53 protein-coding genes, 1 tRNA gene and 1 riboswitch (1 of these 55 only partly in view) are annotated in these 57671 nt (G+C 48.2%); of the genes, 22 read left to right on the top strand and 32 right to left on the bottom strand.

Going from position 1 to position 57671, the window contains the following annotated elements; translation table 11 throughout:
• Positions 1-45: 45 nt before the first annotated feature.
• The 6 genes from DW817_RS03455 to DW817_RS03430 all read right to left on the bottom strand — a co-directional run bounded on the left by DW817_RS03455 (position 46) and on the right by DW817_RS03430 (position 4850).
• Positions 46-735, bottom strand: a complete 690-nt coding sequence (locus DW817_RS03455) for an ABC transporter ATP-binding protein (RefSeq protein ID WP_009015266.1) — start codon at positions 733-735, stop codon at positions 46-48.
• Positions 735-1490: an ABC transporter permease gene (locus tag DW817_RS03450; protein ID WP_009015265.1), complete on the bottom strand. Its 756-nt coding sequence runs from the start codon at positions 1488-1490 to the stop codon at positions 735-737. Before DW817_RS03450 ends, DW817_RS03455 begins: the two co-directional genes overlap by 1 nt.
• Positions 1480-1740 carry a TM1266 family iron-only hydrogenase system putative regulator gene (locus DW817_RS03445; RefSeq protein ID WP_009015264.1) on the bottom strand — a complete coding sequence of 87 codons (261 nt, stop codon included), beginning with the start codon at positions 1738-1740 and terminating at the stop codon, positions 1480-1482. The genes DW817_RS03450 and DW817_RS03445 overlap by 11 nt, the downstream gene beginning before the upstream one ends.
• A 119-nt stretch (positions 1741-1859) precedes the next feature.
• Positions 1860-3359 carry a tripartite tricarboxylate transporter permease gene (locus DW817_RS03440; protein ID WP_014128452.1) on the bottom strand — a complete coding sequence of 500 codons (1500 nt, stop codon included), beginning with the start codon at positions 3357-3359 and terminating at the stop codon, positions 1860-1862.
• A 15-nt stretch (positions 3360-3374) separates the two neighbouring features.
• Positions 3375-3833: a tripartite tricarboxylate transporter TctB family protein gene (locus DW817_RS03435; protein WP_009015262.1), complete on the bottom strand. Its 459-nt coding sequence runs from the start codon at positions 3831-3833 to the stop codon at positions 3375-3377.
• Between the two features lie 21 nt (positions 3834-3854).
• Entirely contained in the window at positions 3855-4850 is a 996-nt protein-coding gene (locus DW817_RS03430; RefSeq protein ID WP_016459527.1) for a tripartite tricarboxylate transporter substrate binding protein, read from the bottom strand.
• A gap of 226 nt (positions 4851-5076) precedes the next feature.
• Between DW817_RS03430 and DW817_RS03425 the strand changes: the two genes are divergently transcribed.
• A complete protein-coding gene (locus tag DW817_RS03425; protein ID WP_009015260.1) occupies positions 5077-6447 on the top strand; it encodes an MATE family efflux transporter in 1371 nt (456 codons plus the stop codon).
• Positions 6448-6488: 41 nt separating this feature from the next.
• Here DW817_RS03425 and fba read toward each other — a convergent pair whose 3' ends face one another.
• Positions 6489-7418, bottom strand: a complete 930-nt coding sequence (fba, locus tag DW817_RS03420; RefSeq protein WP_009015259.1) for a class II fructose-1,6-bisphosphate aldolase — start codon at positions 7416-7418, stop codon at positions 6489-6491.
• Positions 7419-7467: 49 nt separating this feature from the next.
• On the bottom strand, positions 7468-8358 hold the full coding sequence (locus DW817_RS03415) for an RluA family pseudouridine synthase (RefSeq protein WP_009015258.1): 891 nt from the start codon (positions 8356-8358) through the stop codon (positions 7468-7470).
• A 183-nt stretch (positions 8359-8541) separates the two neighbouring features.
• Between DW817_RS03415 and DW817_RS03410 the strand changes: the two genes are divergently transcribed.
• The 21 genes from DW817_RS03410 (at position 8542) to DW817_RS03310 (ending at position 33048) form a co-directional block, all read left to right on the top strand.
• The gene (locus DW817_RS03410) at positions 8542-9057 is read left to right on the top strand and encodes a hypothetical protein (RefSeq protein WP_243634060.1); all 516 of its coding nucleotides are present in this window, start codon (positions 8542-8544) and stop codon (positions 9055-9057) included.
• On the top strand, positions 9054-9521 hold the full coding sequence (locus DW817_RS03405; protein ID WP_120111076.1) for a dUTP diphosphatase: 468 nt from the start codon (positions 9054-9056) through the stop codon (positions 9519-9521). Before DW817_RS03410 ends, DW817_RS03405 begins: the two co-directional genes overlap by 4 nt.
• On the top strand, positions 9518-9955 hold the full coding sequence (locus DW817_RS03400) for a hypothetical protein (RefSeq protein ID WP_009015255.1): 438 nt from the start codon (positions 9518-9520) through the stop codon (positions 9953-9955). The genes DW817_RS03405 and DW817_RS03400 overlap by 4 nt, the downstream gene beginning before the upstream one ends.
• Positions 9956-10046: 91 nt before the next feature.
• A riboswitch (Lysine riboswitch) is annotated at positions 10047-10211 on the top strand.
• A 96-nt stretch (positions 10212-10307) separates the two neighbouring features.
• Positions 10308-11078, top strand: coding sequence for a 4-hydroxy-tetrahydrodipicolinate reductase (gene dapB / locus DW817_RS03395; protein WP_120111072.1), 771 nt, complete (start codon positions 10308-10310; stop codon positions 11076-11078).
• 35 nt (positions 11079-11113) lie between these two features.
• Positions 11114-12145: an aspartate-semialdehyde dehydrogenase gene (locus DW817_RS03390; RefSeq protein WP_120111068.1), complete on the top strand. Its 1032-nt coding sequence runs from the start codon at positions 11114-11116 to the stop codon at positions 12143-12145.
• A 17-nt stretch (positions 12146-12162) separates the two neighbouring features.
• The gene (gene dapG, locus DW817_RS03385) at positions 12163-13395 is read left to right on the top strand and encodes an aspartate kinase (RefSeq protein ID WP_009015252.1); all 1233 of its coding nucleotides are present in this window, start codon (positions 12163-12165) and stop codon (positions 13393-13395) included.
• Between the two features lie 4 nt (positions 13396-13399).
• Positions 13400-14293, top strand: coding sequence for a 4-hydroxy-tetrahydrodipicolinate synthase (dapA, locus tag DW817_RS03380; protein WP_120111064.1), 894 nt, complete (start codon positions 13400-13402; stop codon positions 14291-14293).
• 124 nt (positions 14294-14417) lie between these two features.
• A complete protein-coding gene (locus DW817_RS03375) occupies positions 14418-15266 on the top strand; it encodes a PHP domain-containing protein (RefSeq protein WP_120111060.1) in 849 nt (282 codons plus the stop codon).
• Positions 15263-16129: an Asp23/Gls24 family envelope stress response protein gene (locus DW817_RS03370; protein ID WP_021736786.1), complete on the top strand. Its 867-nt coding sequence runs from the start codon at positions 15263-15265 to the stop codon at positions 16127-16129. The genes DW817_RS03375 and DW817_RS03370 overlap by 4 nt, the downstream gene beginning before the upstream one ends.
• 54 nt (positions 16130-16183) lie before the next feature.
• Positions 16184-17146 carry a ribonuclease HIII gene (gene rnhC / locus DW817_RS03365; protein ID WP_009015248.1) on the top strand — a complete coding sequence of 321 codons (963 nt, stop codon included), beginning with the start codon at positions 16184-16186 and terminating at the stop codon, positions 17144-17146.
• 96 nt (positions 17147-17242) lie between these two features.
• Positions 17243-18244 carry a lysylphosphatidylglycerol synthase transmembrane domain-containing protein gene (locus DW817_RS03360; RefSeq protein WP_014128458.1) on the top strand — a complete coding sequence of 334 codons (1002 nt, stop codon included), beginning with the start codon at positions 17243-17245 and terminating at the stop codon, positions 18242-18244.
• The gene (locus DW817_RS03355) at positions 18244-19167 is read left to right on the top strand and encodes an NAD-dependent epimerase/dehydratase family protein (protein WP_009016285.1); all 924 of its coding nucleotides are present in this window, start codon (positions 18244-18246) and stop codon (positions 19165-19167) included. Before DW817_RS03360 ends, DW817_RS03355 begins: the two co-directional genes overlap by 1 nt.
• Positions 19168-19179: 12 nt before the next feature.
• Positions 19180-20163 carry a TAXI family TRAP transporter solute-binding subunit gene (locus tag DW817_RS03350; protein ID WP_014128459.1) on the top strand — a complete coding sequence of 328 codons (984 nt, stop codon included), beginning with the start codon at positions 19180-19182 and terminating at the stop codon, positions 20161-20163.
• Between the two features lie 292 nt (positions 20164-20455).
• Positions 20456-22132 (top strand): ribonuclease J, encoded by a 1677-nt coding sequence (locus tag DW817_RS03345; RefSeq protein ID WP_009016287.1) that lies wholly within the window; start codon positions 20456-20458, stop codon positions 22130-22132.
• Positions 22133-22160: 28 nt separating this feature from the next.
• Positions 22161-24566, top strand: coding sequence for a DNA translocase FtsK (locus DW817_RS03340; protein WP_120111056.1), 2406 nt, complete (start codon positions 22161-22163; stop codon positions 24564-24566).
• Positions 24563-25759 (top strand): helix-turn-helix domain-containing protein, encoded by a 1197-nt coding sequence (locus DW817_RS03335; protein WP_009016289.1) that lies wholly within the window; start codon positions 24563-24565, stop codon positions 25757-25759. Before DW817_RS03340 ends, DW817_RS03335 begins: the two co-directional genes overlap by 4 nt.
• 19 nt (positions 25760-25778) lie before the next feature.
• The gene (gene rimO, locus DW817_RS03330) at positions 25779-27107 is read left to right on the top strand and encodes a 30S ribosomal protein S12 methylthiotransferase RimO (RefSeq protein ID WP_120111053.1); all 1329 of its coding nucleotides are present in this window, start codon (positions 25779-25781) and stop codon (positions 27105-27107) included.
• Between the two features lie 7 nt (positions 27108-27114).
• The gene (locus DW817_RS03325) at positions 27115-28356 is read left to right on the top strand and encodes a competence/damage-inducible protein A (RefSeq protein WP_009016291.1); all 1242 of its coding nucleotides are present in this window, start codon (positions 27115-27117) and stop codon (positions 28354-28356) included.
• Between the two features lie 31 nt (positions 28357-28387).
• Entirely contained in the window at positions 28388-29986 is a 1599-nt protein-coding gene (locus DW817_RS03320; protein WP_009016292.1) for a DEAD/DEAH box helicase, read from the top strand.
• Between the two features lie 5 nt (positions 29987-29991).
• Positions 29992-31809, top strand: a complete 1818-nt coding sequence (hflX, locus tag DW817_RS03315; RefSeq protein WP_120111050.1) for a GTPase HflX — start codon at positions 29992-29994, stop codon at positions 31807-31809.
• 3 nt (positions 31810-31812) lie between these two features.
• Positions 31813-33048, top strand: a complete 1236-nt coding sequence (locus DW817_RS03310) for a methionine gamma-lyase family protein (RefSeq protein WP_021736793.1) — start codon at positions 31813-31815, stop codon at positions 33046-33048.
• An 854-nt stretch (positions 33049-33902) separates the two neighbouring features.
• Here the strand turns inward: DW817_RS03310 and lexA are convergent.
• The 24 genes from lexA to DW817_RS03185 form a co-directional block, all read right to left on the bottom strand.
• Complete coding sequence (lexA, locus tag DW817_RS03305) at positions 33903-34547, bottom strand: transcriptional repressor LexA (protein WP_009014752.1); 645 nt, start codon at positions 34545-34547, stop codon at positions 33903-33905.
• Positions 34548-34999: 452 nt separating this feature from the next.
• Positions 35000-36130 carry a hypothetical protein gene (locus DW817_RS03300; protein ID WP_120111046.1) on the bottom strand — a complete coding sequence of 377 codons (1131 nt, stop codon included), beginning with the start codon at positions 36128-36130 and terminating at the stop codon, positions 35000-35002.
• Positions 36131-36146: 16 nt separating this feature from the next.
• Positions 36147-37424: an amidohydrolase gene (locus tag DW817_RS03295; RefSeq protein ID WP_120111042.1), complete on the bottom strand. Its 1278-nt coding sequence runs from the start codon at positions 37422-37424 to the stop codon at positions 36147-36149.
• Positions 37425-37447: 23 nt separating this feature from the next.
• Positions 37448-38254, bottom strand: a complete 807-nt coding sequence (locus tag DW817_RS03290; protein ID WP_120111038.1) for an S-methyl-5'-thioinosine phosphorylase — start codon at positions 38252-38254, stop codon at positions 37448-37450.
• 5 nt (positions 38255-38259) lie between these two features.
• On the bottom strand, positions 38260-38928 hold the full coding sequence (locus tag DW817_RS03285) for an HAD hydrolase-like protein (RefSeq protein ID WP_120111034.1): 669 nt from the start codon (positions 38926-38928) through the stop codon (positions 38260-38262).
• A 168-nt stretch (positions 38929-39096) separates the two neighbouring features.
• Entirely contained in the window at positions 39097-40254 is a 1158-nt protein-coding gene (locus DW817_RS03280) for a M20/M25/M40 family metallo-hydrolase (RefSeq protein WP_120111030.1), read from the bottom strand.
• A gap of 16 nt (positions 40255-40270) precedes the next feature.
• A complete protein-coding gene (locus DW817_RS03275) occupies positions 40271-41431 on the bottom strand; it encodes a hypothetical protein (RefSeq protein WP_120111027.1) in 1161 nt (386 codons plus the stop codon).
• 647 nt (positions 41432-42078) lie between these two features.
• The gene (locus tag DW817_RS03265; RefSeq protein ID WP_009014745.1) at positions 42079-43377 is read right to left on the bottom strand and encodes a glycosyltransferase family 2 protein; all 1299 of its coding nucleotides are present in this window, start codon (positions 43375-43377) and stop codon (positions 42079-42081) included.
• A gap of 13 nt (positions 43378-43390) precedes the next feature.
• On the bottom strand, positions 43391-44077 hold the full coding sequence (gene pssA, locus DW817_RS03260) for a CDP-diacylglycerol--serine O-phosphatidyltransferase (RefSeq protein WP_009014744.1): 687 nt from the start codon (positions 44075-44077) through the stop codon (positions 43391-43393).
• Positions 44074-44715 (bottom strand): phosphatidylserine decarboxylase, encoded by a 642-nt coding sequence (locus tag DW817_RS03255; protein ID WP_009014743.1) that lies wholly within the window; start codon positions 44713-44715, stop codon positions 44074-44076. The genes pssA and DW817_RS03255 overlap by 4 nt, the downstream gene beginning before the upstream one ends.
• A 50-nt stretch (positions 44716-44765) precedes the next feature.
• Positions 44766-45506: a WecB/TagA/CpsF family glycosyltransferase gene (locus DW817_RS03250; RefSeq protein WP_009014742.1), complete on the bottom strand. Its 741-nt coding sequence runs from the start codon at positions 45504-45506 to the stop codon at positions 44766-44768.
• Positions 45507-45526: 20 nt separating this feature from the next.
• Positions 45527-47137, bottom strand: a complete 1611-nt coding sequence (locus DW817_RS03245) for a peptide chain release factor 3 (RefSeq protein ID WP_009014741.1) — start codon at positions 47135-47137, stop codon at positions 45527-45529.
• Positions 47138-47254: 117 nt separating this feature from the next.
• Positions 47255-47331, bottom strand: a tRNA-Pro gene (locus DW817_RS03240).
• Between the two features lie 79 nt (positions 47332-47410).
• Positions 47411-48346 (bottom strand): homoserine kinase, encoded by a 936-nt coding sequence (thrB, locus tag DW817_RS03235; protein ID WP_009014740.1) that lies wholly within the window; start codon positions 48344-48346, stop codon positions 47411-47413.
• Positions 48347-48367: 21 nt separating this feature from the next.
• On the bottom strand, positions 48368-49669 hold the full coding sequence (locus tag DW817_RS03230) for a homoserine dehydrogenase (protein WP_009014739.1): 1302 nt from the start codon (positions 49667-49669) through the stop codon (positions 48368-48370).
• 13 nt (positions 49670-49682) lie between these two features.
• Complete coding sequence (locus tag DW817_RS03225; protein WP_009014738.1) at positions 49683-50135, bottom strand: ACT domain-containing protein; 453 nt, start codon at positions 50133-50135, stop codon at positions 49683-49685.
• A 67-nt stretch (positions 50136-50202) separates the two neighbouring features.
• Positions 50203-51198, bottom strand: a complete 996-nt coding sequence (locus tag DW817_RS03220; protein WP_009014737.1) for an NAD(P)H-dependent glycerol-3-phosphate dehydrogenase — start codon at positions 51196-51198, stop codon at positions 50203-50205.
• Positions 51199-51208: 10 nt separating this feature from the next.
• Positions 51209-51823 carry a glycerol-3-phosphate 1-O-acyltransferase PlsY gene (gene plsY, locus DW817_RS03215; RefSeq protein ID WP_009014736.1) on the bottom strand — a complete coding sequence of 205 codons (615 nt, stop codon included), beginning with the start codon at positions 51821-51823 and terminating at the stop codon, positions 51209-51211.
• 22 nt (positions 51824-51845) lie between these two features.
• Positions 51846-53174, bottom strand: coding sequence for a ribosome biogenesis GTPase Der (der, locus tag DW817_RS03210; protein WP_016459518.1), 1329 nt, complete (start codon positions 53172-53174; stop codon positions 51846-51848).
• Positions 53175-53188: 14 nt separating this feature from the next.
• On the bottom strand, positions 53189-54238 hold the full coding sequence (fni, locus tag DW817_RS03205) for a type 2 isopentenyl-diphosphate Delta-isomerase (protein WP_009014734.1): 1050 nt from the start codon (positions 54236-54238) through the stop codon (positions 53189-53191).
• Positions 54239-54253: 15 nt separating this feature from the next.
• Entirely contained in the window at positions 54254-56296 is a 2043-nt protein-coding gene (locus DW817_RS03200; RefSeq protein WP_021736662.1) for a bifunctional 4-hydroxy-3-methylbut-2-enyl diphosphate reductase/30S ribosomal protein S1, read from the bottom strand.
• 3 nt (positions 56297-56299) lie between these two features.
• A complete protein-coding gene (locus tag DW817_RS03195) occupies positions 56300-56896 on the bottom strand; it encodes a 1-acyl-sn-glycerol-3-phosphate acyltransferase (protein ID WP_243634059.1) in 597 nt (198 codons plus the stop codon).
• 5 nt (positions 56897-56901) lie between these two features.
• Positions 56902-57573, bottom strand: coding sequence for a (d)CMP kinase (gene cmk, locus DW817_RS03190; protein WP_035224241.1), 672 nt, complete (start codon positions 57571-57573; stop codon positions 56902-56904).
• A gap of 8 nt (positions 57574-57581) precedes the next feature.
• Positions 57582-57671: the end of an NAD(P)/FAD-dependent oxidoreductase gene (locus DW817_RS03185; protein ID WP_120111016.1), read on the bottom strand. 1155 nt of this gene lie beyond the right edge of the window; the window shows 90 of its 1245 coding nt (coding positions 1156-1245); its start codon lies off the right edge, out of view — the gene reads right to left on this strand; its stop codon occupies positions 57582-57584.

Here is a 57671-nt window from a genome sequence, read left to right as displayed (position 1 = left end):
ACCTTCCTTTCTTGGAGCAGGAGCAGAAAAGTGCTCCCCAAATAATTATATTTCAAGGGCTTCAAGAATCTGCCTCTTGATTGCGATATAAGGTGCTGAAAGAAGGTCCCGCGAAGCGGCCTCTTGAAAAAGCACTTTTTCATAGATGAACCTGCCGCCTTGGAGAATAAGGATCCTGTCACCTAAGCGCAGGGCCTCATCCACATTATGGGTAACAAGGAGAACACCAAAGGGACGTTTTTTTCGCATGGCAAGAAGTTCTTTTTGAATGTGTCCCCGTGTGAAATAGTCCAAGGCGGCAAAGGGCTCATCCATGAGGATAAAATCATTGTCCTGGGCTAGTGTCCTTGCTAGGCTTGCTCGCTGCTGCATGCCGCCTGAAAGTTCATGAGGATAGCGGGAGGCCGCTTCCTGTAGGTGAACCAGTTTGATCAGCTGAGACAGTTTCTCTTCTGGTAGGTTCTTCTTTCCTAAGGCGATATTATCCCGGAGGGTCAAAAAGGGCATGAGCCTTGCTTCCTGAAACATCATGCCAAGACGAAGGGTGGGGGACTTCAAGATCTTTCCTTCGGCTTTTTCAAGGCCCATGATGAGACGCAGCAGGGTGGTTTTCCCGCAACCGCTCTTTCCTAGGATCACTGAGACTTCCTTAAGCGGAAAGGAGTAGGTTAGATTGTCAAGAATGGTGTTTGGACCATAGCATTTTCTGATATGGTCCAAGGTAAGGGAGTCCATCAAGAGTTTCTCCTTTCATAAGGGAAAAGAACGTAGGAAAAGAGACTGAAAAGGCCGTCCAAGAAAAAACCTATAAGTCCAATCGCCAGAATCCCTACAATCACTTTATCGCTTCGACTCATGGTTTGGGCATCCAGGATGAAATAGCCGAGGCCGCGATCGGCCGCAATCATTTCTGCTCCGATGATGGATCTCAGGCTGTAGCCCATACCAATCCGCATCCCTGTGACAATGGTCGGAAGGGCAAGGGGCAGACGAATCTTCCATAAGGTCTCTCTTTGTGAAAATCCAAGGGTCTTTCCTACTTCCAAAAGCTTAGGGTCCGCTCTTAGCAGGCCATCTTCCATATTCAGATAAATCGGGAAAAAGGTTGCTAAGATGATGATCAGAAATTTGGGTGTTTCGCCGATGCCAAACCAGAGAACCAAGAGAGGAATGAGGCTAAGCGGCGGAATATGCTGAATGAAGACGAGGAGACCATGGTTCATTTTACGGAAAAATGGAAGGAGAAGGCTGAGGGTCACAAGGAAGGCAGCAAGGAGGAAGGCACAGGAAAATCCTATGAACACGCGCATCAGGCTGAGTGCAGCGTGTTCCACGAGCTGTCCGTTCTGAATCATGATGAGGAAGGTCTCCCATACCCGTTCAGGCGGGGGCAGGATATAGGCCGTCCAAAGTTTGGCCGAAGTGACGAATTTCCATAAAAGCCCTAAGACAATAAAGGGAATCAGGGGCGGCACATAATTATGCTTCATGGTTAGGGAGCTTTGCGTAGGCAATCTTTGCGGTCACACCGGACAGTTTCCCGATGAGTCCGCTCATCCTGCTGATTTCGTCTTGGGGAGCATCGACGACGACACTGATGATGTTGATATTACGGGCGTGATAGGGAATGCCCATACGTCCGACAATCCAGCGGCTTGATTGATGAAGGATCTGATTGACTTTTTCCACGGCATCGGGATCATCGATGAGGATGCCAATGAGGGCTACACGGGTTTCCATATAAGATTGTTCCTTTCTGAACTTTGTCTAAAAGAGAAAAAGCCGCATCCATCCGATGCGGCTTAGAAAGTGACAGGCCTCTTTCATCGCAATTAAATTTTGATGTCAGATGGGTAAATTCATTTTGTTTTTTTACTGCCCTTGTAGAGCTTGACAAATAGTGGGGATAAAAGGGACAGCAGGCTTAGTGCAATGAGCACTTGGCAGATGGTCGTTGAGAAAAGGACACTGATGTCGCCGCCAGAAAGGGAGAGGCTCCGGCGCAGCCCGCGCTCCCCCAAGGGGCCTAAGATGAGAGCCAGGACAACAGCGGCCGTATTCATATTGACCTTACGCATAATATAGCCCACAATGCCAAACAAAAACATGACAACGACATCAAAGAAGTTGTTGTTGATGGCAAAGGAACCGACAACGCAAAGGACAAAGATGCTTGGGATCAAGATGGCATCGGAGATACGGGCAATCTTGGCAAAGAGTCGAGAGCCTACAAGGCCGATGGCCAGCATAAAGAACTGAATAAAGACAAATCCACCAAAGAAAGTATACGTCATGTCTGCATACTTTGTAAAGAGCTCAGGTCCGGGCTGAAGCCCTTGAATGATGAGCCCGCCCATGAGGACAGCTGTAACGCTCTCGCCAGGGATGCCCAAAGTGAGGGTAGGGATGAGGGAACCGCCCGTAACAGCATTATTGGCCGCCTCAGAACCGGCAATCCCTTCAATGGAGCCATGACCAAACTCTTCTGGATGCTTTGAAAAACGTTTGGCTTCATTATAGCCCATGAAGCAGGCAATGGAAGCCCCGGCGCCGGGAAGGATCCCGATGATGTTGCCGATGATCCAGCTGCGCAGAACCGTTGGTGTAATCTGTTTGAGTTCACTTTTTGTCAGGATGATGGAATCATCAAAGTGAGCGGCCCTAGCCCGTTTGACAATGGCTTTTTCCGCAAGGATGAAAGCCTGGGATAGGGAGAAAAGGCCAATCAAGGCACCTGTAATATTGACGCCATTATAAAGGGCATCCTGGCCGAACATGAACCGTTCCACTCCTTCCATAGGGTCCATGCCGATGGTGGAAAGAACAAGGCCAAAGGCTCCGCTCATAAGCCCCAAGATCATGGAGTCGGAGTTGATGCCTGCAATGATGGTAAGGCCGAATAAGCTTAACCAAAAATATTCAGGACTGCCAAATTTCATGGCAAGTTCTGCTAAGATGGGAGCAAAGAAATAGAGGGAAAGACAGGACAACAGGCCGCCAAAAAAGGAAGCCGTGCAGGCTGTTCCCAAGGCCTTGCCCGCTTTTCCCTTGAGGGTCATGGCGTAACCGTCAATGGCCGTTGCAGCAGAAGCTGGGGTTCCGGGGGTGTGAATCAAAATAGCAGAAATTGAGCCGCCAAAAATGGCGCCGCAGTAAATCCCGCCCAGCATGATAAGTCCCGATGATGGCTCCATACCGAAGGTCAGGGGCAGCAGAAGGGCTACGCCCATAGCAGCTGACAGTCCCGGCATGCAGCCAATGATGATGCCCATTGTAACCGATAGGAGCATGACAATAAGGTTGGTTGGTGTCAAGGCATTGAGGAAGCCCGCCATCATTAATGCATATTGATTTTCCATTCTGTCGCGGCCTCCTTAAAGAATATCATAGAACAGTTCGCCTACTGGCAGCGGTACATTCAAGGATTCACTGAAGACTCCGTAGATAAGGGCCAAAAGGACTGCTGTGGTCAAGACGATATACTTTTTTTCAATCTTGAAATAGTGCATCATAAAGCCCATATAAAGAATAGCCGTCAGATAGAATCCAATGAAATACATTCCCACGAAAAAGAGGATGGACGCAAGGAAGAAGGTCACAAATTGACGAGGCAAGAAATCCTTCCAAACGACATCAGCATCGCTGACGAGGGAAAAGTGCCCGTGGCAGCCAATCAGCATTTTGACCAGCTGCAGCACGGACAGAACCGCCAGGAGCGAGATGACAAAGAGCGGATAATGCTGTGCTTTTTCTGGAAGCAGCAACGTTTCATGATAGAAAAATCCGCAAAATGCCAGCATAAAAAACACTATGGCAAGTTCTGATTTTTTCATAGATGAATTGACTCCTTAGGATTATTTGGTGTAGAGCTTGGAAACAACATCCCGGCAGAATTCGAGCTGCTGGCTGATCAGTTCCCCAAGCTGTTTGTTGTCAAGATAGTCCATGGTAAGACCGGCATTTTTATGGTCACGGATGGTTTGTTCATCAGTCATGACAATCTTGAAGATATTGACATAATAGTTGATGATATTATCCGGCGTCCCTTTTGGAGCCACAAGCGCGCGGGCCGTACCATACCACTTGTTGTAATAGCCCAATTCACCCAAGGTCGGGACATCCTTCAGATTGTCCAGCCGTTTTTCCGAGTAAACGCCGAGCACGCGAAGCACTGGGGAAGCCCCGCCAATCAGAGGTTCAACGTCGCCAACCTTGGCACAGGAAAAGTCCACTTCGCCTTGGCGCAGGGCAAGGAGCTGATCGGCCGTGCCGCCGTAAGGAACGGCATTGTATTCGAATTTAGCCGATTTTGCAAGGAGCTGGGCAGCCGTGTGATTGGATGCCTGTACCCCGTTGGTGGAAGCTTTGAGTTTTCCGGGGTTTTGTTGGGCGTCTGCCACAAGATCCTTCAGCGTCTTCCACTTGCTGTCCGCACGGACGACAACAACACTCGTTTCCTTCAGATGATTGGCAATGGGCACGATACTCTTCTCATTGAAGGCGGATCCTTTTTGCAGGGCCAGGGTCGTATAGGTCGGTAGGTTGATATAGCCAATGGTGTATCCATCCGGCTTGGCTTTGGAGAGTTCTGTCCAGCCAATTTTTCCGTCTGCTCCTGGTTTATTATCAACAATTAGGGTCTTTCCAATATGTTTTTCTGCATCCTTGCAAAGAATACGGGCACCAGTATCCGTACCGGACCCTGCTTTGTAAGCAACAATGACATGGATGTCCTTTTCTGGCTTCCAAGCTCCGCCTGATTTAGCCGCTTCCTTTTTACCGCCGCAAGCCGCAAGAGCAAGGGTCATGGCACAAAGAGCGGAAGCTGCGAGCAATCTTTTCATTTTCATCGTAAAACTCCTCCTTTATGGAAAATGTAAAATCTATGTAAACTAATTGTAACATATTGTGCAGGGAAAAAAGAGAATTGCCTGATTTTTTCAGTCAACTTAGAAAAGAGACGCTTTTTTCAGTATAGCTTTTGAAGATTCTGCAAAATGACGGGAACTATGGTAAAATAGGGGGAACCTTGGATGATTTCCAGATTCCATTATAAGAAAGCACCGGTAGAATCCCATGCAGAATAAACAAGATAAACGCACTGAAAAATTCCACGAGATGCTGGAAGCACCCGTGGATCGACTCATTTTAAAACTTGCCATTCCTTCCATTTTAAGTATGCTGACCACTAGCTTTTACAACATGGCCGATACGTTTTTTGTGAGCAAGCTGGACACTAGTTCCACCGCCGCGGTGGGTGTGACCTTTGCCAGCATGTCCATCATCCAGGCTCTTGGTTTTTTCTTTGGCCAGGGATCGGGAACCTACATGGCCCGAGAACTGGGAGCTCAGCGAATCCAAAATGCACGCACCATGGCAAGTACGAGCTTCTTTTATGCTTTTATTTGCGGTCTCTTTCTTTTGCTCATTGGGCATTTCAATGCGCGGGACATTGCCCAGTTGACAGGGTCCACGCCAACCATCCTGCCTCATGCTGCTTCTTATCTAGCCATCATCATGTGCGGAGCGCCTGTCATGATGTGTTCCCTTCTTATGAATAACCATCTGCGGTTTCAAGGAAACAGTGCCTTTGGGATGGTGGGCATCATGGCCGGAGGGGTCCTTAATATGCTCCTTGATCCTCTATTTATCTTTTTCTTTGGCCTTGGGGTATCAGGGGCTGCATACGCGACGGTCATCAGCCAATGCTTTAGTTTCTTTATCCTTCTTGTCATGACCCACAAAGGCGGCAATATTCCTATAAGGTTCCGCGATTTCCATCCGTCGGCCGCCCTTTTCAAGGAAATTACGGCCGGCGGTCTGCCCTCTTTATTTAGGCAGGGGACGGCAAGTCTTGCAACGATCAGTCTTAATGTGGCAGCTGGGGCCTTTGGGGACGCCGCTATCGCGGCCATGAGCATTGTCACGCGGCTTGCTTTTATTGGTGCGTCTGCCATCATTGGTATTGGGCAAGGGTTCCAGCCTGTCTGCGGTTTTAGTTATGGCGCAAGGTCCTACCAACGGCTGCGGGACGGATTTGCCTTTTCTCTTCGCTTGAATACAGCGGTTGGACTTACGGCAAGCCTTGCAGGCTTTTTCTTTGCCGATCCCATCCTCCGTTTGTTCCGAGACGATCCCCTCGTCATTTCCATAGGGACTCAGGCGCTCCGGGCCCAATGCGTTACATTTACCACACTGGCTCTCGTAATCATTGCCAATATGCTTTTGCAGGTCACAAGACGCACAACTGGGGCTGTCCTTATTTCCATCGGACGGACAGGGCTTTTCCTGATTCCTTTTGTTCTCATTGTGCCTCGCATCTTTGGCCTTACGGGGTTGATCTGGTGCCAATCCCTATCCGATTTATGTGCTTTTTGTCTATCCTTGTACCTGACACGGAAATTTTTCCGATTCCTTCCCCATAAGGATGGACAGGCGCCCCAATAAGCCCAAAAAAACAGCTGCTCGAAAGGGCAGCTGTTTTTTGATTAAAGACGATGGGAGGAATTAAGGACGTCCCGCATTTTGTGGGAGACCATATCCTTGATGGCCTGTCGTCCAGCCCCTAAGTAGGAGCGGGGATCGAAGTCTTCTGGATGTTCTGCCAGGTACTTGCGAATGGATGCGGTCATGGCAAGACGCAGGTCCGTATCGATATTAATCTTACAGACACCGTATTTGCCTGCTTTAAGGAGCATGTCTTCCGGTACCCCTTGAGCTCCGTCAAGCTTGCCGCCATAACGGTTGCATTCTTCTACGAAGGCGGGAATGACCGTGGAGGCTCCGTGAAGGACCAAGGGGAAGTTTGGCAGCAGGTTGGAGATTTTTTCAAGACGGGCGAAGTCAAGTTCCGGCTTTCCTTTGAATTTGTAGGCACCATGGCTTGTCCCGATGGCAATGGCCAGGGAATCGACACCCGTTCTTTCCACAAATTCAACAGCTTGATCAGGATCGGTGTAGGTTGCATCCTTCGTATTGACCTTAACGGCGTCCTCCACACCGGCTAGTTTTCCCAATTCGGCTTCCACGACAACCCCTTTGCTGTGGGCATAGTCGACAACACGTTTTGTCAATTCGATATTTTCCTCGAAGGGATATTTGGAACCATCAATCATGACGGACGTAAAACCGCCATCAACACAGGCTTTGCAGATTTCGAAATCAGCACCATGGTCAAGATGGAGGGCAATGGGCAGATCCGTATCTTCAAGGGCCGCCTGGACGAGGTGAAGCAAATAAGCGTGCTTGGCATATTTACGGGCACCAGCGGAAACCTGAAGAATCAGCGGGGATTCTTCTTCTTTGGCGGCATCGACAATCCCTTGGACAATTTCCATATTATTGACGTTGAAAGCCCCAACCGCATAGTGACCTTCATAAGCTTTCTTGAACATGTCTTTCGTAGTTACAAGTGGCATAATACATCCTCCTATCAATAAAAGTCGTCCTCATTATATCATATTCCCTTCATCTTTCGTCCTTTTTTTTGGAAATACAGGGGGCAAAAGCCTTATTGGCAGGTAAGAAAAAAGGAAGGGACGGGTCCGTAATCTTCACGTCCTTTCCTGATAAGGGATGGCGGAACTGGAGCCGCATCGCGTGCAGGGCATGGGCTTTTTGGGACCCCTTTGCGCCATAGAGAGTATCGCCCAGGAGAGGATGCCCCATGAATGCCGCATGTACGCGAATCTGATGGGTGCGTCCGGTATAAAGATGGAAGGCAACCACGCTTTTCGCTGCATCCTGCCACAGCACGCGGTAGCGTGTACGAGCCGGCTTGCCCTGGGGCGCGACACAGCGCTCGATAAGGGAGCCATCCTTGCGGGCTATGGGCTGAGCGATGACCCCGGAGAATTTTTCCCAAGGGCCATGCGAGAGGGCAAGGTAGAGCTTTTTCATGGGGGCCTTAGTGAGCATATGATGGAGTGCGGCGTTTTTGGCAAATAGGACAATGCCGCTTGTTTCACGGTCGAGCCGCGAAACCGGATGAAGGGCGGCTTTAATGCCATGTTCCCTGTAATAGAAGAGAACACGGCGGGATAGGGAAGACTCTTGGGTAAGGCCGCTGTTGTGGACAAGCAGTCCTTGCTCCTTATGAACGGCAAGGAGAACCTCATCTTCATATAAAATCGTGAGGGGGCCTTCTTCCGGGACAAGGTCCGTTTCTTCTGGTAAAAAAGGAAAACTGACTCGATCATTGGCTGAAAGCGGTATATCCCATACTGTGACGAGGCCATTGACAAAAAGAGCCCGTGCTTTTTTTAGGGCTTTCCAGTAGGAAGCCGACAGCCCCCACTGCATGAGAAATGTCTTTAAATGAATCCCTGATTGGTTCTTCGGGACAAGCAGCTGGTTCATGGGAACCCTCCTTGGTATTGACTGGCACGCCTTCCGCCCTGAAGCATCCCCTTCAAGCAGTTGACTATCTTACCCACATTGAGTAAGATGAAGGGTAGGAAAATTAAAAGAAAATAAGATCCATAAGTTGTTGCTTAGAAGATGAGAAATGAGGAAAAGGTCATGAAAAAGGAGCTCTTGGTTTTGCTCGCATCAGTTTTGACATTCTATACAGGAAAAACCGTCTCCGCAAAGGAAACCTACCAGCTCCTTGGAGTCAATCCTGCTGGTGAGTACTATGTGGAGCAAGAGTCTCTTGAAAAGGCGCTTCAAAAGGAAAAAGGGGGCCTTCTTGAACAGGTTAAAACAAAAGCCGTTTTGAAGGATCAGAACTTTATCCGTCTTTTAGGGGAAACCTACGAGAAAAAACTCGAAGATAACGATCGACCTGGTTCGTGCGAACTTATTGTATCATTAAACTTAGAAAATCACACCTATAAAGTCGATCAGGTCGCCCTCCTGTCTAAGAAGGGAAAAGTCATAGAAAAGAAACATTTGAAGGAAGCCTTCATTCCCATTCCCAAGATGACATTCATTGAAGCCCTATCACGCTCTGCCCAGGCAGGTGTGGAACTAAGACATGAGAATCCGGTACTTCCCTCTGGAATCAGTGTGAAGACCCTAGAAAGCACAAAAAAGAGAGGTTATAACGAAAAATGAGAAAACGTGGTTTTGAAAAGATTGCCGCTTATGCAGATCGGTCATTTCCCATGCCGACAAGACAGACAAAATATTCCGCTGGCTATGACATTTATTTACCGGAATCTGTGACAATTCCTGCCCATTCCCAGAAAATGATTTCTACGGGGATCAAGGCCTATATGCAGGATGATGAATTCTTAGGTATCCATATCCGCTCCAGTATGGCCATTAAACGTCATTTACGTCTTGTCAACAATGAAGGAATTGTTGATGCTGATTATTACAACAATCCTGATAATGAGGGCCATCTAATGATTGCACTCGCCAATGATACCGATAAAGACATTGTCCTTCAAGCTCATGAGCGGATTGCCCAGGGAATCTTTTATCGTTATCTTACGACGGATGATGATGCAAGCAAGGAAAAGTCGGCTCGCAGTGGAGGGTTTGGCAGCACCACCAGCAAGGAGGCAGACAAATGAAATCAATGAATGATCTTGTAAATGCTTGTGCCACGATAGGTGATTGGGGCGGCTATAAGATCTATGAGTGGTATAAACTCTTTCCAGAAGAACGGGAAAGGGCCCTGCGGGAGTATATGTATCTTAAGACCCATATGATCCAGGACTGTGCGCACCAGGTTGGCCTTCATCCGTCCCTAGAGGTATGGAATGATTTTTTTGATCAGGTTGGCACTGCCTTTGAATTGGATCCTGCCAATCTTTGCCATGCCACCTACGATGGACTTGTGGAGGCCCTGCATGCCTATGAAGGCGAAAAGTTCAACGCCATTTTAAAAACTTTTGAGACCCGTAGCGGGATAGGGAGCACGGCTTATTCGCAGCAATTTGTGCCGGAACTGACTGATCTTGTAACGCGGACAGCTTCCAGCCTGCGCAAGCTTCTCCAAGAGTAGGCTTTGGGGAATCAAAAAAACAAAATACCTTTTTTTCTAAAAAACGATTGACATAATATACTGAAATGCCTATACTATACCCATAAACTTAACAGTTGATAGAGGCGCGGGAACGATAAGTACTTTTCAGAGGGACACCGTTGAAGGAAAGGAAAGGCCAACCGCCGAAGTGGTCCGCTGGGTACAGGGGGCTGCTGGGATGCCGGCTAACAGCGGGTATACTGTCGCCATTATTTGGTGGAGCGCTATCGGTAATAAATAAACAAGGCCTGCTGATGTGGGCTTTATTGTTACGGTTATTGGGAGCGTTCTCAATGACCGTATTTTTGTAAATAGAGAAAGGATGGAGCCAATGATTAAAGTATTGGTCAATGGAGCTCTTGGCAAGATGGGTTCCACTGTCGTTCGAACGGTTCTTCAGCAAGAGGACATGGAACTGATTTCCGCTGTCGATGTCCATGGTGCTGGTAAGACCGTAGAAGGCGTTCCCGTGGACGCGAGTTTGGAGGAAGCCCTCATAAGAAGTAAACCGGATGTTGTGGTTGACTTTACGCGTCCCGATGTTGTCATGGACAGCCTGCGGATCATTACTAGCCATGGTGTCAATGCGGTTGTCGGCACGACGGGATTTTCTCCGGAAGATCTTGAGGAAGTCAAGGGGCTTGCTGAAAAAAATGGTGTCGGCGTCCTCATTTGTCCAAACTTTGCCATTGGTGCCGTTTTGATGATGAAAGCGGCGGAAGAAATTGCCAAATACTTGCCCCAAGTGGAGATCATCGAACTTCATCATGATCAAAAACTTGATGCACCATCAGGAACCGCCATGCTTACGGCCCAGAAGCTCGCCAAGGCCCGCGGCGGTTATGTGGCGCAGGGCAGGGAAGACAAAACAGAGAAGCTGGCGCATGTACGGGGTGGCAATTATGAAGGCATGCACATCCATAGCGTACGGCTGCCTGGTTTTGTCGCCAGTCAGGAAATCATTTTCGGAAGCATGGGTGAACGCCTCGTCATCCGCAATGATTCCATCAACCGTGACTGCTACATGCCTGGTGTTATGCTGGGATGCCGGACCATGGTTAAACGCAGGGGCCTTGTGTATGGGCTGGATGCAATTTTGTAAGGAAGCGTTTCTAATTTGAAAGAGGGGGAACAATTATGAAGGAGTATAATCTAGCAATCTTAGGTGCAACGGGTGCAGTGGGGCAGGAATTCATCAATCTGCTCAATGAACGAGATTTCCCTTTTAAGAACCTGAAACTCCTGGCTTCTGCACGCAGTGCAGGAAAAGAACTGACGGTTCGGGGCAAGACCTATAAGGTCGAAGAAGCAAAGGCTGATTCCTTTAACGGAGTTGATGTTGCCCTATTTGCCGGCGGCTCGATCAGCAAGACGTTTGCACCAATTGCTGTCAAGGCAGGAGCCGTCGTCATTGATAATTCAAGTACCTATCGCATGGATCCTGAGGTTCCTCTGATTGTTCCGGAAGTCAATCCTCAGGATATTAAAAAGCATAAGGGCATCATTGCCAACCCGAATTGCTCAACCATCATCATGGTCATGGCCCTGAAGCCGATTTATGATCTTGCACGCATCAAAAGAATCATCGTATCCACTTATCAGGCGGCCTCTGGTGCCGGTAAGGACGGTCTTGATGAACTGGAACGCCAGATTAAGGAAGCTGCTGCCGGCAAGAAAATGACTGCTCATATCTTCCCCAGCGCAAGCGCTGCCAAACATTTCCCGTTGGCCCTGAATCTTGTGCCGCAGATTGATGTCTTCCTTGATAACCTTTATACAAAGGAAGAAATGAAGATGGTCAATGAAACCAAGAAGATTTTCTCTGATCCGGAAATGCGTATCACGGCGACAACGGTTCGTGTTCCTGTGTACCGCAGTCACAGTGAATCTGTCAATGTGGAACTTGAACATGATGTGGAACTTGCTGACATCCGCAAGGCACTCAGCCAGTTCCCCGGTGTTGTTCTTCAAGATGATCCTTCCCAGCAAATCTATCCGATGCCGCTTTACACATCGGGCCTCAATGATGTTTATGTCGGCCGCCTGAGACGGGATGAATCGGCCGACAGAAGCTTCAATTTTTGGTGTGTTGGGGATCAAATCCGCAAAGGGGCTGCACTCAACACGCTCCAGATTGCGGAAACCATGGTCAAGAATAACTGGCTCTAAGAGGAGGCCCTACGCAGATGAAAATCATCGTACAAAAATTCGGCGGAACGAGTGTGGCTACACCCCAGACCCGTCAACTCGTTGTCAAGAAAGTAAAGGAAGCCGTCGATGGAGGCTATGCGCCCATTGTCGTTGTTTCTGCCATGGGCCGCAGGGGAGACCCTTATGCAACAGACACGCTGATTGAAATGCTCCGTTCCGTCAATCCTGACCCGGATGTGCATGAATTGGACCTTATGATGGCCTGTGGGGAAATCATTTCTTCAACGGTTATGGCTTCCACCCTGCAGAAGGAAGGCTTCAAGGCCAAAGCCTTGACAGGTGGACAGGCTGGTATGGTGACAGATGGAAATTTTGGCAATGCCAAGATCAAGACAGTCCGTCCCAAGACACTGAAAACCCTTGTCGAACAAGGGATCATTCCTGTCATCTGTGGATTCCAAGGTGTCACTGATATGGATGGCAGCATTACGACCTTGGGACGCGGCGGCAGTGACACGTCAGCCGCGGCTTTTGGGGTTGCCGTAGATGCTGAAAAAGTAGAAATTTATACCGATGTCGATGGCGTCATGACGGCCGACCCCCGCATTGTTTCCGATGCCAAGATCATCAAGCAGATTTCCTATGACGAAATCCGTGAAATGGCGCATCAAGGTGCCAAGGTCATCCATCCCCGCGCCGTTGAGATTGTCATGCGATATGGGGTACCCATGGTCGTTAAAAGCACCTTTTCTGATGCACCGGGTACCCTTATCACGACGGATGACAAGATTGATACCCTGGAAAGTCAGGATGATGTTGAAAGCAATCATGCCAGTGGAGTTGCCAGCCTCAAGGATCTTTCCTTCTTCCAAGTGGACCTGTCGCAGGATACGTCCAATAATGGCAGCAGGGTCTTTAAAGATTTGGCTTCTCACGGTGTCAGCATTGGGAGTTTGAGTTTCCAGCCTCAGTCCCTTATGTTTGCGGTCTATACGGTCAATGCCCCGAAAGCGGAGGAAGTCCTCAAAGCCGAGGGATACCATTATACCCTCACTAAGGAATGTGCCAAGGTGACGGTCGTGGGTTCCCATATGGGCGGTACGCCCGGGGTCATGGCTCGCTTTGTTGGGGCCCTCACGGCAGCTGGGGTAAAAATCCTGCAGACAACCGATTCTGACAACCTCGTTTCCGCCATTATCGAAGAACGCGACGTGAAGACCGCGGTTTGCGCCCTTCACAGCGCATTTGCAACCCAGGAAGGAGAATAGTCTCATGAAGCCCTATTTTGGACGCCTTATTACTGCAATGATTACGTTTTTCCACGAAGATGGATCCCTCAATGCTGAAGGAACTGCCGAATTTGCTTCCTGGCTTGTCGATCATGGTTCTGACGCCATTCTCGTCGCTGGTACAAGCGGTGAAGCGCCAACCCTGACCTATGATGAGAAAAGGGAACTGTTTACGGCTGTTATCAAGAAGCTTGACGGAAGAGCTCCTGTCATCGTTGGGACTGGATCCAATGATACGGCCCAGACCCTCAACATGAACAAACTTGCTGAAGAAGTCGGCGCCGACGGCGTTCTTGTTGTTGGTCCTTTTTATAACAAGCCTTCCCAGGAAGGATTCTATCAGCATTTCAAGACGGTTGCTGAACATACCAAATTACCTATCTTGGTCTACAATGTTCCTGGCCGCACAGGAACCAATATCAAACCGCTTACCATGGCCCGGCTTGTCAAAAATTGTCCCAATATCGTGGGTATCAAGGAAGCTTCCGGAAACGTATCCCAAGTAGCGGAGCTTTATCGCATCATGCCGGAAGATTTCTCCATCTATAGTGGAGATGACGGTCTGACCCTGCCCTTTTTTGCGGTCGGCGCCTGCGGCCTCATTTCTGTCCGCAGCAATGTAGGCGGTGAACTTCTTCAGGATTTGATGCAAAGCTTTGAAAAAGGGGATGTAGTCCGGGCACGTGAACTCAATAAGGTCATGGTTCCTCAAGCTGATTCTATGTTCCTTGTCAGCAATCCAATTCCCATCAAGGAAGCTGTCGGATTGATGACACCTTTTACTCCGGGACCTTACCGCCTGCCGCTTTGCCCTATGACGGCAGAAGAACGCCAAAAGGTCCATCAGGCTTGGAAAGAAACAGGATTACTAAAGTGAGGAACTGGCGCTGTCGTGATTGACAGCGTCATTTTTTGTTTTATAGGGAGTTTATGAGTCCGTTCTCCGTTTTAGCGTCAATTATGGTATAATGACCATATATAAGAATGGAGGAACGGCACTTATGTTAGCGGACCTGCATATGCATACGACCTTTTCAGATGGGGTCAATACACCAGAGGAACTTGTACGGGAAGCAGAAAAAGCTCACCTATGCGCCATGGCCATTACCGACCATGATAATACCCTTGCCTATGATGAAGCAAAAAAGGTCATCGATGCGCGCCAGGATGGCATCCATCTGATCCGGGGTGTTGAGATGGATACGGATTATAAAGGAAAGGATGTCCATGTTCTAGGGTTCCACTTTGATCCTGCCGTCCCAATTTTCCAGCAGGCCCTTGCCTGGAACCGCAGCGGAAGGGTGGAACGGGTCATGAAGATCATTGAAAAAATCCAATCCCTGGGATATGAGCTTTCCTTTCAGGAAGTAAAGAGGGAAGCAGCAGGCGCCCATAGCCTTGGGCGTCCCCATATTGCCCGCGTTCTCGTCAAAAAGGGGTATTTTCCAACCGTAAAGGACGTTTTTGATACGCTCATCGCGGCAGGAAAACCAGCTTATCTCCGTCAGGTCAAGATGAGTCCCTTCGAGGCTGCCCGGATCATCCACAAAGCCGGTGGAATTGCCGTCCTTGCTCATCCGGCAGAGATTGAAAATCTTTCCTATGTAGAGGAAATCCTTCATAGCAGGGTCATGGATGGGATGGAAGTCTTCCACCCGTCCGTTCTGCAGGAAAAAAACAAACATGATTGGCTTGCCATCGCGAAAAAGTATCATCTCATGGTCAGCGGCGGAAGCGACCTACATGGCAATCCGGGGCGGTTTCCCATGCACTTAGGGGAATTTTCGATTCCGTATGATGCAGTATCGGAGATTGTCACATACCCTCAAAACAGGGGGAATGCAAAATGAAAGTGATTGCTTTTACAGGCCCAAGTGGAACCGGCAAAAGTTTTCGTGCCATCAGTGTGGCGCACCAGCATGGCTGTGATGGCATCATCGATGATGGATTGCTTATTGAAGGCACAAAGATTTTAGCAGGAAAATCGGCCAAGACCGAACAGAATAAAGTGCAGGCGGTCAAACGGGCTATTTTTATGGAAAAGGACCACTGCGATGAGGTCAAGGAAGCTATTCAGCATAGCCGGATTAGCTGTCTGCTTGTCATTGGAACCAGTGACAAAATGGCGGTAACCATTTGCAAACGGCTTGCATTGCCGGTGCCTTCGGAATTTGTCCATATCCAGGATATTGCCACGACTCGGGAAATGAAAAAAGCTCGTGATACGCGCATAAAGGAAGGAAAACATATCGTTCCTGTTCCGACTATCGAACTGAAGCCGCATCTATCGGGTGTTCTTGTGGATTTACCCCATCGTCTTTTTGGCCGCAATAAGAAACACAAGGATCTGCCTGAAAAATCCATTGTCAGACCTGCCTTTAGTTACTATGGAAAGATTTCTGTGACCGATTATGTCGTCAGTGATATCGTTCGTATTGTGGTTCAGAAAAACAAGGATGTGGACCGGATTTCCGCCATCAAGGTCCGGCGTCCGGCAGATACCAATAAAGGGATGACCATTTACCTGGATTTGGTCCTGTTCTTTGGTGCCCAGATCTTTGAGGTCGTAAGGCAGCTGCAGGCCAAAATCAAGGTTAAGGTCGAAGGCATGACCAGTATGCCCGTTCGGGATATCAATGTTTCAATCAAAAGCTTGACTGTGCGCAGTGAAAAGAAAGAAGAAACCATTGCCGCCATACCTCACGAATCATAAGAGGGGGAGGGGAAGCCCTCCTTTTCTCTTTTCTCTAAGGAGTCTCACGTAACCATGAAGTCCAAAAAACTTCCAGAATCCGTCTTTTTGGAGCGAATCCACGCTCTTCAAAGGGACCTTTGCACTTTGGCGTCCCAGCCTGTTGAACAAAAAAATGTGAACTTTGGCGTCCAGCTCATCGTGGTCAATGGTAGGGAGCGCGCTGTTGTCACGATTTATAATGGAAAAGATGGATGGCGTCCTGTGCTTTCACAGAAAGAGGGGCCCTTCTTTGACCGAGTGAGGAATGTTGTCTTTGGCATGGACGCAGCTTCTTCAACCCCATCTGGGGAAAAAGGTGTAGGGCCTCTTTTGACCCTTTTAGGAGCGGTCAAGAAGCCTGGTGAGTTATGGGCGGGCAGCGACGAATCGGGAAAAGGTGACTATCTTGGCCCTTTGTGCGTAGCCGCCGTCATTCTTGATGAAATTGGTGCCAAAAAACTTCTTGCCCTTGGGGTTAGAGATAGTAAGACTCTCTCAGACGCGAAGATTAGGAGGCTTGCGCCGCAAGTCTATGCCATAGCCAAAGCAAGTGCCGCGGCCGCCCTTATGCCCCAGCAGTACAACGAGGAATATGAGAAGGCGCAGAACCTGAATCCGCTTTTGAGTACTTATCACATTGGGGCCATTATGACTGTCCTTAAAAAAGTTCCGGAATGTCATTTTGCCCTGGTTGACCAATTTACCCGGTCTCCTTACATCAAAAATGAGCTGGAAAGAGCGGTTCCTGGTCTTTCTGTTTATTCTCATACGAAGGGAGAAGCGGATATGGCCGTGGCGGCAGCCTCAATTCTAGCTCGTTCCCTGTTTCTCAAGAAGATGGAGGAGTTATCCCAGGAGGCTGGTTTTGAACTTCCTTTTGGAGGCGGCGCCCAGGCAACACGAGCTGCAGAAAAAATCATCCAGCAGGAAGGGCGAGAACGCCTTGGCCATTACGCCAAACTGCATTTTGCCAATACAAAGAATCTCAAGGGATAGCTCCTTGTCTGTTTTCTTGTTCTCTAACCTATGATATAATAAGAGGGTTATGTAGCACTCATCACTTTCGTGAAATTTTGATGGGAAGGTCTTTCCATGAATAAACAAATTTTTCGCATGCTTCTCGTCCTCTTTTTTGTCGTTGTCTGTGTCTCCGCCGGCGTCATCTATTTTACCTTTGATCGCAGGGCCTTGGATTATCTGACGACATTTCGTCCGCAGTACGCCCTGCTGGCCCTTTTCCTTCTCGGTGTAGGTCTTTTCTTTGACGGGACACGACTTATTACGCTGACTCATCTTTCTGATGAAAAGATGGACTATAAGCACGTGTTCAATGTTGTCTTCAGCAACTATTTTCTGGCCCTTTTGACCCCGGGCCAAGGAGGCGGCGGGATTGCCCAGCTGATGTTCATGAAAAAAGCGGGCGTTTCAGTTGCTAAATCAACCTTGATCATCATTGTCAGGACCGTTATGTCCATTTTGTTTCTTTTCCTCACTGTGCCAGTTGTCTTTTATTTTGATCCGAGTCTTGTGAGCTGGATGCCGCCCAGCGTCATTGCCCTCGTTTGTGCCTTCTTTATTTTTGCACCTGGCATGCTGATTTACTGTATCGTTACAGGACGCTTTGAAAAATGGCTGGTTCGGTTCTGCCGCCGCTTTTCCCCAAAGGTTCAGGAAGCGGTCTTTCTTTGGTACCGTGATTTCCAGCAGGCCCTGCTCCTGCTTTTCAAGAATCCCAAGCAAGTTCTTCGAGCATTTATTGAATCCGGTCTCAGCCTGCTTTTTATTTATTCGGTTGTGCCCGTTTTTATTTACGCCTTTGGCATTACCAATATTCCACTTCATATCATTATGGGACGGATGTGTCTCATCAACCTTGTTTTATACTTTACGCCGACTCCCGGCGGTACTGGGGTTGCGGAAGGGGGATTTCTGGTCCTTTTCAACTCCTTGCTTCCAGCGGGTGTGGCCGGTGTAGTGGCCGTTATGTGGCGCTTTTTCTGTGAATATATTCCCTTTACGATTGGGGCCATCGTCACAATCAAAAGTTTTGGCCTTGATGTGTTGACGCAGATTCGGAGGAGGAACATCGACTGATGAAAAAAATCCTAGTGACCGGTGGGGCAGGTTTCATTGGATCCCACATCTTGGAAAAATGCAGTGAAGTTCCTGGACTTTCCGTAACTGTCCTGGATAATCTCTCTTCAGGATTCAAGGAATATGTCCCTCTTTCGATGAATTTGGTGCAAATGGACGTGCGGGATAAAGCATTGATTGATTTCCTGCTACAGGAAAAGTTTGATACAGTCATCCACCTAGCTGCCCAAACCTTGGTGCCTTTTTCCATGGAATATCCTTTGGTTGATGCGGACATCAACATCAAAGGGCTAATTAATCTATTGGAAGGCTGCCGCAAGAGCGGTGTCAAGCGAATCATCTTTTCATCGAGTGCGGCCGTCTATGGGGATAATCAGCATCTTCCCCTTACGGAAAAGGAAATCCCAGCGCCGACTTCTTTCTACGGTCTATCCAAGGTGACGGCAGAATCCTACATTCGTCTCTACTGCTTACTTTACGGGATGCATGGAATCATCCTGCGATTTGCCAATGTCTATGGCGAGCGGCAGGGAGAAACGGGTGAGGGCGGTGTCATCAGTATTTTTGCCCGTCTTCTTCACGAACATAAGCCCCTTACCGTTTTTGGCGACGGTCAGCAGACCCGGGACTTTATTTATGTAGGTGATATTGCGGAAACAATGGTTCGTTCCCTTAGTTATGAAGGACTTGCCACGCTGAACGTTTCGACAGGATGCAAGGTTTCCCTCAATGCGCTTTTATCCGTTATGGAAAAGCTCACGGGACAGATTCCTTCAGTACAATATGGACCGAGGAGGAAAGGGGATATCCGTGATTCGGTTTTATCCCATGAAGCCCTTCAAAAAGAACTCGGACCTATGACATTTACTTCACTTCAGGATGGCCTTTCCCGTACGCTTGCGTATTTTTCTACCCATCCGTAAGGAGGGATTTTCTTGAAAAAGATTATCATGGTCCTATTGGCGGTCAGTCTCTTTTTGGTCAGCGCCTGTCATAAAAAAGAGACGGCGCCTCAACCGGCTGCAGCACCGATGCCTCAGCTGCGCCTGGCAGCTGATGAAGGACCAAATACCAATGCCCGTGCAGCGGTTGCCATCAGCCGCTTGTTGAGTCTTCATTTTGATGGCCTTGATACAAGTACCCTTTCTACGGCGGGCTCGCTGGCTTCTTTGGATCTTATGAAGCAAGGAAAAGCTGATTTGGCCATTGTTCAGCAGGACGTTGCCGAAGCAGTTTTTTCAGGAAAGGCACTCTACGAAGGAAAACCTTACCAGGATTTTCGTGAACTGTGTTATCTGGGGTCCCGCACACTGTATTTTCTGGTGCCTCGACTTTCCACCCTCTCTGATATAAGGGAGCTCAAGGATTGTAAAGTCGCAGTAGGCGCTCCTGGATCGGGCATGGAAGTTACAGTTCGTGCCTTGTTGCGTGCTGCCCATATGAAACGTCAGGATATGGTCTTTCAGTATCTTTCCGATCAAGAAGCTTTATCTGCTGTAGCTTCCGGTCGAGTCGACGCAGCTTTGGTTATGGGGGGCTTACCGGATAAGGAAATCAATGAAGCTCTCGCGGGCGGAGCCCTTCGCTTGATTCCTCTTGAGGGAGCCGCTTTTGAGGAGCTAGCTGAACGGACGGGACTGTATTTGCCAACAACAATCAAATTAGGGACATATCCTTATATGGAGGGCCCTGTTTCCACCCTTTCTGTTCCAGTCCTACTTGTAGGAACAAGCTCGCTCCCGAAGGAGAGGACCCTGGCGCTGCGAAGCTTACTCCAAAATGGGGTGGGGGAGATCAAAAAAAGCGATGTTTCCCTCCTTTCTTTTCCAAATCAGACACTTTTTACGCCCTCAGGAATTCCGTTTCCTGAAAGTTGGGAGAGCTCGGAGAAGAAGAATCCGGGCGAATCTTCTCAATAAAGAGGAGAATGGCTGATTTTCTGCGCCAATCCGTTGCAAATCTAGACGCTACAAGTTATAATGAAATACTAGGGATTAGGGGAAGGATGGTCCATATCCTTCCCTTATTCTTAACGTGATTCTGTGTTAGCAGAGTAAAACAGGAATTTTCCACGGACTGTCATCGTCCCGTGGTTGATGGGTTTTAGGATCTAAAACCCCATAATTCATAGATTATCGTACTTTTGGAAGCCTTTCAGTCTCTTTTTTGTGTTAAAGGTGAGCTGCGAGCTTTCGCTAAAAAATTGAGGAGGTGTCCCTTTTGGCAAAAGGACAACAGAAAAAAATAAGCATCATCCCTTTGGGTGGTCTTGGTGAAATTGGTAAAAATATGACCGCGTTCCGTTACGGAGAGGAAATCATCCTGGTTGATGCCGGTCTTGCTTTCCCGGATGATGAAATGCTCGGGATCGATCTTGTCATTCCAAATTTTTCCTACCTTGTTGAAAACAAGGATAAGGTCAAGGCAATCTTCCTGACCCACGGTCATGAAGATCATATCGGTGCCATGCCCTATGTGATGAAGGAACTGAACTGCCCCGTTTATGGCTGCCCACTGACGCTAGGAATCCTGTCGGGCCGTCTTCGTGAAAATGGCGTTTCAGATCAAAAGTGCAAAGCGGTCAAGGCTGGGGCCACTGTTCGTGCTGGATCTTTTCGGGTCGAATTCATCCATGTGAACCATAGCATCCCCGATGCGGTATCTCTTGCAATCCATACGCCTGTGGGTACAATTGTCCATACGGGTGACTATAAATTCGATCAGACCCCTGTTGACGGCCAGCCTACGGACTTTGCACGGCTTGCCGAAATTGGAGATAAAGGCGTCCTGCTTCTGCTGGCTGATTCAACAAATATTGAACGGCCTGGATTTACGCCCAGTGAAAAGAATGTAGGAAAAACGCTCGATGAACAGTTCAGGGCTGCCAAGAACCGGATCATCGTGGCCACCTTTTCCTCCAACGTCCATCGCCTGCAGCAGGTCATTGACGCAGCTGTCATGACGCGCCGCAAGGTTGCCGTCATTGGACGCAGCATGGTCAATGTCGTCAATATTGCCAGCGAGATGGGATATCTCAAGATTCCTAAAGGTGTACTCATTGATATTGATGAAACACGCAACTATTCACCGCGTCAAATTGCCATCATTACGACGGGCAGTCAGGGGGAACCCATGAGCGCCCTTACCCGTATGAGCAATAGTGAGCATAAAAAAGTGTCCATCATGCCCGGCGATACGGTCATCATTTCCGCTACTCCGATTCCAGGAAATGAGCGCGGCGTGGGGCACACCATAGACAACCTCTATAAGCTCGGAGCGGAGGTCGTCTATGGACGGGAGCGGGGCATTCACGTTTCCGGTCACGCCAGTCAGGAAGAAATCAAGATGATGCATCGACTGATCCGTCCAAAATTTTTTATGCCGGTCCACGGTGAATACCGTCACCTCGTGCTTCATAAGAAGCTCGCTATGCAGCTTGGCATGAATAAGGATAATGTCGTCATTGCTGAAAATGGATCTGTTGTGGATGTAACTCCGAACTCCATTGGAATCAGCGGCCACGTAACAGCCGGCAAGACCCTCATCGACGGACTTGGCGTAGGCGATGTCGGCAATGTCGTTCTTCGCGACCGCCGCCAGCTCTCACAAGATGGGATTCTCATCGTTGTGGTAACTATTGATCACAGTAATTATTCCATTGCTGCTGGTCCTGATATTGTCTCCCGCGGATTTGTCTATGTCCGTGAATCGGAAGAACTCATGGAAGGCGCACGTGACCGGGTTCTCTCCACTCTTGATAAATGCCGGGAAAGCCATGTGACGGAATGGTCCAGCTTGAAGTCCGCCGTACGGGATTCCTTGGGGCGTTATCTCTTTGAAAAAACGAGACGCCGTCCCATGATTTTACCGTTGATCATGGAAGTTTAACTGTCTGATAAAATAAGGAAGGATTGCCGTGAAGAAAAAAACGCAGCCAAAGAATACAAAGAAGAGGACAAAGGCCGGGGAAAATGGTTTTTCCTACAAGCTTGAGGCCCTTGGGATCGTATATGCTGCTCTTGGCCTCTTCATGGCTGTAAGCCTTTGGTATCCCGAAGTCGGTTTTTTGGGAGATTCTGCCCATTATTTCCTGACCATGGGTCTGGGAAGGGGCGCTTTGCTTCTTCCTATCTATTTGGTGATTTTGGGGTTAGGCTATGTTGTGAATCATAAGCGTCTCCAGTTCTCCAAAAGATTCTTTTCCATCCTGCTTTTTTTGGTGTCCCTTCTTTCCCTCTGGCATGCCAGTGTGATCCCGGAAGGGGCTGAAATCCTGCCAGAATCATTACCTATCGGTGGCGGCCTCCTTGGAGGCGCCATCGTGTTTGTTTTCACAAAGATTGCAGGCCGTATTGGGACCTTTATTCTGCTCATTGCCCTGACCTTGATTTCCTTGGTCCTGACAAATCGCTTCTCCCTCAGCAAACCCTTGAAGGCAGCTGGGGAAGAGATGAAGAACGGAGCCATGACAGCCGCTCAGAAATGGAATGATTACCAAGATGCTCGCAGAAAGCGGAAACGGGAAATTTATGATCAGGAGCGGCAGGAAGAAGCACAAATAGATCAAGAGGCCCAAACCGAGGGCCCTAAGCATCAGAGCATCAGTGAGATCATCAAGGGAGCCCTATCGAGTACAAAACCACTTGTTAAATTTGATAAGGATGAAATTGAGGGCACTTTGGCAGCCCAGTCACCGGCTGTGGAAAAGGAACCAGAATATGTGCCCTATGAACCTGTCATCCCACCGAATATTCCCGATGAGCCGGCAGGAACGGAGAAAGAAAAAACACAGACAGCCGTATCCAAAGCTCAGGCAGAGGGTACTGCCCTTAGCACAGTTGAACAAGCCGATGCGTCCAGCTATGAATTTCCTCCCTTGACGCTTCTTAACCCACCGCGACCTGTCAATCGAAACCATTCTCGCCAGGAAATGGAAACCCAGGGGCACATCATTGAAAAGACGCTGACCGATTTTGGTGTTAAGGCGGCCCTTGTCAATGTCACCAAAGGGCCTTCTGTTACGCGGTATGAACTGGAACCGGCTCCCGGTGTCAAGGTGAACAAGATCCAGAATCTAGCTGAAGATATTGCCTTGAAGCTTGCCGTGACGAGCGTCCGTATTGAGCCAATCCCAGGCAAGGCTGCCATTGGGATTGAGGTACCGAGCCGCTACAGTGAGGCTGTGACATTCCGTTCCATCGTGGACTGTGATGAAATCCGTAACGCCAAAGGAAAACTTTGCGTCGGTCTCGGCAAGGATATCTCCGGCCGTGTTATTGTGGCCGATCTCAGCAAGATGCCTCATTTGCTGATTGCCGGTTCTACCGGGTCTGGTAAATCCGTTTGCATCAATACCATCATTGCCAGTCTTCTTTATCGGGCAAAACCGAACGAGGTCAAACTTATCCTTGTTGACCCAAAGGTCGTAGAACTGACAAATTACAATGGCATTCCCCATCTTTTGACCCCCGTTGTTACAGGGCCTAAACAGGCCGCCTCGGCCCTTCATTGGGCTGTTGTTGAGATGGAACGGCGCTACAGCCTTTTTGCAAAAACGCAAGTGAGAAAGATTGACGACTATAACGCCGTTGTTCCTGCTGATGAAGCCCTGCCCTTTATTGTTGTCATCATCGACGAATTAAGTGACCTCATGATGGTTGCCGCCGTCGATGTAGAAGACGCAATCCTGCGTCTTGCCCAAAAGGCCCGTGCTGCTGGAATCCATTTGATCCTTGCGACACAGCGTCCGAGTGTCGACGTCCTTACGGGGACCATCAAGGCCAATATCCCTTCGCGGATTGCCTTTGCTGTATCCTCCAATACGGATAGCCGGACCATCCTTGATATGAGCGGGGCTGAAAACCTTTTGGGCCGTGGGGATATGCTTTATTTCCCGACAGGTGCCAATAAGCCAACCCGTGTCCAAGGCGCCTTCATCACCGACGAGGAATTGGGACGGATTGTTGACTTCATCAAATCTGAATCCATTCCGACCGCGTATGAGGAAGAAGTAACGACCCAAGCCCTATCAGAAGATAAGAAAAAGCATGCTGCTGGGGAAGGGGAGGACGAGGCTGAGGACGACTTATTTGAAGATGCCTTGCGTCTTGTTGTTTCTACCCACCAGGCATCCAGTTCCATGCTCCAGCGAAAGTTCCGTATCGGCTATACCCGTGCCGCCCGGCTTGTAGATATGATGGAAGAAAAGGGAATTGTAGGTCCCAGTGAAGGGAGCAAGCCCCGCAGTCTCATAATGAGTGAGACTGCCATTGCGGAACGTTTCTTTACCAAGAACCCAAAGAAAGAGGCTGACTTTTCATGAAGCATATTGGAGAATACCTAAAGCAGCGGAGATGCGAAAAAAATATAACTCTGGAGGAAGTGGCATCCCAGACTGGCATCCGGGAGCAATATCTTACCGCTCTCGAATCCGGTGATTTTGAGAAGATTCCTGGAGATGTGTTTATCAAAGGGTTTATCCGGAATTACGGCAACTTCCTTGAAGAAAATGGCAATGATCTTGTCGAAGCTTACACAAAGGGCCTTGCCACACCAGAAGCCCTGCATGAACCCTTGAAGGCAGCTCCTTCGGATGTAAAAGAACAGCCCGAAGTCCTGCAGGAGCCCGCTTCTTCCCCTGCTTCCACAGCAGATGCCACGCCCGAAAACGACGAAGAGCGCACCATGGTTGTGACCCCTTCCATGATGGAAGAGGCGAGACGCTCGTGGGAAGAAGAGGAAGCATTCGAAGAAGAACAAGAAAAGACTACCCCGAAAGTGCAGGCCGTCATCAAGGAAATCGATGATGAACCGGAACCCGATGAAAATCAAAAAGAGGAATCTGGTATCGTTAAGAAACTGCGCCATTTCATTGAAAGCATCCTGTATGAAGAAGTCGACGAGGATGATGACGAAGATGACGACGCTGACGATGAGGCGTTAGAAAACGGCGAGGATAGACAGGAAAGCCCGCTTTATGCCTATCAAAAAAAGGAACGTCAAGACAATCGGAAGGGTGTCAGTGCCTATCTAAATATTCGGATCTTCGGCATTGTATTTGCCATTTTCTTTGGGATCTTCTGTGTGGTCATGGCTTATTTCCTGTTTGGCGGCAAGACCATGCCGGAAATCCCTGCTACGACGAGTCTATCTGACAGTGTAAAGAGTGAAAATTCTTCAACCAGGAAGGCGGAAGAAGCAAAAAAAGAAGAGAAACAGCCGGAGACAAAGGAAGAAAAAAAGGGGGACACCAAAGCCTTTGGAAAAGAACAGAAAAATGGGGTCACGGTAACAGTTACGTATAATAAACCCGTCTGGACGGAAGCCGATATTGACGGTAAACGTGTGGAAACGGCTACGGTCAGTGCTGGGTCGACAAGAACGTACAATGGAAAATCCACTGTTAAACTGAGTTTCGGCAGTATTCGAGACGTATCCATCAAGGTCAACGGAAAAGACTATAAATTGAAGGATACAGAGTGGGGGACCATGAGCAAGACTTTCCGTGCCCAGTAAATAAAGAGAGGAGTCCAAGTTGAAAATAGGAGTTGTAAGCCTAGGATGCCCTAAGAACCTCGTTGATTCTGAGGTCATGATGGGACTTATCCGTGACCGTAAATGGGAACTGACTAATGATCCATCCCATGCCGACATCATTATCGTCAATACCTGCGGTTTCATCGAAAGTGCCAAAACCGAATCCATCAATACCATCCTGCAGATGGCAGAATATAAGAAAATAGATTCCCATCGTAAACTCATTATGACGGGCTGCTTGGGTCAGCGTTATGCCCACGAACTTTTTAAACAGATGCCCGAAGTGGATGCAATTATCGGAACAGAATGTTATGATGCCATTGGGTCGGTCATTGATCGCGTGGAAAAGGGAGAGCGTTTTGTGCTGCTTGAAGCGCCTAAGCAATACTCCCAGCCTAAGAGCCGCGTCCTTTCCACTCCGCAATATACAGCTTATGTGAAGATTGCCGAAGGCTGCAGCAATCGCTGCTCCTATTGTGCTATTCCAAAAATACGGGGACCATATCGCAGCCGACCCTATGAGGAAATTGTAGAAGAAGTAAAATCCTTGGTTCAGCAGGGTACGCGGGAAGTTATCCTTGTTGCGCAAGATACGACGCAGTACGGGATTGATTTATACCACAAACTGCGTCTTTCCGAGCTTTTGCGTGATCTGAATGAGATCCCTGCCTTAACATGGATCCGCATCCTATACTGTTATCCCGAATCCTTTTCTGATGAACTCATAGAGACCATGGCCCAATGCAAGAAGGTTTGCCACTATGTTGACCTTCCGCTGCAGCACGCCAGCAATTCTCTTTTAAAGACCATGCGCCGTAGGGATACGCGGGAACAGGTTGAAATGCTCCTTGCTAAACTTCGCAACAGGATGCCTGACATCTGCCTGCGGACGACTTTTATTGTCGGCTTTCCAGGAGAAACTGAAGCGCAATTCGAGGAACTCCTTGATTTTGCTCAAAAAGAACACTTCCAATGCGCAGGTGTCTTTACCTATTCACAGGAAGAGGAAACCGAGGCAGGTGCCATGAAAAACCAGATCGATGAAGCAACCAAGCAGGAACGCTATCATCGCTTGATGGCACTGCAAGCCAAGATTTCTGAGGAAATCCAACAGGAACGGGAAGGAAAGGTCCTGACAGTTCTTGTGGAGGGACATGATGAAAAAAATCCGGACCTTGCTGTGGCGCGGTCCTATGCGGAAGCTCCTGATATTGACGGTAAGATCTTTATTGAAGGTGCCAAGGGACTTCGGGTAGGGGACTTTGTCAACGTCCAGATCGATCAAGGCTTTACGTATGAGGCTGTTTCTCACCTCGTAAAGGAGTGAATGTTCTGTGGATGTAGAAATCATCAGTACGGGAACGGAACTTTTATTGGGGGATATCCTTAATACGAGTTTCCAGCTCCTGTCAAGAACCCTGAATGACGCCGGTTTCAGTGTCCTTTATCAATCAACGGTGGGAGATAATCAAAAGCGCCTTTTAGCTGCCCTTTCCATTGCGCAAACGCGTGCCCAGATCATCATCCTTACGGGCGGCTTAGGCCCCACAAGAGGCGATATTACAGCTCAGACCGTTGCCGATTTTCTTGGCCGTCCCCTTGTGCTGAGTGAGGAATGGCTGAAAAAGATGGAGGCTTATTTTGCCTCTCGCGGACTTGTCATGAGCCCCAATAACCGGAAACAGGCCTATGTACCGGAAGGGGCGGTCATTTTCAATAATGATGTGGGAACCGCACCGGGTATGGCGATTGAAACAAATGGCGGCAAGGTTTTAATCCTGCTGCCAGGACCGCCTGAAGAAACTAAGTTCGTCCTTGAAAACGAGATGATGCCTTACCTTCGCCAGAAATTCCAAAGTCAAGGGATCATCCATTCCCGCATTCTTCATCTAAAAGGGTTGACCGAATCCATGACAGCCGAAAAACTTGATGACATTATCATGGCACAGACCAATCCGACAGTGGCACTATACGCGCGCCGCGGTGAAATCCTTGTACGGATCACAGCAAAAGCTGCAAGCCTGGAAGATTGTATGGCACTCATTCACAACGAGGAGACCAAGATCCGTGCCAAAGTTGGAGAATATATTTACGGAACTGACTATGAGACTTTGGGGGAAGCACTGGGAAAGTTGCTGCGTGCTAAGGGCATGACCATCGCTTTTGCAGAATCCTGCACGGGAGGGCTTGCCTCAAGTCTGGTGACCGATGTACCGGGAAGTTCGGAATACCTCATTGGTTCCGTTGTTTCCTATACCAATCAGGTCAAACATGAGATCCTGGGCGTTCCCCAGGAAACGCTCGATACGTATACGGCGGTATCCAAGGAAACGGCGATTGCTATGGCTGAAGGGGTGCGCCGTTTAATGCGCAGCGATATTGGGGTCAGTATTACAGGGATTGCAGGTCCTACAGGCGGTTCACCGGACAAACCGGTAGGACTGGTTTATGAAGCCTGTGCAACAAAGCATGGCACGGTTGTACAGGAACTTCGCTATCGGGCTTCGCGCACGACCGTCAAACTCCGTGCAGCAATGAACGCCATGGCCCTTGCCATGGATGAAGCTAAGAAATGAATCGTGCCAAACAAGTATGTTAGGAGAACCTATGACAGAACCAACAATTACGACCTTTGAAGACCTGAACCTTGACAAAAAGATTCTCTCTGCCCTGAAAGACATGGGCTTTGAGGAACCGTCACCCATCCAGAAAGGGGCCATTCCCCTTGCACTTGAAGGGGATGATATCATCGGACAGGCTCAAACCGGTACGGGCAAGACAGCGGCTTTCGGCATTCCCATCATCCAATCCATTGATGAAAAGAATCGCCATGTCCAGGCCTTGGTCATGTCCCCAACACGGGAACTATGCATCCAGGTGGCAGAAGAAATCAGCAAAATTGGCCGGCTGAAGCGTGTCCATGTCCTGCCTGTATATGGCGGACAGCCGATTGAACGCCAGATTCGGAGCCTGAAACATGGCGTCCAGGTCGTTATTGGGACCCCGGGCCGCCTTTTGGATCATTTGCGCCGCGGCACCATCAGTTTGGACCATATCCACTTCCTCGTCCTTGATGAAGCGGATGAAATGCTTGATATGGGGTTCATTGAAGATATTGAGACCATCATCAAGGAAGTTCCGCCAGAACGGCAGACCATGCTTTTTTCAGCGACGATGCCCCGTCCAATCTTGAGCATCAGTAAAAAGTACATGCGGACACCAAAGGTGGTAGCCATCCACAAGGAAATTGTGACGGCTCCGACCATTGATCAATATTATTATGAAACGCGCGATAAAGTGGATGGTCTGTGCCGAATCCTTGATACGACAGATGACTGCAAGATGATCATTTTCTGCCGCACCAAGAAAGGCGTGGATGAACTGGTCATTGCTCTTGCCACCCGTGGCTATGAGGCGGAAGGCCTCCATGGGGACCTGAGCCAGACGCAGCGTGATCGGGTAATGAAGAAATTCCGTCAAGATCAGGTTGATATCCTCGTTGCAACAGATGTAGCGGCCCGCGGTATTGACATTGACAATATCACCCACGTGGTGAATTTCGATGTTCCCCAGGATCCGGAAAGCTACGTCCACCGCATTGGCCGTACTGGTCGCGCCGGCAATACCGGCGTCGCCTTGACCTTTATCACTCCTCGTGAATTCCGTCAGTTAAAGCTCATTGAACGAAGCGTAAAGACGAAAATCATCCGCGGCCAGCTTCCGACCGATGCCAATGTCCTTGAAAAACAGCGGGAACAAATCATTTCCAAAATGCAGAGCATTCTTGAACAAAATCAATATCATGATTATCTGCCTATTGCAGAAGCCCTGGAAAATGATTATGACATTCATGATATTGCGGCGGCCGCTATCAAATTCATGCAGGAAGGAAATAAAGCTTTGGAAGAGCCCCAGACTGCGGATGCGCTGCCTGAAGCTCTTGCCAACACGGGGGCTCGCCCCGGCATGGTTAGACTATTTATCAACATCGGCCGCAGTGCCAAAGTCACGGTACGGGATATCATCCAAAGCATTGCCATCGAAGCCGAGATTCCAGCAAAATCGATTGGCCGCATCAGCATCTATGACAAATTCAGTTTTGTTGAAGTTCCTGCCGACTCAGCAGAAAAAGTCATGGCCGTGATGCATAAAAATACCATTCGCGGATTCCGCGTCAACATGGAGCCCGCTAAAGCACGGAGATAAGCACCATGGATAACATCGTCTACGGGAAGACGGAGGGAATTAAAAAACGGGTCTTGGAGCAGCTTCAATCGCTCTACAACCTGCATCTTGATCAGGGCCAGCTCATTTCGGAGGAACTGGCCCTCCTTCTGCGTGATATTTCGGAATCCATTGGACGCGAAGTCTCTGTCTATGTGGACCGCAAAGGAATAATTTCCAGTGTTTCAGTTGGCAGTGATCATGCAGTTTCCCTTCAGGATACGGGAAGCCGGCGTTCTCTGTGGCGTTTGTCAGGAATCACTGCAATCCATACTCATCCGTCCGGCACATCGCGCTTAAGTGGGGTAGATATTTCCACACTTAAAAATTTGCGTCTTGACGGCATGGCGGCTCTTGCTTGGAAAGATGCGGAAGCGATGCCCCTTCTTTCTTTAGGCCTGATTACAGACCTTACTGATGATGGAGTGCCAGTTGCCGAGGAATTTGGACCTTATTCTGCCAAAGAAGCTGCCCGTATTCCTTATGGAACGCTCTTGCAGACGATTGAACGAATTTTAGGAAAAAAGACACGCAGCGAAAAAACGGGAAAAGAAGTAGAACGAGCCATGCTGGTTTCCCTTCATTGGGGAGAGGATCGTTCTCGCTATTGTGTTGAAGATTCCGTTGAAGAATTGGCACAGCTAGCAGAAACGGCAGGGGCCATTGTCGCAGCTAAATTTGTCCAGTCCCGTCCCAAACCAGATCCAGTATTTTTTATTGGAAAGGGGAAAGTTGAGGAAATGGCCCTTTTTGCTCAACAGGAAGATATTGATTTATGCCTTGTTGACGATGACCTCTCTCCGGCCCAGCAGCGCAACCTGGAACAAGCGTTAGGTGTCCGGATCATTGATCGAACAGGCCTTATCCTTGACATCTTTGCCAAACGGGCCAGAACCAGTGAAGGTAAGCTTCAAGTGGAACTGGCTCAACTGCAGTATCTTCTGCCCCGCATCATGGGGCAGGGCGCCAGTTTGTCTCGCTTGGGCGGCGGCATCGGAACAAGGGGCCCTGGCGAAACTAAACTTGAAGTGGACCGCCGGCGGATCCGTGACCGTATCGGATTTTTAGAAGCCCAGATTGAAAAGATGAAGGGGGCACGCCGGACGCAGCAGAAAGCCCGGGAAAAAAGCAGGATCAAACAAGTCTGCCTTGTGGGCTATACAAACGCAGGTAAATCTTCCCTGCTGAATGCCCTTACCCATTCAGAAATCTATGCAGAAAATCAACTTTTTGCAACGCTTGATCCAACAACGCGGCAACTCAGCCTGCCCAATAAGGAAGTTTGTACCTTGACAGATACGGTCGGCTTCATTCAACGCCTGCCGCATCAATTAGTGGCCGCTTTTCGTTCGACGCTCGAAGTCGTAAAAGGGGCAGATCTCCTGCTCCATGTGATCGATGTGAGCCATGAACTTCACGAGAAACAGGAGGAAGCGGTGCTAAGCGTCTTAAAGGAACTTGGTGTAACAGATACACCAATCCTGACCGTCTACAATAAGATCGATAAGCTGCCGGATCATGAGGGGCTAAAAATGCGGCTTGATCGAGAGGAATCCCTCGCCATTTCTGCCCGCTCTGGAGAAGGAATCCCCGCCCTTATTAAAAAGATTGCAAGCTTTCTCAATGAAGGAAAGACGGAAGTGACCCTGCTGATTCCTTATACAGAAACAAAGCTCTCGGCTCAGCTTCACGAAAAAGCGACGGTCCTATCCGAAAGTTACGGGGAAAAGGGAGCCCTTATGAAAGTCCGTTTGGATAAACATGATGTAAAGCACTATGCCCCTTATCTAAAGGAGGAAACATAAAACATGATCAATTGGGATGAAATCGAAGAGAAAGCCTTGCTTGAGGTGCAAAAGACGAGCTTTATCCATGAAAAGGCTGCCCTTCTCAACACTCGTAAGGTCCTTAAAGCATTCCGTAATCATCAAGTAGCCGATTATTACCTGAAACCAAGCACGGGCTACGCCTATTCTGATACGGGAAGGGATGAACTGGATGGAATCTATGCGGAACTCTTCGGCACGGAAGCAGCCCTTGTAAGAAGTCAATTCGTTTCTGGTACCCATGCTCTTGCCGTTGCTTTATTAGGTGTTTTAAAGCCGGGAGATGAGCTGATTGGAGCCACGGGAGAGCCCTATGATACGATGCAGACCATCATTGGTTCCCCCATCAAGACCCCGGGCTCCCTAGTCAATCAGGGTATTAGCTATCACGAAATCCCCATGATTGCCAATCATCCCAACATCGACGCCATTGTGGCCGCAATTACCGACAAGACCCGGATGGTCCACGTACAGCGTTCCTGCGGCTACAGCAGCGTCCGCAAAACACTGACTGTCGATGAAATCGGAGAAATCTTCAGTGCAGTCAAACGGGTTAAGCCTGATATCATCTGCTTTGTCGATAACTGCTATGGTGAATTTATCGAAGATAAAGAACCAACCCAAGTCGGTGCTGACCTCATGGCCGGTTCCCTCATCAAGAACCTAGGCGGCGGTATTGCTCCGACCGGCGGTTATATCGTGGGACGCAAGGATCTTGTCGAACTTGCTTCCTATCGTCTCACGGCGCCAGGATTAGGCGGAGAAATGGGAGCAACGCTTGGGGATACGGCCCGTGAATTTTATGAAGGCCTGTTTTTTGCGCCTCATGTAGTCCTTCAGGCCATCAAGACTTCGATTTTTGCGGCTTCCGTATTCCAGAATCTCGGATTCGAAGTGTCTCCGCTACCAGAAGAACGCCGCAGCGATATCATCCAAACGATTACCCTAAAAACCAAGGAAAATCTCTGCCGCTTTTGTGAGGCCATTCAGGCAAGTTCTCCCGTTGATGCCCATGTAACACCTGTACCCAGCCATTTGCCGGGCTATCAGGATGAAGTCATCATGGCTGCCGGCACCTTCGTCCAAGGGGCTTCCATAGAACTGAGTGCTGATGCCCCTGTGCGCGAACCCTTTACGGTATACCTTCAAGGGGGCCTGACTTTTGAACACGGTCACATTGCCATTATGGAAGCAGCAAGAAAAATCATGGATAAATAATCGTGCAGCGGCAATTGATTCATAGATTGTGGATAAAAGTAAAATAGGAGAGGGGAGGGATAGAAAAATCCCTCCCCTCTCCTATTTTACTTAAGTTTCCAAGACAAGGCCGTCACTTGATGATTTCTCGCTCACAGCATCCCAGACAGGATTCTTTTAAAGGACCAAAGGGAATTGTTCCTGTATAGCAAAAGAGCTGCTGTCTCTAAGCTGCGGATCCCCTCTGATCGGATTTTACTCACCTTGCTGTTTATTTGGCAATCTACGTATTTTCTTTATGCCCATTTTGCCTCCTGTCCAATCTTCTTGTCCCAATAAATCAAGATTGACTGCTCCATTAGACCTTTGCTGGGTGCTGGATCGTTATGGATAAATAAGCACATATGTCACCATATTTCTCTTCTAAGACGATTTTAGAAAATGATAGACACCTCTTATGAGAAAACATGCTCTAAATGCAGATTTGAGCTTATAAGCCAGATTTCCATATCTGTAGGGCCATTATAAGAAAGACAGTCAGTTCGTCTTATGAAGAAATGAACAGTAGTCTTTTAGAAAAATGAAAATAATAAACAGATGATCATGAGAAAAGTAGGAGCAAGTGGGAGCCATAGGAAAAAGCATCCTATATAACATCAAAATAGTAGTAAAAGGTAAAATGTGAAAAAGTGCTTCTTTCGAAAAATAAAACCGCCTCTATATTTTATGTTAGATGCGGTTTTATTGAAATATGCATATATTTAATCATAAAATAGATAAAAGCCCTTAAAACGCAAATTTAAGCGTTTTAAGGGCATGAAACCTTTGTTGGGAATTTCATGGCTTATTATCTATCGTAAACGAGCAGGAAACAATCAAAGAACACGGAAAACACCTACAACAACTCCGGTAATCTTAATATTATCCGTACCAACGATGGGTGAATAAGCGCTATTTTCCGGAACTAGACGAATCTGTTTGAGTTCACGGAAATATCGTTTTATCGTCGTTTCTTCTCCATTTAAAAGAGCAACCACGATATCCCCATTTTGGGCGTAATCTTGACGGCGAACAAAAACATAGTCCCGGTCAAGAATTCCGGCATCTTTCATACTATCGCCTTCGACGACCATCATGAAGACATCGTCCTTGGTCCCGAGAAGTTCTGTTGGAATGGGGTACATATCCTCGATATGTTCATCAGCAAGAATGGGATCGCCGGCGTGAACAGCCCCAACAAGAGGCACGCCAACTACTTCCTTCTTGCGCCAGGCTTCATCAGAAACAAGTCCATACGTACGGGGTTTATCCGTATCCCAGTTCAAGAAACCTAAACTCGCAAGCTTCTTCATATTGTTATGAACACTGGCACTGGAGGCCAGGCCAACACCCTTACCAATTTCACGGACGGATGGGGGATAGTTATTTTCAGAGATATAACTTCGAATAAATTCAAGGATCATTTCCTGACGGTCCGTAAGTCCATTAGCGTGTATCGAATTTGCTTTAGGTCTGCCCATAAGAAAGCCTCCCATACAAGGTATTTTAAAGAAATATACTATATGTAGTAGTATATCAAGAGTTCAAATAATAGTCAAACGTACGTTTAGTAAAAGAGAAGAAAATATGAATAAAATAAAGATAATAAAAGAAAAACGAACAACGGAATGCAAAAGTAAAAATCATGATAGATTAAGGAAAAAGAAAATAAAGTTTACGCTAAGAGAATTCCGAGATTAAGATACGTAAAAGAAGATTGTCATTTTAGATAGGAGTGTAGCTTGCAGGAATGGTTGGCTGCAGCCACTTAAAACTGTACGCAGCTAAGGACGTGGGGAACAGAAAAAGCATTTTTTAAGCAGAAATTTTTACGTCCTATAATATATATTATGTAAAATAGTATAAAAATAAAGGCCGTAAAAAAAATCCCGGAACCCTCTTTTCCTAAGCCGTTCCGGGATTGTATCCGTTCTTAAGTTGATTTCTTTTTTTGACCAAGAAGTGTAAATGACTGTACGGCTCGTTTAAATGCACTGAGCTTCAGGTCATAGTTGATGGTATCATCTGTTTGAAAGTGGATAACATAACCTTCACCTTGTGGATTAAGGAGATATGCATTGAGTAGGAAGACTTTCTTTAAGTCTTCATTATCGGTCGACTGCGAAAGACTTCCGCGAAGGTCACCGACAATGATGGGTTCATGATGAAGGATTGTAATATTGGGTGTATAGCTTGTGATTTTTTCGATGAAGTTCTTTTCTGCTTCATTGATAGTCGCCTTTGTGGCAGACCCTAATTCCTTGAAACTGTCATCGCTGAGCCTTCGGATCATCATGGAATCCGTATGGACACTGCTCAAGCTGCGTCCAAAAAGGACATTATCGGCACGCAGTGTATAAATACGCCACCCACTGGGAATTTCCATCTGGAATCCGAGGTTGGGGACGGTTAGGATATTTTCATCCGTATAATGGATCTTTTTCAGATCTAGATCCTTTGTGATTGCTTTTAAGGCTTCCTTGCCAGCTTCTTCATTGGCCTGTGTTGTACGGACCGTTACAACGCATAGATTATTTTTCTGCGTTTGGTATGCCCGTCCAATGATAAAGGGACGTCTTGTCTTTTCTGGATCTTTGGGAACACTGCGAAAATCATAGCAGCCTGCTTGCATTTCTTTTTCTAACTGAGCCGATGGGTTGTTCTTTTTTCCGTGAAGTTTATCACGCAAAAGAGCTGCCTTATCAGTTGTTTGGCCAGTGGCCTTATCATCCATGCCTACAATCGTATTATCCTGATCATCTTGGATTTTCTTAAGGAATTTCGAAAGTTCCCGTTTCTGTTCTCCTGAGTATTGTTTCATGGGAACAGAAATAAAACTGGGCAGTGTATAAAGATCCGCACTGATGAGAAAGTCTTCCCCAACCTTAAAGCGAACACCTGTTGTTGTATGATACAATTCTGTACTGCCTGGCGGAATGGTCATGGTAAAGCCACCGCTTTTCGGTGTATAGCGCTGCGGAGCGGCCGCCATGGCAGGATGCTGGATGCTGAGGCCTAGGACTGTAAAGGCTGCCGTAAAGAGTGCAGCTATCCGTTTTTTCACTTCTCTCCCCTCCCCTTTAGGCCCTGGAAAGTCGCTCAGCACAGCGCTGAGCTTCGGCGCAAACTTTTTCGTAATCAAGGGTCAGATATTCGCCGTTTTCATAAAGCAATTTTCCATCTACAAAAACATGGCTGACACTGTGGGAACTGGCGGCATTGCAAAGAAGGGAATAGCGGTCATTGCGGGGGAACCATTCCGGTTCTTTCAGATCATAAAGAACAAGATCTGCTTTGTATCCTGTTGTGACGGCACCCACTTCATCAAAGCCGATGGCTTTGGCGCCTTCTAGGGTTCCGCATTTGATTGCAGTTTTAGCGGGCACGCTCCTAGGATTATCCTCTTTGACTTTGGACAGCATGGAGGCTAGACGTACCTCTTCAAGCATATCCAGATTATTGTTGCTTGATGCCCCATCCGTTCCAAGACCGAGGACAATGCCTTTTTGGAGCATTTGGCCGATGGGGGCAATTCCGCTTGCCAGTTTAAGGTTGCTCTGCGGGTTGGAGGCAATGCGTACATGATGCTTCCTTAGGATTTCCATATCCTTGTCATCAACATGGACGCAATGGGCAGCAAGGGTTCCCAGCTCAAATAAGCCCAGTTCTTCCATCAAGGCAATGGGCGATTTGTCATATTTCTTGAGACAGTCCGCCACCTCCCCTTTTGTTTCCGCAAGATGCATGTGGATTTCGGCTCCTTTTCGGGCCGCTTCCTTTACGATGCTGCAAATATATTCCGGAGCGCAGGTATATGGCGCATGGGGGCCATACATCACATGAATCCGGTCATTTTCGACGCCGTTCCACGTATCAAATAGAGCTGAATTCTCATCAAGACGGGCTTTGCCATCGGCTGCGGAAGACCCGGTAAGGCCCCTTGATAACGCAGCACGGATTCCCGATGAAGCCACGGCACGGGCCGTGGCTTCCATAAAGAAGTACATATCGGCAAATGCCGTTGTACCTGTACGGATCATTTCCGCTATGCCAAGGAGACTGCCCCAATACACGTCATTTCCCGTGAGATGATTCTCCATGGGCCAGATTTTGTCCTGCAGCCAGTCCATAAGGACCATATCATCGGCATAACTGCGAAAAAGAGTCATAGCGATATGAGTATGGGCGTTTACTAAGCCCGGCGCAAGAAGATGGTCTCTGCCATCGATTACGAGGCTGCCTTGAACCGGCTCTTGACCGATATAGGCAATGCGTCCATCCTTTATCCCAACTTGATAGGTTTTTCCGTCATTTCGATCCAAGATCTCAGCGCCTTGGATCACGGTATCGTAAAACATCTGTTGCTTGTACCCTCTTTTCTTTAGATTTTATCAATGGGAAAACCACCCACAGCATGAGCCGCTTCCCGGCAGTGACAAGATGCCAAGGTCTGTTCTTCCTCTGTTAGGAAGGCATGGATGATGCGAGCAATGGTTTTGGCATTTTCATCCATCATGGCAACAACTTCCTCATGAGATAGGGCCGTCCAAGAAAGACCGGATCCCATATTGGTCACTAGGCTGCAATTGGCATAGCAAATCTCTGCTTCCCTTGCAAGGACGGCTTCCGGCATTTGGGTCATCCCTGCTACATCACCGCCCATAAGTCCATACATCCGAACCTCGGCAGCAGTTTCATAGCGTGGCCCTTCTGTAGCTACATAGCAGCCAGCTTTACTGTGCCGTACGCCAAGTCTTGTGAGGATGCCGTTGAGCCGCTCCCGCAGGACTGGACAATAGGGAAAGCTGAAGTCAACATGGCAGACCGGCATGACACCGCCATCAAAAAAAGTATGCTCGCGCGATTTTGTAAAATCAAGGATTTGACTCGTATTGACAAACGTCCCAGGAAGCAAGCCGCGATTCAGGGAGCCTACAGCGGTAAAAGATAAGATTTCCGTTACACCCAACTTCTTCAACGCATAGATATTGGCACGATATGGAATGCGATGCGGCGGCAGACTGTGCCCCTTGCCATGACGAGCAATGAAGTAAACAGATGTATCATCGATCTTGCCTGCAAATCCTTCCGCCGTACCAAATGGGGTTTCTACCGTAATGGGGGACAGCGTTCCAAATATGGAGGTATCTTCGACACCTGTACCCCCAATGATTCCAATTTTGCGCATAACGTTCACCTCTGCTGATTCAAACTTTCAATGATAGGGAGAAGTTCCGGTAAAGATGCAATCGTATAGTTCGGTTTTATTTCTTGCTGGAAACGTATGGGGTCAAAGCTGGACCACCCGACCTTGACTGAAGCACGGCATCCAGCTCGCATTCCGCTCACTAGATCATAAGGACTGTCACCGACACAAAGGCATTCCTCACCGGAAAGTCCTAGCTTTTTTAGGGCAAGAAGGCTGGGTTCTGGATCAGGCTTATGAAGGGCTGTATCCCGTACGCCAATCACACCTTCTATATAGGGAGAAAGCCCCAGACAGCGTAGTCCCCGTTCACAAGTCTCATTGGTCTTGCTTGTCACAATGATGGAATGGATCCCCCTTTCCTTTAGGCGCTGACAGCCAGCCAAAACAGAAGGAAAGGGACGGATCATTTCATCATGAACAGAAAGCTGATACGTCCGATAAAAAGTCAGCAGCTCGTCGAGATGGGCTTCATCCCCACCACTCAGCTGCAGCATGGCCTGAGGCATAGGAAGACCAAACGTCGTCAAGATTTTCTCATCAGGCGGGACCTTTCCATAAAAATGAGAAAAGGTTTGATGGAAACAATGAAGGATGAGGGGTGTTGTATTGGCAAGGGTTCCATCAAAATCAAATAAGATTCCTGAAATGGTCATGAATGGCTCCTTTTGTGTGTCGCTTACGTTTCATCTGATAACAACTCATTTTACCATAATTTACCGTTGAAATAAAATGCGAACGTCCCAAAGGGTGTGAAAAGTCAGGGACATCTTTGCGTCAAATTCGGAGAAAAACCCCTCTGTCAGCAGACGGAGGGGTTTTTCTTATAAAAGATGAAGCAACGCAGCTGCAAGGACCGATCGTTCAAAGAGGGAACTGACCAGGGCTTTTTCTTCATCCGTATGGGCACCGCTACCAATGACACCCATTCCACAAAGCGTCGGTATCCCCAGGCTTGCGGCAAGGCCCGCATCGGATAAGCCGCCTACTTGAATGCCCTTAATTGGACTCATGGAATAAAAGGCGGCCGCTTCCTGAAGCTTCACAATCAGGCCTTTTCCCCCTTCTTTTAGGTCCATGGCAGGAATCAGATGGGTCAAATCAAGATCTGCCCACGTATCGGGAACGGTCTGGCTTGCCGTGGCCTCCTTTAGGTTTTCCTTGATTTCCTGGGCTAGGCTTTCCGTGCGGTAGCGGACCCCAATACGCAGCGTACATTCCCCAGGAATCGTATTTTCACCAATACCGCCATTGATGGCTCCGCAATTGATCAATTTTCCTCGGGAGATATCATTTTTGCTTTCCAGATAAATGATCTTATGAGCGGCTTCCAAGATAGCGGAACGTCCTTTTTCAGGGCTCGTACCGGAGTGGGCTGCACATCCATGTACATGGATGGATACAGGACCGCCGCCATAGCGTGAGAGAACGACCTGTCCGTTTTCGGCGCAAGGTTCAAAGTTTAAAAAGGCTTTTGCCCCTGTAATTTCCCTGCGCAGCACGGCTTTTGCATTGGAGTGCATATGAAGGGTTTCCTCATCCGTTACAAAAACAAATTTAATTGGAGGCGTGACGAGCGACAGTGCGCTAAGGGCTTTAACCGCATAGAGACTTACGACAAGCCCGCCCTTCATATCTAGGACACCAGGCCCGTGAGCATACCCCTCTTCGTCAATGAAAAAAGGGCAGGTCGACGCTTTTCCTTCCGGAAAAACGGTATCCATATGGCCGGAGAGGATGATGGGACCCTCCCCTTCCTCTTTTCCCCGTTCCGCTATAAGAAGGTCCGGGGCGCCCGAGACTTTTTGGAGCCGTATGGTAAATCCCATGGCGGCCAATTCTCCTGCAAGAAGGCTTCTTACCGATTCAACCCCAGTTGGCTGTTTGGGCCCGCTTTCTGTTTCTACAAGGGTTTTCCACAGCGATAGCATTTCTTTTTCATGTCCATATAGGTAGTGTGTCAGTTTTTCATTGTCTTCCATTGGCAAAGATTCCTCCTTACAATAGTGTGACGACAAATCCAGCAAGCAGGACAGATGTGATGGTAACGGTGACAAAACCAGCTACAAGCATCTTTGGGAGAAGGTAGTGCAGCAAGGCTGCACGTTCCTCCTCATTTCTTCCCATGGCAGCGGATACTTCCTGAGAGACAAGCATCGTTGTAGGAAAACCAAAGGTGCAAGTCACGCCAAGACTCACGCAAAGGGGAAAAGGCAGGGAAAAAAGCCTATTTGTCACAAGCCCCGCCGTAAAAAGCCCCAATATACCCAATAAGGCCGTAGCTGCAAGCGGCGGAAGGACGGAGAGCACTTCCTGCGGGGTTGTCCGGCTCAAAGAAGAAAAGATCACGATGGTAACGAAAAAAAGGATGATGCCGCTTGACTGTGTTTTTTGAAGGATGCCTTTTTCCAAGAATCCCAGTGCGTAAAAAAGGGTCCCAAGAAGAAGACACATGACAAGGTAATGAACCGCCCCACCCGTGGATCTTGAAGCATAATAAGCAATGGAAGCAACAAAAGATAATTTTGCAAGGTGTACGGAAGGACGATCAAAAAGACTGGGAAGGCGGAGCGGCTTTTTGACCTTATTTTCTTCCCCTTCCGACGCATAGCGTTTTACGAAATCCACGTCGTCCCTGAGATTTTTGGCCAAATGGCGCAGCATCAGGGAAGCAATAGGAATCCCGAAGAATTTTTGTGTCACGAGAAGGACAAGACAGAAGGTTCCTACTGTCTCGATTCCTTTTTCCTGTACCGCGTCAAGGATAATGAGCATGGCCGCGTTCCCGCCGGCAAAAATGGGAGACCCTGCGATGGCAAGGGCTCCATCCATGAAAAATGGGCCTAAATAGATGATAAAAATAACGGCCATCGTAACAGAAATCACACTAACTGCTGCCACCTTCCACTGACGGCGAAGTTCAGCAAAATCAATGGTGGTGCCCAAGGAGACAAGAAGCATTCCCACGGTCAGCATTCCGATTCCTGGAATATGGGCAAGTTGAATGATGTCCTTGGGTAAGAGATTGAACCAAAAACCGATGGTTAGGATTACGGAAATCCCAAGAACCGTTGATAGAACAGCATTTGAACGCAGGGCGATGATTTCGCTCAAGGCGTAAAGAAAAAATAAAATCGTTATGGCAAGGATACCAGGCATAATCACACCTCACAAATAACTTGACAGATTCTTTCGGTGGCCTTTTTCTGGTAAAGAAAAATGGTCAAAAGCGTAATGAGAGCCAAACAAAGGGCTGACCCCAGCATACTGATGATAGGAAAAGAGCAGGTACCGCAATCGATGGGCATCAGCAGGCCTGTGGACACCATAATAACCAACGAAGATGCTGATCATCACTCTAGTTGATATAATGGCTCCAGCTATGATCAGTCGATTGACAAACATGAAGAGATAAGGGGTTGTTACAGAGGTTTCGAAAGCAAGATTGATAAATAGACCGTGAACGGCAAGAGTCCTATCGTCGCGGCACTGTGGGTAAAGGATGGCTGCAAACGTAATCCGTCCGGGTACAATAATAAGCTCCATCATATCGAAGGCGCAAAGAAAAGAGCTTCCTCGTCTGTTCTATTTCAATACGGATAATAGGCAGAATGAGTGCTGCCAATGAAAGCAATCTTTTTCGTCATTATCCGGTTCCCCCTTTTCTTCTCTGCTTCTAGACTGCGCAAGGAAAATGTAAATCTTACCTTACACCTCTTTATCGCGCTGTGTCAATAAAGAAGAGAAAAATAGAAAAAACACCCTTCCCGTCTGTTTCATTTGATACGGTAAAGGGTGTTCATTGTTTAGGATTTATTCTTATCCTTTTCTTTGGAAAGGATAATCTGCTTGGGTCCGTGTTCGGAACTTTCCGGAACCAGTACATCATTGAAACTGATTCCCCTCGTATGAAGCGTATGGCTCCATACATGTTCATGACGGTGAAGGAATCCCAGCACCGTAATGGGTATCCAGCTATAAACAAAGATCGGATAAAAGATGGTATAGAACCAAGATTTAGGTGCTGCGTGGATTTTTAAAAGGATTACGGCAGGAATGACGTACTGACCAATCCCAATGACCTGCCAGATTTCATAAGGAAGGATGGCATAGAGCACGTTCGTGTAAAATGGAACATAGGTGTAGATTGTACTGGCAATGACAAACAGCGTTGAAAGAAGGAGGAAATAAGGCTGAAAAAGATCGATGACACCGTCAAGGATGATGATATCCCGTTTTTTGATGCCTTCCTTCAGGAGTTTTGGAATATACCGTTCCCCCACATCAAAGTGGCCTTGTACCCACCTTTTTCTCTGGTTCCAAGACTGTTTAAAGGTCAGGGCCTTTTCATCATAGACAATCGCATTGTCACACCAAGTCGTTGGAATGCCTTCCAAGAGGGATTTCATGGTAAATTCCATATCTTCCGTCAAGCAGGTTGCTTCCCATCCGTACTTCTTAAGGATATCCACGGCAATGCACATCCCTGTTCCGCCAAGAATGCTGGAAAGGCCAATATTGTATTTGGCTCTGGACCAAACTGCATTGGTGATCCAGAAGGAAATGGCAAAGACACCGCTTACCCACGTATCATTAGGGTTCTTGGAATCAAGATACCCCTGGATGAGGCGTTCCCCTTTTTGATAGCGGGAATTCATTTCCATGAGAAAGTCAGGATGGACAAGGTTATCGGCATCAAAAATAACAACCGCGTCAAATTGACGATTCATTTCAAAAAGCCGCTTGAACATCCATTCAAGGGCAAAGCCCTTCCCCTTTTCCGTATCATTAAAGCGCTCATGAACGCTGGCTCCGGCCTTGCGTGCGACGTCCGCAGTATGGTCCGTACAATTGTCGGCTACGACAAAAATCTCGTACATGGAATCAGGATAGCGAAGCATGCGAAGATTTTCCACTAGTTCGCCAATCACTCGTTCTTCATTATGAGCTGCTGCAATGACAGCAAAGGTTGTCTTCGGCGTTGTAATTTTCTTTTCTTTTTTTCCAGGCAGGATTCCGAATAAAGACAGGACAAAATAGTAAATGGTAAAAAATACAATCATGACCTGAAGCGGAATCATGATGATGTCAAAGTAACTCGTCATGAAGGACTCCTACTTACTCCCCTGCTTTTTTCCCCGTAACCTTTACATAAATGGCGTTGAGGACCCCGCAAATCGTGTAGGTAAACATGATGATAAAAGGCCAAGCATGGAAATTGGTTACAAGCATATAAAGACCAATGGCAAAAGACAAGATGACAGGAACCTTGAAAAGAGGATTGCCGTGTCCCTTGAAATCAGGGTAACGAACTTCACTGTACATCAATTTTGCCACTAACAGCGTCAGGATGGCTGTCCCCATCGGCCCAAATTGATAACCAGAAAGCACATAGGTCACAAGGACGCAGGCACCAGCCGGCGCCGGCATCCCTTCAAAATACCCAGAAACAACGCTCGTGTTGACATTGAAACGAGCCAGGCGCAGTCCCGCGCCAAAAGTGAAGAGGGACGAAATGATTTGTCCCCAAAGACCCAGATCCGTAAGACCATAAGTATAAATCAAGACAGCAGGAGCCATTCCGAAAGAACAAACATCGCAAATGGAATCCATTTCCTTTCCGAATTCCCCACTGACGCCAAGAAGACGTGCAGCCCGTCCATCGCAGGAATCTGCAAGGACGGCTAAAATAATGAAGATGGCAGCCCTTGAAAATTCACCATCCATGGAAAGATAGATGGATAAAACCCCAAGGACCATGCTGAGACCACTGATGCTGTTTGGAACCATGCGTCTATAATTCATTGTACTTGCTGCCTCCCCATAATTGTTATGCCGCCTTTGACTTTATCTCCCTTTTTGACAAGGATTTCTACGTCGCGAGGAACGATAAGCTCCGTGCTGGAACCAAATTTAATCATTCCGTACGTTTCCCCTTGCAGAAGCTGCTTACCAAGCGATGTCCAAGAGACAATGCGCCGGGCAAGGATACCCGCAATCTGGACGACGAGAACACGGCTTTGTTCGTTTTCAAGTCCAATGGCCATGCGTTCATTGACGATGGGCGCAGATCCCTTGAAAGCGGGCTCAAAGCCGCCGCATGTATAGCGCAGATATTTAACATAGCCCTTCATAGGTGCGCGATTAGTATGGACATTGAAAACGGATAAGAAGATGGTTACCTTCTTTGCTTCCTCATGAAGAAATTCGTCATCAAAGAATTCCTCGACAGCCATGACAGTCCCATCAGCCGGGGAATACAAGACATGGGGATCATCCGGCAGGGGGCGGTCCGGTTCCCGAAAGAAATAGGCAAAGTATATGGTCAGGATGAGCGGAATCCCAGCAAATGCCGGATCAGCCAAAAAGCCGACAAGGATGGTCGCTGCAAGACCTGTAAAAATGAACGGATAGCCGTCCTTTATGATTGTATATCGGGTCACGCCCTCACCTCCACTATTTGGTTATTATAATACAATTCAACACCCTTTGTCTATTTATGGGTTCTTTTTTCCTTCTGGACAGCAAGGACAAAACGCGGCAGGGCCATCATACGACCGATTCGGCTCGGTTCCTTATAAAGACGATAGAGCCATTCCAGGGAAGCTTTCTGCATCCAGTGAGGGGCCCGCGTCGTCTTACCGGCAAGTACATCAAAGGATCCTCCCAGTCCAATCCGGATAAGGGGCCGCAGCTGTTTTGCGTGATCACGCAGCCAGTACTCCTGCTTGGGCGCGCCAAGAGCTGCAAATAAGATCTGGGCCCCAGAAGCATTGATTTCGTCAATGATTTCCTCTATATCTGTTTCTGAAAAATACCCATTCCGCGTGCCAACGATGGAAACGCCGGGAGCCAACATCTCAGCTTTGGCTTTTGCAGCTTCTGCGATACCAGGAGCGGCTCCAAAAAAGTAGAGTTTGATTCCTTCCTCAGCTGATTTTTTGATCAGTTCCACGAATAAATCAAAACCAGCCACCCGTTCAGGGACTTCATATCCTAAGGTGCGGCCAGCCCAGACCGTTCCCGCCCCATCTGCAAGAACCAAATCGGCCTGTTGAAGGAGCGTACCATAGCGTTTGTCGTTCCGTGCCATCATGATGATTTCAGCGTTAGCCGTGACCACCTGTGTGGGCATCTTCTTTGCAATCCGATCCATGAGGAAGGAGACTGCTTCTTCCATGGAAAAAGGCGTAACAGGAACGCCAAGGATATTAATGGCCTTTTTCATGAGCATACCCTGCTCCTTTCCATAAGTTAGATGGCTCTTGCTTCAGATGGCACTTCTGTGAAATTGATACCAGGATTCCGCTCCAAGAGCCAGTTAAGATTCCATTCATTGGAAACAAGAACGACGGGACGGCCAAGTTTATCATAGACAAGCATCCCATTATCAAGGCCCTTCATATTACGAATGGCCTCGGCATCATCAGCATAGACCCAGCGAGCCACACTGTAGGGCAGGCGATCCATGAGAAGTTGGGCGCTGTATTCATTCTTAAGGCGATAATCCAGAACTTCTAACTGGAGGACACCGACTACTCCTACAACAAAGCTTTCCATGCCAATATTCTTTTGACGGAACACCTGGATGGCCCCTTCCTGTGCCAGTTGAACAATACCCTTTTCAAACTGTTTGCGTTTGAGGGAATCCTTAGGCTGGACCTTTGCAAAAATTTCAGGCGGAAAAATAGGAAAATCCTCGAATTGGATCTTATTCTTTTCACTTGTAAGGGTATCCCCAATGGTAAAGATGCCAGGATCGAAGACGCCAATGATATCACCAGGATAGGCTGTTTCTACGGTCGTCCGTTCCTGTGCCATGAATTGCTGGGGCTGGGAAAGCTTAACTGGATGATTGCCTTGGAGGTGCCAGACGGTCATGCCCTTCTCAAATTTGCCGGAGCAAATGCGCATAAAACTGATACGGTCGCGATGGGCCGGATTCATGTTGGCCTGGATTTTAAAAATGAAGGCGCTAAAATTCTCATCGTCAGGCATGACGACACCGCCATCCTTTAATTTGCGAGGCTGCGGCGCGGGGGACAGTTCCAGAAATTTTTCAAGGAAAGGCCGGACACCAAAGTTTGTCATGGCAGACCCGAAGAACATCGGCGTCAGTTCCCCATCCAGGACCTTTTGGAGGTCAAATTCATCACCGGCTAGGTCAAGAAGCTCAATGTCATCGAGCAGTGTCTGATAATTGGCCTCGCCGATGGCTTCCTTGATGGCAGGATCGTTTAAATCCCCCGTCGTTGATTTAAGGATCTTGCTGCCATGGCTGTTATCATTGTCAAAGAGTTCCACCTGTTTTTTGATTCGGTCGTAGACCCCGATATAGTGCCCATCAACCCCAATTGGCCAATTGATAGGGAAAGCATTAATATGAAGGATCTTTTCGATTTCGTCCATAAGATCCATAGGGGCCCGGCCATAGCGGTCCAATTTATTGACAAAGGTAAAGATCGGCAGTTTTCTTCGGTGGCAGACCCAAAAGAGTTTTTTCGTCTGTGGTTCCACGCCCTTGGCCGCATCAATCAGCATGACCGCGGAATCGGCAGCAATCAAGGTTCGATAAGTATCTTCACTGAAATCTTGATGGCCCGGTGTATCAAGGATATTAACGCGGTACCCATCATAATCAAATTGGAGCACGCTGCTTGTAACAGAAATCCCTCTCTGTTTTTCAATTTCCATCCAGTCAGAAACGGCGTGACGATTTGTTTTGCGGCTCTTGACCGATCCGGCAAGATGGATGGCGCCCCCATAAAGAAGCAGTTTTTCGGTCAAGGTCGTTTTACCAGCATCCGGATGGGAAATGATGGCAAAAGTCCGCCTTTTATTGATTTTATCCTGTAATTCACTCATCGATGAAACTCCTCCTAAAGCCCGGTTAAGGTCAATTCCGTATGCTATGTTCATACCCTGAAAGAGGCATGAAAAAACGCCACAAAGTTTCGAACTTTATGGCGTCAAATCACAAATTGGTCGGAGCGGCGAGATTCGAACTCACGACCTCTTCCACCCCAAGGAAGCGCGCTACCAAACTGCGCCACGCCCCGACAACAGTAATAATTTTACTCGATATTCTCCATAAAGTCAACCCTTATTTTTGAAATCACGAAAATAAAGGAGGCTTCATCAGAATCTTTCCGCTTCTTCTGCTAGAGAAACAACGGCTCCTTCCGTGTCTATGCTGACCTGATGAAGGGTGCACGCAATGCCAAGCTTACGGAAGGGTGCTGCTAGAGCCTCTGCAATGCGGGAGCGATCCTTTTCCTCCGGTACATAGGCCATAAGGGTCGAACCCGATCCTGAGATGACGGCATTGTACGCACCGGCATCGCGAGCCCCTTTGAGGGCCTCTGACGCCCCCGGGATCAGGGGAAGCCGATACGGCGTATGAAGCTTATCTTCCAGCGCTTCCGGAAGGTTTTCAAAGTGTCCTGTAATGAGTGAGCCGACGAGCATAGCTGCGCGGCTTGCAGAATACACCGCATCCTTATGAGGAATCTCTTTCGGCAGAACCTTCCTTGCCTCTTCCGTGGATACATGAAGGGCTGGGACCAAGACAATCATGCCCAGAGGACAGGCCGGCAGAAAACGCAAGCTTTTGACCTTGTCATCGGCCATGATATTGATGGTGATCCCACCGAGGATGGCAGGTGCTACATTATCTGGATGCCCTTCAATGAGGGTTGCTTCCGTAACCAGTTCCTTTTTGGTCAGCGGTGATCCCAGCATGGCATTAGCTGCCATAAGACCAGCCACTACAGCCGTCGAACTGCTTCCGAGCCCCCTTGATACAGGTACGTGTATGACGCTTGTGACGCGGATTCCCGTTTCCTTTCCCTGATATTTCTCCCATAATGCATAAAAGGAAGAGACCGCCAGATTATGGCGGCCCAAAGGAAGGATTTCGGCACCTTCCCCTACCCCTGAGACTTCGATTCCCTGCGGAATCCGTTCAAAAGTAAATACATTATAGAGGGAACAGGCAAGTCCTAAGCAGTCAAATCCAGGTCCGCAGTTGGCGGAAGTTGCAGGGACTCGGACCGTGACTTTTTGAACGTCCATACTTTCCACTCCTTTGCTGACTTAACAGATGGATTGGTCATCTTCAACGCGAAGTACGTTGCTGATGCGATTGACGACTTTCGTTACTGCCAATTCCTTTGTGGCTTCTTCCAGGTCATAAACGGAAACAGGATGAGTAATTACAACAATTTCTGCTAAATCACCTAATTTACGAGTCTGCAGGACATTGAAGAGACTGACCTCGTGTTTGCCAAAGACACTGGCAATCTGTGCCAATACACCAGGCGCTTCGTCGACGAGAAGGCGCACGTAAAACTGGGAGAAAACTTCCTCCTTAAGCGCCAGGGCTTTCTCTTCATAGCAGGTACAGCCAACCCTGCCATTGCATCCTTCACGGATGTTACGGGCACATTCAATGATATCTCCGCACACCGCACTGGCCGTCGGAAAACGGCCGGCACCGCGGCCATAAAACATGGCCTCACCAATGGGCTGACCTTCGATATAGACGGCATTAAAGACATCATCCACCGACGCAAGCGGGTGATTCTTACGAAGCATCGTTGGATGGACCCCCACAGAAATCTTCCCATTTTTCAACTGCTTGGCGATTCCCAAGAGTTTGATGGTGTAGCCCAGTTCCTCTGCATAGACGATATCACGAAGGGAGATCTTTTCAATACCTTCAATTTCGACTTCATCCAAATGAACCCGTGTATTGAAGGCAATGGAAGAAAGGATGGCAATTTTTCGCGCTGCATCAAAGCCACCGATATCAGCGGTTGGATCCGACTCGGCATAACCTTTTTCCTGTGCCTGTTTGAGCACTTCTGTAAAATCCATATGCTCTTCAGTCATCCGGGTCAGCATGTAGTTCGTCGTCCCATTGATAATTCCCATAATGAGGGAAATCCGGTTGCTTGCCAAGGATTCTTTCAGCGGTCGAATAATGGGGATTCCCCCAGCCACCGATGCCTCAAAAAGAAAATCGACATGGTGGGCTGCTGCCAACTCAAAGAGTTCTTTCCCGTGAACAGCCACAACATCCTTATTGGCCGTAACAACGTTCTTACCGGCCAATAAGGCTTTTTTCATGTACTCAAGGGCAGGATGCTCCCTGCCAATCAGTTCAACAACAATATCAATATCAGGGTCACCGGTGATTTCTTCGATATCCGTGACAACTGGCAGGGACGGATCCAAAGCATGCACCTTTTCCGGATGCCTTGCCAACACCTTTTTGATACGGATAGGTGTCCCCACCCGTTCCGTAATGAGCGCTTCATGATCTTTCAGGACAAGAATCACGCCTCCACCGACGGTTCCTGTGCCCAAAAGCCCAATATTGATTTCTTTTTTCAAAATAAGGACCCCTTTAATCGACCTGACCAAGCACGTCCAGCCGTTTTACTCCTTCGATGAGGCGAACCTTATCCAAAAGGGCCTCCATATCGATGGTGAGGAATTTTGTTTCCACGGAAATGGTTGTGTTGGCAACACCCTGCAGGGGAACACCTTGGTTGATCGTGATAACACTTCCCCCATCAGCGGCAATTGTGTTGAGAACGCTAGAAAGAACACCTGGTTTGTGTTCCAGGAGCAGGGAAATAGTGATGACCTTTTCACGACTTGCATCATAGAAGGGAAAGACGTAATCCTTGTATTTGTAGTATGCACTACGGCTTAGCCCAACCTTTGCAACAGCTTCATTGACAGTCTTAAGTTTACCGCGTTTGAGGATTTCCTTGACCATAATGGTTTTTTTGATGGCTTCAGGTAGGATTTCCTCTCTGACTAAATAGAACTCTGATTTTTTTTCGTTTGTCATGTTGCATCTATCCTTTTCCAAAGAATGTTTATCCTTTCTAGAAGGACATTATATCATAATTCAATAATTAGTTCCACTCTTTCTTCCCCGATCGTGACATAAGATCATGGGCCGCAAGAGTGATTTCCTTATGATGGTACAGAACTTCATAAAGTTGATCGATAATAGGCATTTCGACACCAAGTCTGTGAGAAAGGGCATAAACGGTCTTTGTCGTACTCATGCCTTCAATGACCATATGGGTCCCTTGCTCTATGTCCTTGGCAGCTTTTCCTTGGGCAAGCAAGGTGCCTGCCGTATGGTTGCGGCTCAAAGGACTTGTGCAGGTCGCGACAAGATCTCCGATTCCACTTAGCCCGGCAAAAGTTTCCTGATGGGCTCCCAATTTAAGCCCAAGTCTTGTCATTTCTGCAAGGGCTCGGGTAATGAGAGCTGCCTGACTGTTTTCACCAAGCCCCAGACCCGAAATCATCCCTGTCACAAGGGCATAGCAGTTTTTCAGGGCACCGCATAACTGAACGCCAAGGATATCGTCTGAAATATAGGGCCGAAAATATCCATTGAGGAACAGATCCTGCAGGATTTTTGCTGCCTTTGGATCTTTTGAGGCGATGACGGAAGCACTTGGCTGCTTTTGGGCAAGTTCCTTAGCAAGATTGGGGCCGCTTAATGCTGCGATGGCCTGTGCCTCAGGAAAATAGCGTTCCAACACATCCGACATCAGCTTTCCCGTTTCCCGAGAGAATCCTTTTGTACAGGTAAGAAGGATCTTTCCTTTCCCTTTCGTAACCCTGGAAAGGTCACTGCATACAGTCCCCATCCCCTTTGATGGGACAACAAAGACAAGGACCTCCGCTGTTCCCACCCATTGAAAATCATGGGTTACATGAATGGATGGTGAAAGCGTAAGGTCTGGCAGATAATCGTTATTGATCCGCGTCTGTTCAATGAGCGCGGCTTTTTCTGGATTCCGAGCCCAAAGCACGACGTCATGGCCATTATCAGCAAGGATTTTCGAAAGGACGGTTCCCCAGCTTCCTGCACCAATTACAGCGATGGACATGGTTTCCTCCTTATTTTTTATCTTTCACGGACAGATGACCTTCCCGAATTTTGTTTTCCGTGCCGTGAAAGAGTCGGACCATATTTTCATAATGGCGGACAATGACAACTGCAGCGATGATTGCCGTAAAAATAACAAGAGGAAGATCGTAGCCTAAATAATAGGCGCCAAGAGGTGCGCAAAAGGCAGCCACAATGGAACCCAACGAGACATAGCGTGTGACAAAGACGATGGCAAGCCATACGGTGAGGGCAAAAACAGAAACATCAGGCATGAAATAAAGCAGGACACCAAGCCCGGTAGCAACGCCTCGTCCGCCTTTAAAATGGAGGAAACAGGAAAAACTGTGCCCCAAGATGGAGGCAGCTGCACAAGCAAGCTGCGGCCAAAGGTCAGTGGACACAAAACGGCTAACCAACAAAAGAGCCACAACGCCCTTGCCCAGATCCCCCAATAGGACCAGGGAAGCCATGCGCGCACCGACCGTTCGAAAGACGTTCGTCGTCCCAATATTATGGCTTCCGTACTGCCTAATATCAATGCCGCAGATGGCTTTTACAAATACGAGGCCACAAGGAATGGACCCCATGAAATACCCGATAAGAGCTCCTAACAATACACTCATTCCAATGCGCCTTCCTTATGGGTCAGTTATCTTCATTCTTACCGCGTACAATGAGATTGATGGGCGTTCCTTGGAATCCAAAGGCTTCCCTCAGCTTATTTTCAAGGTAACGCTGGTAGGAAAAGTGCATGATTTCCGGTTCATTGCAGAAAATCACGAAGGTCGGCGGTTTGACCTTGACCTGGGTTGCATAAAGAATTTTCAGGTGCTTGCCCTTTTCCATGGGCGGTTGGTTCATAGCCACGGCATCGGTCACAACCTGATTGAGGACGGATGTTGAAATCCGCATGGCATTAGCTTCGGCCGCATCTTTGATAAGATCGGGCAGGCGGCTGATGCGCTGCTGCGTCAGGGCCGAAACATAAACGACATTGGCATAAGGCATGAAGATGAGTTCTTTTCGAATAGTTTCCGTATAATGAACAGTTGACATCTCATCCTTTTGATACAGATCCCACTTATTGACAACAAGGACAATACCCTTGCCTGCCTCGTGGGCATAGCCTGCAATCTTTTTATCCTGTTCGGTAACGCCATCAACGGCATCGAGGACCATGAGGACAACATCGGAACGGTCCACTGCACGTAGGGTACGGATAATGCTGTACTTTTCAATCGGTTCATCGATTTTCCCTTTGCGGCGCATCCCTGCCGTATCGATGAAGAGGTAAGTCTGACCATCCTTCATGACAGGAACGTCAATGGCATCACGGGTTGTCCCTGCCACATCGCTGACGATGGAGCGGGTCTGCCCAATGATGTCATTGAAGATGGAGGATTTGCCCACATTCGGTCGTCCAATGATTGCAACCTTGATGACGTCATCATGATCATCATCATCGGATTCATCCTCATCAGGAAAGTGGGATACAACGGCATCAAGCAGGTCGCCGAGGTTAAGTCGGTTGGACGCCGAAATCATATAGGGTTCTCCAATGCCCAGGTTATAGAATTCATAGGCTTCCAGTTCCTGGGTCGGCGTATCGGCTTTATTAACAGCAAGGACGACCGGTTTTTGGGCCATACGGATCAGTTTGGCCACTTCTTGGTCTTCTGTCGTAACCCCTGTACGGGCGTCACAGACAAAGAGGATGACATCGGCTTCCTTGATGGCAATCTTAGCCTGCTCCCGGATGGAAACGGCAATGGAGTCGGTATTGGCAATTTCAATCCCGCCCGTATCGACCATCATGAAGCGGCGGTCTAGCCATTCTGCTTCGGCATAAAGCCGGTCCCGCGTGACACCCGGCGTATCTTCCACAATGGAGATGCGGCTGTCCGCAAAAATATTGAATAAAGTTGACTTGCCGACATTCGGTCTGCCGACAATGGCAACAATGGGTTTACTCATATAGGATTCCTCTTTCAATCATTCTGGTCATACTTCCGGAGCCATGAAACAGCTTGGGCCGTCTCGCCGGTTAGATAATATCGCGCCTCGTGAAGATCCCTGAAGGTTCTGCAGCCAAGAAGGGTATAAAAGTCAAGAACCTTGTTCAGCAACCGCTGCAGAAAATGAATGGTTTCCTCAGTTCCTTCCTGCTGAATCTTTTGCAGCAGATTACCTGCCATGGCAACCGCTGAAGCCCCAAGGACCTGGGCCTTGACCACATCAAGGGCGCTCCTGATGCCTCCTGAGGCAATGACCCCATTTCCCCAACCAACCGTCTGTACGACGGATAGCAGGGACAGGACCGTGGGGATGCCCCATTCCGAGAGCTCTTCATTGCCTTCTGGGTAACGCTGATGCTCGATGGCAGGGAAATTGGTTCCCCCTGCCCCACCAATATCAAGGAGTGTTACGCCAACATCAAGGAGGTCCTGGGCCTCTTTTTTGGCCATGCCGCAGCCTGTTTCCTTGACAATAACAGGGACCCCAACACCTTGTACCATAGCTTCTATATGAGATAGGCAGTTCGAAAAGTCCCGATCCCCTTCTTCCATCGCAAGTTCCTGGGCAGGATTCAAATGAATCTGAAGGGCGTCGGCAGAAATCATGTCAATAGCGGCCTTTGCCTGCTCTACAGAGGCAAAAGCACTTAAATTAGCAAAGATGAGCCCCTTGGGATTGCACTTTCGGACAATCGTATAGCTATCTCGATGAAGCCCCGTTCGCACCGTACCAAATTGGGAACCAACGGCCATGGCTGAACCCGTTTCGCGGGCGACAATGGCCAGTGATTCATTGATTTTTGCGACCGCGTCTGCCCCGCCTGTGATGGCATTGATGATAATCGGATGGGCCAGAGCGGGCAGGCCTGGCAGTAAGCAAGTCAGGTCCACCTCATTACGGCAGATGCCTGACAGGCAATGATGAAGCAAATGAACGTCAGAAAAGCCGGAAGCGCAAGGCCCATCCCCGACACAAAGTGCGTATCGGATATGATCGAGCTTACGACTTTCCCGGCTTTTCATTGGAGACTCCTTTAATTAGTTGGCTTCGTTTTCTACCTCAGCGAGTTTTTCACCCAGATCCTGGGAGAGAGCGCCTTTTTTGCCTAGGTACTGGCTCATTTCAGCCTTTTCAGCATCTTCCTTTGCTTTGGTGATGCTGAGGGCAATCTTCTTATGTTCCGTGTCAACACGCAGAACCTTGACCTTGACTTCCTGACCAACTTCCAGAACATCTTCCGGTTTTTCGATACGCTGTTCGGAAATTTCGGAGATGTGGATCATGCCTTCGTTCTTATCATTCAATTTGACAATCGCACCGAAGGGAAGGAAGCGAAGAACCGTACCGGTAACAATGTCACCGACATGGATGTTCTTTGCAGCAGCCTGCCAAGGATCTTCCTGAAGCGCTTTAACAGAAAGGCTAATACGGCCTTTTTCAGCGTCGAGGCCTTTGATGTAGACTTCAACTTTGTCACCGACTTTGTAGAGATCGGCCGGTTTGACGCTGCGATCCCAGGAAATTTCAGAGATATGAACAAGGCCCTGAACAAAAGGTGCAATTTCAACGAACATCCCGAAATCGACGATGCTCCGAATCGTCCCTTCAACAGTTTCACCTTCATGGAAGGTTTCAAAAGCCTTATCCATGGCTTCCTTGCGTTCTTCTTCACGGCGAGCGCGTTCTTCCTTATAGGCAGCGTTTCTGGCAGCACGTTCTTCTCTCAGGACATTTCTGCGGGAGAAGACAAGACGTTTCTTTTCAGGGTTGATTTCAAGAAGGGAAACTTCAAGTTCCTTACCTTCATATTCCTTGACATCATCCACATGTCTAAGATCAAGGTGAGAAGCAGGGATGAATCCTGTTAGGCCTTCATAGGCAACGGTCAGGCCGCCTTTAACGGCACGCAGGCCTTTAACGGTAACCACTTTCTTTTCATCAGTGAATTCTTCCGGCAGTTTCAGCCAAGCCTGGTCAGCTTCAGCTCTCGTCTTGGAAAGAACAACGAGACCATCCTGATTTTCGCTGGCAATGACTTTCAGCGTGACCTTATCGCCTTTATTTACAGTGGGAGCGACGGTTTCCTTGGTACCACCCTGAACCCATTGGTCAAAGGGTACGGAACCTTCGCTCTGGTAACCAAAGTTAACAACCACTTCATCTTTGGTTACGTCGATGACCGTGCCCTCAACAATCATACCAATGTGCAGTTTCATGCTTTCTTCTTGTCCCAACAGTTCTTCCATCGTTTCCATAGCTACAATAGCCTCCTCAATAATTTCCTGCGGTGTAGATGCACCAGCAGTAATGCCAATTTTTTCTGCTCCGGCAAGCATGGATAAGGTAATCTCGCTAGCGTCCTGCAAAAGATAGGTTCGGGGATTGATAGGGCGTGCAAGTTCCGCTAAATGGCGTGTGTTGGCACTGTTTTTTCCGCCAAAGACAAAGAACGCGTCACAGTTTCCAGCAAGTTTCCTTGCTGCTTCCTGACGTTCAGCAGTGGCTGTACAGATGGTCCTTTCCACTTTGTAGTCACCAGATCGTTTCTCCTGCGACAGATGAAGCAGAAGGTTAAACTTCCCTGCCTCAAAAGTCGTCTGGCTCACTACACCAAACTTATCTCTTACAGGAAGAGATTCCACGTCATCAGCTGTTTCGATGACCAGAGAATCCTTACCTGCCCAAGCCTTGATACTTTGCACCTCAGGATGACGCTTCTCCCCAATGATGATGACAAACCGGCCTTCCTTGGAAAGGGCGGCGGCTGTCTTTTGTGCTTTCCGCACATGGGGGCAAGTGGCATCAATGATCTTAAGTCCTTTTTGTTCGGCTTCCTCATAAATTTGAGGAGCTGCACCATGGGAACGAAAGATAACCGTATCACCAGCGGAAAAATCGGCCAGTGTTTCCTTGCATTGTACACCTTTTTGCGCGAGCGATTCCACAACCCGAGGGTTATGAACAATTTCACCTAGGGTGGCAATACTAGTATTATATCCTTTTACGTTCATTTGTGCAATGTCTATCGCACGTTTTACTCCATAACAAAATCCACAGGGATCTGCGACAATGATCTGCATGGCTCAAATGCCCCCATTTTCCTTGATGAGACGGGATATTTCACCCATCAGTTCCTCCGTAAAGGCTTCCGTATCTTTTTTACCGCCTTCAGCCCCAAAGACAGAAATAGGTTGACCAAAAACAACTTTGATATGGGGCCAGAAGCCTTTTTGTGCTCCCAGGTTGGACCCTAGGATGGCTGTGGGGACTACTTGTGCCTTTCCCTTGATGGCAATCGCCATGGCACCTGGTTCTGCTTTTCCGAGCTTTCCCGTCCGGATCCTGTGCCCTTCTGGAAAGATTCCAATGACCTTACGGTCTTTCAGAAGTTTCAAGGCATGACGAATGGCATGCGTATCGACAGCCCCGCGATGGACCGGAAAGGCGCCCAAGGAGCGGTAAAGCGTTCCTAGAACAGGAACAAAAAGTTCTGATTTGGCCATAAAGTGAATGGGTCTTGAAGCCGCCGTTCCAATCATAGGAGGGTCAAGGAGACTGACATGATTGGAAGCGATGACAACAGGTCCTTCGTGAGGAATGTTTTCGCGGCCAATGGTCTCCAAACGGAAAAAGATGGAAAACAGTACTCTAAAAAGCAGCTGTACAAATCGGTACCACATGAGATTCATCTCTCCTTTTTAGCCAAGGACAGGATTGTTTCCGTGACTTCCTGAATGGACATCTGTGTAGAATCAATGAGCACTGCATCATTTGCCTTTTTGAGAGGAGAAATCGCCCTTGTCTCATCTAAACGATCCCGCTCACTGATTCTCTTTTTAAGGTCTTCCAAAGAAACAGTCTCCCCCTTCACCTTAAGTTCCTCAAAGCGCCGGCGAGCCCGTTCTTCCACGGAGGCAGTCAAAAAGACCTTAAGCTGGGCATGCGGAAAGACGACCGTGCCAATATCACGTCCATCCATGACAATCCCACCATTTTTTCCCATCTTCCGCTGCTGAGCAACCATTGCTGTGCGAACGCCGCCATAGGCACTGACCTGTGAAACATTCCGGGAAACTTCAAGGCTACGAATGGCATCTGTAACTTCGTGATCATTGAGATAGACCTGGTTCCGGCCATCTTCATAGCGGAAAGAAATCTTGATGCCTTGGGCCATTTGAGTCGCAGCCGATTCTGTAAGAGAAAGTCCTGCAGTTAGGCAGGAAAGGGTCACAGCACGATACATGGCCCCTGTATCGATATAGGCATAGCCAAGACTGGCAGCGACTTTCTTTGCAATCGTGCTTTTCCCTGCTCCCGCAGGGCCATCTATAGCAATGATGATCTTTTTCAATGTCATTCCTCTTTTCAAAGTTCAGCTGCTTCTTTTCCCGCTACATAGCCGGAGGAAAAAGCCGCCTGCAGATTATAACCGCCTGTAAAGCCATCTACATCCAT

Origin of the sequence: Acidaminococcus sp. AM33-14BH (assembly GCF_003603525.1) — a bacterium.
In the GTDB taxonomy this organism is placed as follows: Bacteria; Bacillota; Negativicutes; order Acidaminococcales; family Acidaminococcaceae; genus Acidaminococcus; species Acidaminococcus intestini.
Note: the sequence above shows the minus strand (reverse complement) of the source record. Positions and strands in the feature narration are given on the sequence as shown.

What these genes read in the sequence shown, in the direction of transcription:
- DW817_RS03455 (WP_009015266.1), bottom strand. Translation starts at nt 735, where the DNA reads ATGGACTCCCTTACCTTGGACCATATCAGAAAATGCTATGGTCCAAAC.
- DW817_RS03450 (WP_009015265.1), bottom strand. Translation starts at nt 1,490, where the DNA reads ATGAAGCATAATTATGTGCCGCCCCTGATTCCCTTTATTGTCTTAGGG.
- DW817_RS03445 (WP_009015264.1), bottom strand. Translation starts at nt 1,740, where the DNA reads ATGGAAACCCGTGTAGCCCTCATTGGCATCCTCATCGATGATCCCGAT.
- DW817_RS03440 (WP_014128452.1), bottom strand. Translation starts at nt 3,359, where the DNA reads ATGGAAAATCAATATGCATTAATGATGGCGGGCTTCCTCAATGCCTTG.
- DW817_RS03435 (WP_009015262.1), bottom strand. Translation starts at nt 3,833, where the DNA reads ATGAAAAAATCAGAACTTGCCATAGTGTTTTTTATGCTGGCATTTTGC.
- DW817_RS03430 (WP_016459527.1), bottom strand. Translation starts at nt 4,850, where the DNA reads ATGAAAATGAAAAGATTGCTCGCAGCTTCCGCTCTTTGTGCCATGACC.
- DW817_RS03425 (WP_009015260.1), top strand. Translation starts at nt 5,077, where the DNA reads ATGCAGAATAAACAAGATAAACGCACTGAAAAATTCCACGAGATGCTG.
- fba (WP_009015259.1), bottom strand. Translation starts at nt 7,418, where the DNA reads ATGCCACTTGTAACTACGAAAGACATGTTCAAGAAAGCTTATGAAGGT.
- DW817_RS03415 (WP_009015258.1), bottom strand. Translation starts at nt 8,358, where the DNA reads ATGAACCAGCTGCTTGTCCCGAAGAACCAATCAGGGATTCATTTAAAG.
- DW817_RS03405 (WP_120111076.1), top strand. Translation starts at nt 9,054, where the DNA reads ATGAGAAAACGTGGTTTTGAAAAGATTGCCGCTTATGCAGATCGGTCA.
- DW817_RS03400 (WP_009015255.1), top strand. Translation starts at nt 9,518, where the DNA reads ATGAAATCAATGAATGATCTTGTAAATGCTTGTGCCACGATAGGTGAT.
- dapB (WP_120111072.1), top strand. Translation starts at nt 10,308, where the DNA reads ATGATTAAAGTATTGGTCAATGGAGCTCTTGGCAAGATGGGTTCCACT.
- DW817_RS03390 (WP_120111068.1), top strand. Translation starts at nt 11,114, where the DNA reads ATGAAGGAGTATAATCTAGCAATCTTAGGTGCAACGGGTGCAGTGGGG.
- dapG (WP_009015252.1), top strand. Translation starts at nt 12,163, where the DNA reads ATGAAAATCATCGTACAAAAATTCGGCGGAACGAGTGTGGCTACACCC.
- dapA (WP_120111064.1), top strand. Translation starts at nt 13,400, where the DNA reads ATGAAGCCCTATTTTGGACGCCTTATTACTGCAATGATTACGTTTTTC.
- DW817_RS03375 (WP_120111060.1), top strand. Translation starts at nt 14,418, where the DNA reads ATGTTAGCGGACCTGCATATGCATACGACCTTTTCAGATGGGGTCAAT.
- DW817_RS03370 (WP_021736786.1), top strand. Translation starts at nt 15,263, where the DNA reads ATGAAAGTGATTGCTTTTACAGGCCCAAGTGGAACCGGCAAAAGTTTT.
- rnhC (WP_009015248.1), top strand. Translation starts at nt 16,184, where the DNA reads ATGAAGTCCAAAAAACTTCCAGAATCCGTCTTTTTGGAGCGAATCCAC.
- DW817_RS03360 (WP_014128458.1), top strand. Translation starts at nt 17,243, where the DNA reads ATGAATAAACAAATTTTTCGCATGCTTCTCGTCCTCTTTTTTGTCGTT.
- DW817_RS03355 (WP_009016285.1), top strand. Translation starts at nt 18,244, where the DNA reads ATGAAAAAAATCCTAGTGACCGGTGGGGCAGGTTTCATTGGATCCCAC.
- DW817_RS03335 (WP_009016289.1), top strand. Translation starts at nt 24,563, where the DNA reads ATGAAGCATATTGGAGAATACCTAAAGCAGCGGAGATGCGAAAAAAAT.
- DW817_RS03320 (WP_009016292.1), top strand. Translation starts at nt 28,388, where the DNA reads ATGACAGAACCAACAATTACGACCTTTGAAGACCTGAACCTTGACAAA.
- hflX (WP_120111050.1), top strand. Translation starts at nt 29,992, where the DNA reads ATGGATAACATCGTCTACGGGAAGACGGAGGGAATTAAAAAACGGGTC.
- DW817_RS03310 (WP_021736793.1), top strand. Translation starts at nt 31,813, where the DNA reads ATGATCAATTGGGATGAAATCGAAGAGAAAGCCTTGCTTGAGGTGCAA.
- lexA (WP_009014752.1), bottom strand. Translation starts at nt 34,547, where the DNA reads ATGGGCAGACCTAAAGCAAATTCGATACACGCTAATGGACTTACGGAC.
- DW817_RS03295 (WP_120111042.1), bottom strand. Translation starts at nt 37,424, where the DNA reads ATGTTTTACGATACCGTGATCCAAGGCGCTGAGATCTTGGATCGAAAT.
- DW817_RS03290 (WP_120111038.1), bottom strand. Translation starts at nt 38,254, where the DNA reads ATGCGCAAAATTGGAATCATTGGGGGTACAGGTGTCGAAGATACCTCC.
- DW817_RS03285 (WP_120111034.1), bottom strand. Translation starts at nt 38,928, where the DNA reads ATGACCATTTCAGGAATCTTATTTGATTTTGATGGAACCCTTGCCAAT.
- DW817_RS03280 (WP_120111030.1), bottom strand. Translation starts at nt 40,254, where the DNA reads ATGGAAGACAATGAAAAACTGACACACTACCTATATGGACATGAAAAA.
- DW817_RS03275 (WP_120111027.1), bottom strand. Translation starts at nt 41,431, where the DNA reads ATGCCTGGTATCCTTGCCATAACGATTTTATTTTTTCTTTACGCCTTG.
- DW817_RS03265 (WP_009014745.1), bottom strand. Translation starts at nt 43,377, where the DNA reads ATGACGAGTTACTTTGACATCATCATGATTCCGCTTCAGGTCATGATT.
- pssA (WP_009014744.1), bottom strand. Translation starts at nt 44,077, where the DNA reads ATGAATTATAGACGCATGGTTCCAAACAGCATCAGTGGTCTCAGCATG.
- DW817_RS03250 (WP_009014742.1), bottom strand. Translation starts at nt 45,506, where the DNA reads ATGCTCATGAAAAAGGCCATTAATATCCTTGGCGTTCCTGTTACGCCT.
- DW817_RS03245 (WP_009014741.1), bottom strand. Translation starts at nt 47,137, where the DNA reads ATGAGTGAATTACAGGATAAAATCAATAAAAGGCGGACTTTTGCCATC.
- thrB (WP_009014740.1), bottom strand. Translation starts at nt 48,346, where the DNA reads ATGGACGTTCAAAAAGTCACGGTCCGAGTCCCTGCAACTTCCGCCAAC.
- DW817_RS03225 (WP_009014738.1), bottom strand. Translation starts at nt 50,135, where the DNA reads ATGACAAACGAAAAAAAATCAGAGTTCTATTTAGTCAGAGAGGAAATC.
- DW817_RS03220 (WP_009014737.1), bottom strand. Translation starts at nt 51,198, where the DNA reads ATGTCCATCGCTGTAATTGGTGCAGGAAGCTGGGGAACCGTCCTTTCG.
- plsY (WP_009014736.1), bottom strand. Translation starts at nt 51,823, where the DNA reads ATGAGTGTATTGTTAGGAGCTCTTATCGGGTATTTCATGGGGTCCATT.
- der (WP_016459518.1), bottom strand. Translation starts at nt 53,174, where the DNA reads ATGAGTAAACCCATTGTTGCCATTGTCGGCAGACCGAATGTCGGCAAG.
- fni (WP_009014734.1), bottom strand. Translation starts at nt 54,238, where the DNA reads ATGAAAAGCCGGGAAAGTCGTAAGCTCGATCATATCCGATACGCACTT.
- DW817_RS03200 (WP_021736662.1), bottom strand. Translation starts at nt 56,296, where the DNA reads ATGCAGATCATTGTCGCAGATCCCTGTGGATTTTGTTATGGAGTAAAA.
- DW817_RS03195 (WP_243634059.1), bottom strand. Translation starts at nt 56,896, where the DNA reads ATGTGGTACCGATTTGTACAGCTGCTTTTTAGAGTACTGTTTTCCATC.
- cmk (WP_035224241.1), bottom strand. Translation starts at nt 57,573, where the DNA reads ATGACATTGAAAAAGATCATCATTGCTATAGATGGCCCTGCGGGAGCA.